The sequence below is a fragment of the Bradyrhizobium sp. LVM 105 genome (genome assembly GCF_003957705.1).
In the GTDB taxonomy this organism is placed as follows: domain Bacteria; phylum Pseudomonadota; class Alphaproteobacteria; order Rhizobiales; family Xanthobacteraceae; genus Bradyrhizobium; species Bradyrhizobium frederickii.
This window is the reverse complement of sequence record NZ_QZMV01000005.1, coordinates 1-57,084: the sequence shown is the minus strand read 5'-3', so window position 1 is coordinate 57,084 and position 57,084 is coordinate 1. Positions and strand designations below refer to the sequence as shown.

The following is a 57,084-nucleotide window of genomic DNA, read 5'->3' as shown; positions in this document are numbered from 1 at the left end:
AGGTCTCCTGTCACGTCGACCTCAGCCATAGCGAAACGGCGGCGAAGAGGCAAAGGAACCGGCGCGGGCGATCCGGCCGGGCGTCAGCCCAGAACGCCGGCCGCGCGCAAGGTCATCAGGAAGAAGGTGCCGCTCATCATGCTCCAGAACCCGGCGATGAGGGTTGCCATCATCACGAACTCGGCGCGGCGGCTTTCCAGCCGCCGGCCGCGCAGCGTGTTGCGCATGATGATGAAGGGGGCGGCGAACACCAGGAACGGCACCGCCGCGAAGGTCTTCGGCGCCACGCCGTCCTGCAACAGGCCGAAGCCGGCGGGGCGCTGCGCCAGCGCCTGGTATCCGTTCACGAGCGCGCCCGCGAGCGCGAACCCAATGCAGATCGAGAAGAAAGTGTTGAGAGCTTCAGGTGTCATCGGAACGGTCCGCCCTTACGCAACGCCACCGCCTTCCTGTGACAAAGAGTGCCGGTTAACGCTACATTATCCTTAAGGGAAGGTTAACGCCGCCGCCTGTTCCGCGCAGGGCCGTCCCCGCCCCGCCGCAGCCGGGAACGCTGCGCGAAATCGCGGCCGCGTGGCATATTCGCCGCTGATTCGTCGGCCACCGGCCGACGTCCGGATCTCTTGCGCTAGCTCATGACGGTGTTTTCGGAAGCCCCCTTCAGGTCCCCCCGCACGCGCACCCGGGCGCATGTCGTCCCGATCGTGCTCGGCGGCATTGCCGCGGCCGGCGCGGTCGCGCTGGTCGCCTATTTGCTGTGGCCGACCTGGGGCCCGCGCGGCGCGAACGCCCCGGACAAGCTGCCGGTGAGCGTCGGCGGCACGCTGTTCAACCTGCCCGTGAACGCAATCCGCATGAAGATCCAGCGGCACTCCGGACCGCAGGAGCGCATCGATCTCGACTTCCTCTATCCCTCGCTGGAGCCGCCGGGCGCACCCAAGCACGTCACTGCCGACACGGTGGAAGCGGCGGTGCAATCGATCGACCGCATCTTCCTGTCGATCGCGGCCCATCACGATGCGCTCTCGCCCGAGCAGCGAACAGCAACGATCTATCCGCGTTACCTCGACAAGGCCGCCGCCCAGCCCGCGGACGGCCTCACCATGCGGATGTTCCGCAACGACACGCCTTACGGCAGCGAGGACCTCTATTCCGCGGCAAGCCCCGCACTCACTGCGCGCTGCACGCGCGATGGGGCCACGCCGGGCATGTGCCTGTCGGAGCGCCGCGTCGGCGGCGCCGACCTCACCTTCCGCTTTCCGCGCAGCTGGCTGTCGCAATGGCACGACGTGGCGGACGCGATGGACCGGTTGACCGTGCAGTTGCGCGGGCCGAAGGGGTGAGCGAGGCTCGCTGCTCTGCCGTGGGATCGGCTGGGCTGGTGCCCCCAAAACAAAAACTGCGAAAACAACCCCATGCACAGTAGCCAAGCATCGGCAGCATCTCGCATTTTCGTATTTTTCGAAATGCCGTTGACCCGTCGGGCAAATCAGGAGCGCAATGGGGTCAAAAGGAGGTCGACCTAACGCGGTTGCGCATCTTCCGCCGGGACCGGAATTGCCCGGATCGCCGCACCGATGTGTGACTGATATCACTGATCATAGATTGCACTTGGTCATTCTGCGAGTAATCTGACGCTATTGCATTCGGGGGCTGGAATGCGGCTTCGGCTGTTTGTTTTATTGATTGTTGCGAGTTGGTGCGGGACCGGCGCTGCGCTGGCCGAGAAGCGCGTCGCGCTCGTCATGGGCAACTCGGCCTACAAGAACGTGGCGAGGCTGGCGAACCCCGCGAACGATGCCGCGCTGGTCGGCGGCATGTTCAGGAAGGCCGGGTTCGATACGGTCGACATCAAGCTCGATCTCAACGTCGCCGAGATGCGCAAGACGCTGCGCGATTTTGGTGGCAAAGCCCGCGAGGCCGACGTTGCGGTGGTCTACTATGCCGGTCACGGCATCGAACTCGACGGGACCAACTACCTGATCCCAACCGATGCGACGCTCGAGACCGACAGCGACGTCCTCGACGAAACGATTGCGCTGGACCGCGCCATGTTCGCAGTCGAGCCCGCAAAGCAGCTCCGCCTGATCATCCTGGACGCCTGCCGCGACAATCCGTTCGCCAAGACGATGAAGCGCACGATGGCCTCGCGCGCCATCGGACGTGGCCTTGCCAAGGTCGAGCCGACCAGCCCGAACACGATGATCGCCTTCGCGGCCAAGGCGGGCTCCACCGCCTCGGACGGCGATAAGAACAGCCCGTTTGCCACAGCTCTGGTCGAACGCCTGCCCACGCCGGGGCTCGACCTGGGCAAGGCCTTTCGATTCGTTCGCGATGATGTGCTCAAGACCACCGGCAACAAGCAGGAGCCTTTCGTGTACGGCTCGCTCGGCGGTGACGACGTGGCCCTGGTTCCGGCCAAGCCGGTCGCGACCGGGCCGCAAGCGAATCCCCAAGATGCAGTTCGCCGCGATTACGAGCTGGCGCTGCAGGCTGGTGATCGCGACGCATGGGAAGCGTTCCTCCAGGCCTATCCCGAGGGTTTTTACGCGAACCTTGCGCGGGTGCAATTGAAGAAGATCGGGGCCGAAGATGCCCGCGCCCTCGCAGCAGAGAAAGCCAAGCAGGCTGAAGACGAGAAGGCGCGGCTCGTGACAGAGCGCGCCAAGAAGGCTGAGCAGGACAAGGCTGCAGCCGCCGCGAAGGCTGCCGAAGATGCCCGCATTGCGGCCGAGAGGGCCAAGCAGGTCGAGGAGGCCAAGGCGGCGGCCGCCGAGCAGCGCAGGAAGGATGCAGAAGCAGCCGTCGCCAAGGCGCTGGCCGACAAGCAGGCTGCCGAAAAGGCGCTGGCCGAGAAGATTGCAAACGACAAGGCAGCTGCCGATTTGGCGAAACAGGCGGCTGAGAAGGCCCAGCGTGACGGTGAGCAGAAGGTCGCGGCCGTGGCCCCGACCCAGTCGCCGCCCTCTCTCTCGCCGCAGGAGACCGCCAAACTGGTGCAGTCAGAACTGCGCCGCGTGGGCTGTCTCGCGAGCAATGCGGACGGTGACTGGAATGCGTCATCGCAGCGCTCGCTGGCCCTGTTCAACAAGCATGCCGGCACGAAGTTCGACGCCAAGCTCGCGAGCTTCGAGGCGCTCGATGCCATCAAGGCCAAGCCGGGGCGGGTCTGCCCGTTGGTGTGCGACCGCGGCTTCAGGGCCGATGGCGATAATTGCGTCAAGATCGCCTGCCGCGCCGGCTACCGCGTCAATGACGACAATGAATGCGAGAAGGTCCAGGACAAGAAGCCCGTGGCGACCCGAGATGACTCTAACCCGCGAGATGACGAGCGGAAGAAGACCGAAGCCGCGCCGTCGAAGCAGACGACAGGGCAAATATTCTGTAATAACCTTGGTTGTCGTCCAGTTCGGCCGGGCTGCCGACTTGAGAGACAGGGTGTTGGCGGCGTTACTGGCATCACTACGCACGAGATCTGCAACTGAGGACGAGTTCTCCATGGCTCGCATGGCCGCGGCGAAGCGTGATTGACGCCACTGATCGCAGCTTTGCATTCGGCCATTCCTGCGATTAATCTGACGCTATTGCATTCGGGGGCTGGAATGCGGCTTCGGCTGTTTGTTTTATTGATTGTTGCGAGCTGGTTCGGGACCGGCGCTGCGCTGGCCGAAAAGCGCGTCGCGCTCGTCATGGGCAACTCTGCCTACAAGAACGTGGCGAGGCTTGCGAACCCCGCGAACGATGCCGCGCTGGTCGGCGGCATGTTCAGGAAGGCCGGGTTCGATACGGTCGATATCAAGCTCGATCTCAACGTCGCCGAGATGCGCAGGGCGCTGCGCGATTTTGGTGGCAAAGCCCGCGAGGCCGACGTTGCGGTGGTCTACTATGCCGGTCACGGCATCGAGCTCGACGGGACCAACTACCTGATCCCAACCGACGCGACGCTCGAGACCGACAGCGACGTGCTCGACGAAACGATTGCGCTGGACCGCGCCCTGTTCGCGGCCGAACCTGCCAAGCAGCTGCGCCTGATCATCCTGGACGCCTGCCGCGACAATCCGTTCGCCAAGACGATGAAGCGCACGATGGCCTCGCGCGCCATCGGACGTGGCCTTGCCAAGGTCGAGCCGACCAGCCCGAACACGATGATCGCCTTTGCAGCGAAGGCGGGCTCCACCGCCTCGGACGGCGATGCCAGGAACAGCCCATTCGCCACCGCTCTGGTCGAACGCCTGCCGATGCCGGGCCTCGATCTGCGCAAAGCGTTCGGCTTCGTGCGCGACGACGTGCTCAAGACCACCGGCTACAGGCAGGAGCCCTATGTGTACGGTTCGCTCGGTGGCGATGACGTACCGCTGGTTGCAGCGAAGCCGGTCGTCGCGGGGCCGCAGGCCAACCCGGACGCCGAAATCCGACGCGACTACGAACTGGCGCTTCAGCTGGGTACGCGTGACGGATGGACGGCCTTCCTCAATCGCTTTCCGAGCGGCTTCTATTCGGATCTCGCCAAAGGCCAGCTGAACAAGATCGCGGCCGAGGCAACCCGCGCCGCCGCGGCGGAAAAGGCCAGGCAGGCCGAGGAGGAGAAGGCCCGGCTTGCATCCGAGCGGGCCAAGAAAGCCGAGCAGGAGAAGGCCGCGGCCGCCGCCAAGGCCGCTGAGGACGCCAAGGCCGCGGCGGAGAAGACCAAGCAGATCGAGGAGGCCAAGGCGGCCGCCGCCGAGCAACGCCGCAAGGAGGCCGAAGCGGCTGCTGCGAAGGCGCTGGCTGACAAACAGGCCGCCGAGAAGGCGCTAGCCGACAGGCTGGCAAATGACACCAAGCCGGCTGCCGAACAGCGAACCACGGAGAAGCAGCAGGTTACCGACACCACGAAGGTTGCGGCTGTCGCACCAACCTCAACACCGCCGAGCCTGTCGCCGCAAGAGACGGCAAAGCTGGTTCAGTCAGAGTTACGCCGCGTCGGCTGTCTGGCGGAAGCTGCCGACGGCGAATGGAATGCGTCATCGCAACGTTCGCTGACGCTGTTCAACAAATATGCGGGAACGACCTTCGACGCCAAGCTCGCGAGCTTCGAGGCCCTCGATGCCATCAAGGCCAAGCCGGGCCGGGTCTGCCCCCTCGTGTGCAATCGTGGCTTCAAAGCCGATGGCGATGCGTGCGTGAAGATCACATGCCGCGCTGGCCACCGTGTCAACGATGACAATGAATGCGAAAAGGTGCAAGACAAGAAGCCGGTTGCGACTCGCGAGGATACCAAGAAGCGGGACACGGAGCGGAAGCAGGTTGAAGCTGCACCCACGAAGCCGCAATCGGCAGGTCAGATGTATTGCGACACTCGGACTTGCCGTCCGGTTCAGAAGGGTTGTCGAATTGAAATCGTGAATGGCCAGTATTCACACCGCGAAGTCTGCAACTGAGGACGAGCTTGGAGGCCTGACAACCCACTGGCTCGCCGTTGTGATGATGGTCATGTGGATGAAGTTGCTCTCGGCTGTACCCTGATTACGCCGATTACTTGGATGATTTGGGCTGCAATGGGCGCACTTCGGTTTCTCAGTATGATCATTCTTTCGACCTGGCTCGGGACCGGTTCTGCGCTAGCCGAAAAGCGCGTCGCGCTCGTCTTGCAACTCGGCCTATAAGAACGTTCGGCTCGAGCTAAAGGGCTCACCAACGTCGAGGTCTGCAATTGAGAGCGAGTGAAGGCCATCGGCACCTAGCGGGTCGATAAGCTGACGATACGGTGCGAGCACAGGGAAGTGGGTGCGCCGCTTCGCCTGGAAGGCAGAGTTACGGGACTGCAAATCTAACGCGATCATTGCGAGCGCAGCGTCTTCCCGCCGATGCGACGCATCGTCCGGTTCGACGGTGCGCGGCTGAGCCGGGGCCTGCGTTGCAGAGATCCGCTGTGCGGCTTTGGGTCCCGGCTCTGCACTGCAACGCTAAGAGCGCTGCAGTGCGTCCGGGACACGAGAGAGCGCCGCGCGCGGCGAAGATTTCGCTTCGCTAGCAACGGCGGCGTGACACCAACTGCTCCTGATCGACGAGATCGTCTTCGAGGATCGCCATCTGGAGCTGGAACGAACGAACGACGTTCTTGTCGCGACGAACAGCACGCGGATGCTTCCTCCCAAGCCGCCGTGCAAGCTCACTGTCTCTTCAGCTCTTCCCGGACCTGCTGGCGAATGCGCTCCAGCAGGCCCTCCGCCTTCATCTGCCTCAGAACCACGGCCAAGCGCGTCCCCAGCTCTGCATGCCTTTTGTTCAAATAGGGGTAGAGCGGGATCGGATTTCCAAACGTCAACAGCGGACGGATCGAGGTGACATTCTTGAATTCGGCCCCGTAAAGCGCGTTATTTATGGAGACGTCGAGATCGCAATAGAAGTCGACCCGTCCAGCCAGCAGCATTCTTACTCCGATCTCCTCGGTCGAAATAGTCGACAGGCGCTCGGCCGGGACCAGCGGCGACAATGAACGCTGGCACAGCTCGACTCCGCGGCGATAGATGCCGCTCCAGTTCGTCGCCTCAAGATCCGCCAGGCGCTGCAAACTGAGCTCCGGCCTGCTGACCCAAAGTCCGAACACCACATCGTAGATCGGCTCTTCGACCCTCACCTGCTCGGGGTGCGAATCCGCGTAGGCAAATACGCACAGGAACTGACCGTCCACGGCGCCGGAATCCACCATCACGGTCCCGCGCTGCGCCGGCATGGTGATCACCTCGATCGGAATGCCGAGTCGTTTGAACGCCTCCTCATAGGTCTGTCGCTGCCATTTGCCCTCAAAAGTGCTCTCCGATTGGTCGGTCGCCATCACGAACGGACGTGTCGGCTGCGATCGAACGTGCGAGGGCAGCGCGGCGAACAAGGCGAAAAGGCCCACGAGGAGATAACGTCCGCCCTGATGGCTGCGACCGAAGGCAAGCCAGCATCGGATGCGGTGCTTTGCCCGAACCGCGTGTCGTGGTTGGGATCCTGCTGTCATTTTGCGGCGAGGACCTCGCGGATCTCTTGCGACAGGTCCGATTTTCGATACGGTTTCTCAGCCTGATCGACGATCGCCCCCCTCCCAGACGGCGGCCTCAGTCCCGAATCTTCTGCGCCCGATACAGGCTCGGCGTCGTCCCGACCGCCTTGCGGAAGGCGCGGTTGAAATTGGCCTGCGACGAAAATCCCGTGGCGTAAGCAATGTCGACCAGCGGACGATCGCTGGTCGACAAGAGGTTCCTGGCGAGGTCGAGGCGCTGCCGGCTGACATATTCGTGCGGCGCCGCGCCGGTCGCCGCCTTGAAGCTGCGGGAGAAATGCGCCGGGCTCATGCACGCCACCGACGCCAGATCCTTCACCGTGAAGTCTCGATCGACGGACGCCGCGATGAACTCCGTCACGCGCGACAGCCGCTTGGCATCGAGCGGTTTCTGGACGGCATGGGATTGCTTCAGACGGACCGAGGTGGCCGAATAGCTGTGCACCAGATGAGCCGACAGCGCCCGTCCCAGGCTCTCAATCAGGAGGCGGCCGGTCGAGGTCTCATGTTCGAGCTCGCCGAGGATCCGGTCCGCGACGTGCTCGATGAAGATGTCGTGGTCGATGCTCTCGTAGCGGATTGACATTCCGGACGGGTCGATGTCGAGATCCCTGAGCATGGTATCATCGAACGGCTCGCCCGGCAGGAAGACATGCAGGCATTCCTGCATCGGGTTCTCGACGCGGATGAAATCCTCGCGGATGCCGGCCGGACAGAGCCACACGGTGCCCCTCCTGGCAAAGGTGCGCTGACGCATGCCGGCGCCCTCGCGGTCGACCACCGAGTTGCCGCGCAGCAGGATCGCGATCTCGGTGTCGCGCGGCAATTGTGGCGGCAGATCACCCGGATCATGGCTCCACCGCTCCGCGAGCAGGTGCGACCAACGCCGCTCGTTGGATGTCTGAAGCATTCTGCCGGTAACATATTTATCGACAGAATTGCCGAGCATACCCATCGTGTCTCTCCGTCAGATAACGCGATGTGCAGGTAAAGGTAGTGCCGGTTCCAGCAATTAGCATGCCAGAGACCGGCCCGGGCGTCCACCGGCCGAGAGCAGGCTGGGACAACAACACCGCACATTTTGAGAAGCCAGGCCGGGCCCGACCACCGCATCCTTCGGATTGCCTCAAATCAGGAAGCGGAGAGTTCCATGGCAAGGACCACGGTCATTGGCGCGTGCCCCCACGATTGCCCGGACACCTGCTCGATTCTGACCACGGTCGAGGACGGCAAGGCCATCGCCGTCCGCGGCAATCCCGACCATCCGTTCACGCGCGGACGGCTTTGCGTCAAGGTCAACAACTACGAGGAGCGTGTCTACAGTGACAAGCGCGTGCTGTATCCGCTCAAACGCGTCGGACCGAAGGGCACCAGTCAATTCCAGCGGATCTCCTGGGAGGAAGCCCTGGCGACCATTGCCTCGCGCTGGACATCCGTCATTGCCGAGCACGGTGCGCAGGCAATCCTGCCCTACAGCTATCTGGGCACGCAGGGCGTCATCAACGGGCTGAACGTCGGCGATCCCCTCTTCAACAAGCTCGGCGCGACGGTTCTGGAGCGCACCTTCTGCGATTCCGGCTCTTGCACCGCGTACATGATGACGATCGGGCACACGCCGGGGGTCGATCCCGAGAGCTTCGTGCACTCGAAGTACATCATCCTGTGGGCCTGCAACACGCTGAGCACGAACTCGCATCACTGGCCGTTCATCGAGCAGGCGAAAAAGGCCGGTGCCAAGCTCGTGGTGATCGATCCCGTCCGCACCCGCACCGCGCGCCTCGCCGACTGGCATATTCCGATCCGTCCCGGCACCGATGCTGCGCTGGCGCTTGCGATGATCCACGTCATCATCAAGGAGAATCTGGTCGATCGCGACTATATCGACAAATACACCGTGGGTTACGCCGAGCTGGCCGAACGGGCGTCCAGCTACACACCCGAATTCGCCTCGCAGGAAACCGGCATTCCCGTCGACGACATCCTCAAGCTGGCGCGGGAATATGCGACGACACCTCCGGCCGTCGTCCGCATCGGCGTCGCGGTCGAGCGGCATGCCGGCGGCGGTCAGACCGTGCGCGCGATCGCCTGTCTTCCGGGACTGATCGGCGCCTGGAAGCACGTCGGCGGCGGGCTGCTCCAGCTCCCGATCTGGGCGTTCCCGGTCAGATGGGACGTGCTGATGCGTCCCGATCTCCAGCCGGAGAGGATGCGCGTGCTCAATTCCTGGCGCCTCGGAGCGGCGCTGACGGGCGAACTCGGCTTCGATCCGCCGATCAAGGCGCTGTTCGTCTACAACGCCAATCCAATGGCGATGGTGACCGAACAGGGCAAGCTCGAAAAGGGATTGGAACGCGAGGATCTCTTCACCGTGGTCAGCGAGCACTTCCTGACCGACACCGCCAAATACGCCGACATCGTTCTGCCCGCAACCACGCAGCTCGAGCAGAAGGACATCATGTTCTCCTGGGGGCATCTCTATCTGTCGTACAACAACCAGGCGATCGCGCCGCTCGGCGAAGCCGTGTCCAATACCGAGCTGTTCCGCCGGCTCGCGGGCGCGATGGGCATCACCGACCCCTCCTTCTTCCGGAGCGACGACGAGATCATCGAGGCCTCCCTCGACTGGAGCAGCCCGGTGCTCGCAGGCATCACGCTCGACGACGTCGAGGCCAAGGGCTATGCGCGCCTCAACATGCCCGCGCCGGCCGACTGGGCGCCGCACCGCGAGGGCAATTTTCCGACCGCATCGGGGAAGTGCGAGTTCAGCTCGACCATCGCCGCCGGCGGCAACTTCGTGGTGCCGCTGTTCCGCCAGGGCTACAATGGCGATCAGGACGCGACGCCGGTCGATCCTCTGCCCCACTACATCCCGCCGAACGAGAACCCGCGCACCGCGCCCATGCTCGCAACGCGCTATCCGCTCAGCCTGATCTCGCCGAAGAGCCACGCCTTCCTGAATTCGAACTACGGCAACCTGCCGGCGCAGACCGCGCAGGCGGGCGAGGAACAGGTGGTGCTCCTCAATCCGGACGATGCGGCACAGCGTGGCATCGTCGCGGGCGCGCCGATTCGCGTGTTCAACGACCGTGGCGCGTTCGAGGCCTTCGCGACCGTTTCGGCCGACGTCATGCCGGGTGTGGTGGTGGCCCCGTCGGGCTACTGGCAGCGGTCCAATCGCAGGGGCGCGACGGTTCACGTGCTGACGCCTCCCGCCTTCGCCGACCTCGGCCGTGCCCCGACATTCTCCGACATCCTCGTTCAGGTCAGCGGGGCCTGACGATGACATATGTGGTCACCGACAATTGCCGCGGCTGCCGGTACACCGAATGCGTCACCGTCTGTCCGGTGGAGTGTTTCCACGTCGACGACACCATGACCTACATCGATCCGGAAAACTGCATCGATTGCGGTGGCTGCGCGCCGGCTTGCCCGGTCGGCGCGATCGAGCCCGACTATCGCCTCGCCGCGGACAAGAAGTACTGGATCGACGTCAACCGCAAGCGCGCGACTGAAACTCCCGTCATCAGTGCGCGCCTGCCGGCGCTGCCGGGGGCCGATGAACGCAGGCAGGCGCTGGGCCGATGACGGCGTCCGCTGCAAACGAAAACCGGATCGCCGTCGTCGGTAGCGGACCGAGCGGCTTCTACACCACCGAGGCCCTGTTGCGCTCGGGCGTGCCCTTGACTGTCGACATGTTCGAACGGCTCCCGGTGCCGTACGGGCTGGTGCGGTTCGGCGTGGCTCCCGACCATCCGAAGCTCAAGCAGGTCACAACGGCGTTCGACCGGATCGCCGCAATGCCCGGGTTTCGCTTCATCGGCGGCGTGACCATCGGAGACGACGTAACGATCGACGAGTTGCGCGAGGCCTATGACGCCGTCGTGCTGGCGACGGGCGCGGAACTGAGCCGGGCGCTCGACATCCCCGGCGAAGCACTCCCGGGCAGCCACACGGCGGGCGATTTTGTCGCGTGGTACAACGGGCATCCGCAGTTTGCGGATCTGCGGTTCGATCTTCATCATGAGACCGCGATCGTCATCGGCCATGGCAACGTCGCTCTCGACGTGGCGCGCATCCTCGCCAAGACCGCGGACGAGCTGCGCCGGACCGACATCGCGCGTCACGCGCTCGACGTGCTGGCTGAGAGCCGGATCCGCGAAATCCACGTCGTCGGCCGCAGCGGACCGGCGCAGGCCAGGTTCACCGCAAAGGAATTGCGTGACTTTCTCGAACTCAACACATGCGACACATGCGTCGACATGCGCAACGTCAGCTCAGATGAGTTCGAGCCGCGATCTTCCGCCGATCCGGAGCTGACCGAAAAATTGTCGTTGCTGCGCGCGTTCTCGCAGGCCGCCGTGACGAAGCCGCGGCGCTGCGTTTTTCGATTTCGTCTGTCACCCGTCGCGCTCCGCGGACGAGACCGCCTGGAGGCCATCGCGTTCAAGCAGGAAGCGGGCGCTATCGAGGACATCGCATGCGGCCTCTCGCTCAGCAGCGTCGGCCGGAAGACCACGCCGGTGGCTGGGGTTCCCTATGACGTGCATCGCGGCGTGCATGCGAACGTCGACGGACGTGTCGCGGTCGATGGTTCGGTGATCGAGGGCCTCTATGTCTGCGGATGGAGCAAGCGCGGGCCGAACGGCACGATCGGCACCAATCGCGGCTGCGGGATTGCGACCGCAGAGGCCGTCCTGGCGGATATCACCCATCGACGGCCGCGCTCGGACACGCCTGACGCACTGCTGGCGCGCCTGACCGGCCGCGTCGCACGCATCGTGAGCTATCCGGATTGGCGCACGATCGACGCGGCCGAGAAGCGCAGGGGAGCCGTGCTGGGCAAGCCCCGGGAGAAGTTTGTCACGATTCCCGACATGCTCGCCGCAATGGATGCGTGACTCCGAGGCGCTGTTGGGCGCCTGCTCTACTCCTGATCGACGAGATCGTCCTCGAGGATCGCCATCTGGAACTGGAACGAGCGATCGTCGTCCTCGTCGTCGACGAACAGGACGCCGATGAATTCCTCGCCGATATAGACTTCGGCGGAATCGTCCTTCTTCGGCCGCGGCACGACGCGGATCTTGGGATTGCCGAATACGCGCTTCAGATACGCATCTAACTTTCTGACTTCTTTGACGTCCACGGCAAGTCTCCGATCGAAATTGGTCGGCGGGTTTTAGGACGAGACGCGACGAACCGCCAGCATGAATTGCCAAAGAATTTTGGGGATCGAAAGGGCCGGAAAATCCGGCCCTTGGCAACGTCAAGGGCCTTCTCAAATCCCCATGGCGTTGATCATCTGATCCATGGTGCGCGACGGCTCGGCGCAGCCGGCCTCCCCGACGATCTTGGCCGGCACGCCCGCGACCGTGACGTTGTGCGGCACCGGCTTGACCACGACCGAGCCCGCGGCGATGCGCGCGCAATGGCCGATCTCGATGTTGCCGAGGATTTTTGCGCCGGCGCCGATCAGGACGCCGTGGCGGATCTTGGGATGACGATCCTCGTTCTCCTTGCCGGTGCCGCCGAGCGTGACGCCGTGCAGGATCGAGACGTCGTCCTCGATCACCGCCGTCTCGCCGCAGACGAAGCCGGTGGCGTGGTCGAGGAAGATGCCGCGGCCGATGCGCGCGGCGGGATTGATGTCGGTCTGGAACACCGCGGAGGCGCGGCTCTGGAGATAATACGCGAAATCCTTGCGGCCCCTCAGATAGAGCCAGTGCGCCAGGCGATGGGTCTGGATCGCGTGAAAGCCCTTGAAGTAGAGCAAGGGGTCGATGAAGCGCGAGGTCGCGGGATCGCGGTCATAGACGGCGACGAGATCGGCGCGGAAGGCGTTGCCGAGATCGGGTTCGTCGCGCAGCGCCTCGCCATAGGCCTGGCGCACCAGCTCGCCCGACAATGCGGAATGATCGAGCCGTTCGGCGACGCGGTGAACCACCGAATCCTCCAGGCGGCTGTGATGCAGCACCGACGAATAGATGAAGGTCGCAAGCTCCGGCTCGCGACGGACGATATCCTCCGCTTCGCCCCGGATCCGGTCCCAGATCGGATCGAGCGATGCGAGCTTTCCTCCCGGATTGACCTGATGCACTGCCATGGATTTGCTCTTTGGATTTGCTCTTCGAGTGGGCTCGTTTGACCGGTTCTATAGCATAGTCTAGGCGGCAAAGTCCTGACCGGCTTGCCTGAGAGTGAACAGCACCTTGCCCCGCGAAAGCACACCAAGACCTTGAAACACAACGGTTTCTTTTGGCGCCCCGAAGCCGCAAGGTCGGCTCAAGGTGGTCAGAGTTTTGCCAAATTCAAGCCGGGCGGCGTCAAACTATTGGTGAATCCTCTCCGAGCCGCTATTGCGAGCATGGTCCGAAGCGAGGGCGGGAGCGGATTTGAGCATCACCACCGATCAATTGCGCGCGCGCGCCACGGGTTCGCTTTGGCTGCGGCTGGCGGCGGTGGCCCTGCCGCTCCTGATGATCGCGCCGGCGCTCTGGAACGGCTATCCGCTACTGCAATGGGATACCGGCGGCTATCTGGCACGCTGGTACGAGGGTTATCTCGTTCCAAGCCGCTCCACGGTGTTCGGGCTCTATCTGCATTATGGCGAGAGCTTCGGTTTCTGGATCAACCTCGCGGTCCAGTCGCTGGCGACGCTGTGGCTGCTGCAGCTCACCCTGCGCGTGCTCTCGATGATGCAGACCTTCCGCTTCGTCGCGATCAGCCTCGGCCTGATCGTTTCGACCGCGCTGCCCTGGCTTGCGAGCATGCTGCTCACCGACATCTTCGCCGGGCTCTCGATCCTGTCGCTGTTCCTGCTGGTGGTCGGCGCAGGCCGCACCTCGACGCTCGAGAAGATCTCGCTGTTCGTCTTCACCGCCTTTGCCGCGGCAACCCACAGCGCCACGCTGGGCGTGCTGCTCGGCCTTTGCGCCATCGGCTGGATCGCACGGCCGTTTCTGAGGCAGCGCCTTCCGCTGGCCGGATTCGCGCAGGCGAGCCTCACCATCGTGGCGGGCGGCCTGATGCTGGTCTCGGCGAATTACGCGCTGTCCGGCAAGCTGGCCTGGACGCCCGGCGGTTACGGCGTCGCCTTCGGCCGCATGATGCAGGACGGCATCGTCGCGCGTTACCTTAGCGATCATTGCCCGCGCGAACGCTACAAGCTCTGCCCCTATCGCAACGAGCTGCCGGCAACCGCCGACGAGTTCCTGTGGGGCAATAGCATGTTCAACACGCTCGGCCGCTTCGAAGGCATGAACGATGAGATGGGTTACATCGTCGTGCAGTCGATCAAGGATTATCCGGCCTGGCAGGCCGGCGCGGCGCTGCGCGCCATGGGCCAGCAATTGCTGCATGTCGCGACCGGCGAAGGCACCAATGGCTGGATCCCGCACACCCGCGGCATCATCGAGCGCTACATCCCCGCGCAGGCCGCGCCGATGCGCGCGGCGCGGCAGCAGAACTGGCAGCTCGACTTCACCGCGATCAACTGGCTGCACGTGCCGGTGGCGCTGGCATCGATGCTGGCGCTGCTCGCACTGCTCGGCCACGCACTCGCAAGCCGCCGACTGGACGATTTGACATTGCTGGCGGCGACCGTGACGCTGGCGCTGCTCGGCAACGCCTTCATCTGCGCCGTGATCTCGGGCCCGCACGACCGCTACGGCGCGCGGATGGTGTGGGTTGCGACCTTCGTGGTGCTGATGGCCGTAACGCGTCGCTTTGGCGACGACATCAAAGCGTGAGGGAATTGGAGTGAAGCGTCGTCGCGGTTGGTTTCATCCGCGCAGCGATCGCGTTCCTCGAAACGGAACAGCCAGCCAAGCCCAGGCGCAACCTCAATAATAGCCTCGCTATACGGGAAGCCGCGACCGATAGACCGTGGTTAGAAGCAGCATGAAAAGCGCTCTTTCAGCCTGGTACTTCGCGGCAGGACGACTTGATTCCCGCCCCTGCGCCGCGACCGCTCCCTGGCTGGTGCAGACGCTCCAGGCCCATCGTCCTCGCCTGCGCTGCACCAGGACCACCTCGAATATCGGAAACTCCGGTCTGACCATTGCTGCCGCTTCTCGCCCAATATCCAACTAAACAAACTTGAACCCGGAGGATTGACTTGTGTCTTCACCCATTTGGGTGAAGAGGGAGTTTGCGCCTACCGGGACAAAGTGTCTGATCCAGACCGTCGCGTGTAAGACCAGGCCGGGCGATGTCCGCCGATGGAAACAGTCTAGCCGCCGCGCAATGCCTTGCCGGCGAGCAAGCTGACGAGCTCCTGTTGGCGGGACAGGCCGGTCTTTGAAAGCACGGCTTTGAGCTGCGAGCGAACTGTCTCTCGCGCAACGCCGATTGTTGCTGCGAGTGCATCGATCGATTCGGCCTGTGCAACGCCACGTGCGACCTGGGCCTCTGCCGGCGTCAGGTCGAAAAGCCCTTGCAGGACTTCCGCACTCGGTACAGCGCCGCGATCGACCGGGGTCACGACGAGCATGAAGGTGGCCCGCGTGAAGATATCGCGTGCCAATCCGCGCACCGGGATCACATGCAGGACCATCGGTACGCGATCCATCGCCGCTGCGATGGCAACGGACTTAACTACCCGATTGTTGCCAAGCAACGGCGTCCCCACTGCTGCCAGGAACAACTCGTCCGCGGCAGCATCGGTCAAAGTCAGCCGCTCGGCGCGGTCGTGGAACAGCGACGGCATCAGCGCTTCGAACAAGCCGTTTGCCGCGAGCAATCTGCCGCGTTCGCGCAATATCGCTCCGGGCAACCCGATCGCCTGCAACGCATCGGCTTGCGCGCGCGCGTGCTCGAAACCAAGCCGGCTTGCGGTCAGGGACGCCCGAGCCAGATGCGGCCTCAAGTCATCGAGGAACGAGACGACGTCGCGCGGCACCGGTCCATTGTCCTGGTGTCGCGGCATGACGATCGCGATCGAATCGCCACTCGGTATCGGGATGATTGTCCCGGCCCTGTAGCCGATCCCGTGCCTGCGGTAGAAATTGCAGTAGACTTCATTGGTCGCAATCTCCTCGTCCGACAGGAGGTCTCCATCATTGAGGAAGCCGGCGTAATTGAGAGCGGCGGCACGCGGCAGCAACGGATCGCGCTCACTCCATCCCTCCTTCAGGAAAAGGGGCATGGTCTGGTTGAAATTATTGGAGTTGACCGCACTGATATAGCCGTCGCGTACTGCGAAAAGCAGGCCGCCATTCCCGCCGATAGCGATACCGATTTCACTGAGGACCTCGGGCCACAATGACGGTATCAGCCCGGCCTCGTAGATGCGATCAATCAGACGATCGAGATGCCCAGATCCACTCATGTGCAGTGCGAAGGAGCCAATGGCGCAATTATAGCTGGATGACCAAGGGACGCAATCAGCCCCGTGGAAATACGGTGACAGTGCACTAATCTCCGCACGGCGCGGCTATCGGAGCGCTGATCAGCGCCAACTTTGTGCACGGTCACCGCAATGGAGCATGCCAGCAGGTGCTCGAAGACAGATCCCGGATCACTGAAGCTGAAGCTCCCTTAAGGCGAATGCGCAGGCCCTCGCCTCAATGCGTTCACATCGCCTTGGCGAGCGCGAACAGCCGGAAATCCTCGAGCGCCGCGTGCCGGTGCGGGGCGACTTCGCGCCGGTAGGTCTCGGTGTCGACGATCGAGCGGAAGGTGGCGAAATCGCCGTATTCATTGATCGCCGCTTCGTCCCAGCGTTCGCCTGGCGAGCCGACGAGGCTCGTCAAGACGGGGCCAGAGAACATCCGCGCAAGCGGCTTACCGGCCGCGAGACGCCGGAATGCGGGCCTGTAGCGTTCATCGAAGGCTTCGCGGCCCGTACAGGGCGCGGCGTCGAACCCGTCCTCGTAACGCGCCTGCGCGCGGTAGCGTAGCAGATTGAGCATATAAACCGGCTGGCCGGCTGGAATCGCCCGCTCGGCGGCGTCGAGGGCTTGCAGAGTGATTTCGATAGGGTTCATGGGACTTCCCGCGTTTCCAGCGCCGCAGAATGCGCGCCGACGCTCCCTAGCTAGCCGTTCGGGGGCGGCTCTTGTAGTGACTGAACAGCCATGATTATGTGGACACCATGTCCACAACGGCTTTGCCTCCCGATCTCTCGCGTCTCCTCGCCTTCGTCCGCGTCGTCGAGGCGGGCTCCTTCGCCGAAGCCGCTCGCCGGGCGGGGACGACCACCTCGGCGATGTCCAAGGCGATCGCCCGCTTCGAGAAGGCTCACGGGTTGCGGCTGTTGCATCGCTCCACCCATTCGTTGGCGCTGACCGCAGAGGGCGACAGGCTGATGACGGCGGGACGCGCATTGGCCGAAAGTCTCGCCCGTGTCCAATCCGCGCTCGGCGAAGTCGCGCGCGACGATGGCGGACGGGTGCGCGTGACCGCCCCCGCCTCGTTCGCGCGCGCCTGCATCCTGCCGCGACTGCCCGCGTTCCTGCGGGAACGGCCGGAAATCGAGATCGAGGTCAAATTCCGCAACGAGATTCTCGATCTCGCGGCGGAAGGCGTCGACGTCGCGATCCGCTCAGGGCCGCTCGACCGCGCGCCCGGCCATCAGGCGCGGCGGCTTTGCACGTTCTCCTGGATCGCCTGCGCCTCGCCCGCCTATCTGAACGCGCGCGGCGCGCCGGCCACGCCCTACGAGCTTTCCGCGCACGACCATGTCGGCTTCCGGAATCCCGCGAGCGGTCAGATCCTGACCTGGCGCTTCGCCGACCCCCGCGGCAAAGGACCCATTCGCGTCACGCCCAAGCCCAAGCACATTTGCGACGACGCGCATGCTTCGCTCGCTCTGATGGCGAATGGGTTTGGAATCGGTTGGGGGCCGGCGTGGCTCGTCAACGAAGACCTTCGCACCGGACGGCTGGTCGAAGTGCTGGCGCCCTGGCGCGCGCCTGGAGAACCCCTGTGGATGCTGCGCACCTCGGGCCGCCGCCCGCCCCTGCGGACACAGCGCGTCATGTCATTCCTCAACACGCTTCCCGCCGCGTTCAGCGACAAGGCAGCGTGAAGCGACTCAGCCGCGGCGGGAGAGGAAATCGAACACGCCGTCTTGTAGACCTTGCCGCCAACCGCGCGCATGTGGTCGCGGTTGGGAATGTCGAGCACCTCGGAGCCAGGGATGATCGCACCCAGTGCGCTGGCGGAGCCGGCGACATCGTCGGTCGAGCCGTTTCTTATGCACTGGAGGCTACTCGGCGGGTGCACTCAACGGTCGGCGCATCTCTTGCAGCGACTGACGGAGAATTTGCATCGCTGAGGAAAGGAACAGACCCGCCATCAGCGCCGCGACAATCAGGTCAGGCCATTTCGAGGCCGTGAGCCAAACGGCTCCCGCCGCGATCATAACGGCGACGTTGCCGATGGCATCGTTCCGCGAGCACAGCCAGACCGACCTTACGTTGGCGTCACCGTCCTTGTACTTCATGAGCAGAAGGACGCTCGTGACGTTTGCCGCCAACGCCAGGAAGCCTACGGCACCCATGATCTCCGCTTGCGGAATGCCAAGGATCAGCACGTGATAGGCCGTCGATCCGAACACCCACAAGCCCATCAGGAACAGAGATAGTCCCTTGAACAAGGCTGCCTTGGCGCGGGTGATCGCCGACGTGCCGATCGCGGCAAGGGTGATGCCGTAGGTCAGAGCGTCGCCTAAGAAATCCAGCGCGTCCGCTTGCAGCGCCTTCGAGCCAGCCAGATGGCCACCGCCGGTTTCAACGATGAACATCCCGGCATTTATCCCGATGACCAACCAGAGCCGTCGCCTGTAGTCCGCGGAAAGACCTTCGAACCTTGCTTCACTGCCGCAGCAACCACCGCAACCAGACATATGGCGCCTCCGCTTCGGGTGAATATGGGAGAATTTGCGGGAACGCGCAATATTTCAGGGTCATTGGACAACAACCTCATCGCCTCAGACCGCATGGCCTCAGCCGCGGCGTGACAGGAAATCGAGCACGCCGTTCTTGTACACCTTGTCGCCGACCGCGCGCATGTGGTCGCGGTTGGGAATGTCGAGCACTTCCGAGCCGGGGATGATCGCGCCGAGCGCGCTGGCGGAGCCGGCGACGTCGTCGGTCGAGCCGACCGCGATCAGCACCGGTACGTCGATGCGCGCGGCTTCATCCCTGGTCATGAGGTCGCGCGTGCCGCGCAGGCACGCGGCGAGCGCACGATGATCGGAGCGGGTCTGGTCGGCGAAGGCACGGAAGGTGCGCCCCACGGGATCGGTGACCTCGTCCAGCGAGGGCGCCTCGAGCGCTTTCGCCACGTTCTCGCCGGGCCCGGTGCCCTCGATCAGGCCGCCGATGCCGATGCCGCCGAGGATCGCCGAGCGCAGGCGCTGCGGCTCGTTGAGGGACAGCCACGCCGCCATCCGCCCGCCCATCGAATAGCCCATGATATCGGCCTGCGGGATGGCGAGATGATCCATCAGCGCGAGCACGTCGCCGGCCATCACCGGAATCGAATATTGCGCGGGCTCGTACAGCTTGGCGCTGTCGCCGTGGCCGCGATTGTCGAGCGCGATGACGCGGCGGCCGTTCTTGCGCAGCTCCGAGACCCAGGTCGGATAGACCCAGTTCACGTTCTTGCTGGAGGCAAAGCCGTGCACCAGGATGATCGGATCGCCCTCGCCTTCGTCGAGATAGGCAATTTCAACGGCGCCGTTTTGAAAGCTCGGCATCATCAGTTCCGTGAGGTCTTGAGGGGAATGGTTGATCTTAGGCCGTGGCGGCGGCGTTCGCCAGAGCGGCTTCGGCCGCGATCTGCGCCCGGCGCAGCCTGCGCGCCCTCTTGCGATCGCACCAGGCCTGGGTCAGGCGCTCGGTGGTCGCCTTGATGGAGGAAAGAAGACCGAACAGCGTCAGCATCGCGCCGAACAGCCACATCGCCAGATCGAAGGCGCCGCCGATCAGCAGCAGCGCGCCGCGGCCGAACAGCTTCATGATCGCACGCGTCTTGCTGCCTTGCGCTTCCGCAAGCCGCGCCGCACGCGCGACATCCTTCGGACCTTCGGCGATGCGCAGCGTATCCATCGCCCCGCGCGTGCCGGTCTTCCCGGCGACGCGCGTGACATCCTTGCCGAGCCGCACCAGCGCGCCGGCCTTCTCGGCCCGGAACGCGGCCTTGATCGCGCTCACCGTCTCGCCCGGACGGAACACCGATCCCTTGGCGACCGCATTCCGGAGCATCGGCGTATCGACGACCTCGCGCGCGGAGCGGCCGGCCCATGCGGCGAGCCCCTCGCCGAGCCGCCCGACCTTGCGCGCATCCTTCACCAGCGTCAGTCCGGCGCGCACCGGCGCCGCGCCACCGGCGGACACGTAGGTTGCCGCCGTCACCGCAAGGCCGGCGGCCGCAAGCCCGAGCACGAGGCGATCGGTGTCCTCGCCCATCGCGAGGTGCTTGCCCTCCCGGACGATGTCCCTGATGTCGCCGAACACGAAGAGATCGCCGGCCACCGTTCCCGACAGGCTTGCGACGTCGTCGGCATTGCCGGTGACGAGGCCGGTGGCAAATCGCTTGGCAAATTGCGAAGTGGAATTCTCGGCCTTGACCGCATCGCCGACGCGGCTCAGGAGGTCGTCCGGCAGCGCGATGTTGCGATCGCGCGCCAGCGCGACGAAACTGTCGGCGAGATCGGCATCGCCCGCGGCGAGCGCGGCCTCGATGTTGTCCTGAACCACCCGGTCGTTCTGCCGCAGCAGCGCATCGAGCTTCAGCTCGGACAGCACGGCCGGATCGTCCTGGGCGGCGAGGATGGCGCCGGCCTCGCGGGCATGCGGCGCGATCTGCACGAGCATGAAGCCGCACGCCGCGATACCGGTCAACGCTGTGCTGATTCGCAGCCACTTCATGTGGAAAAGCCTGGCGGTCCTGAGGGTCGTTTGCGCCTGATGAGTCGTCTTTCGCCGCAATTGCGCTCGTCCACAGACATAGTATGCCAAAATTGCGACACAACGTCCCCGACGAAAGAAGGGCTTCTCTCAGGCCTCAAGATTGTGTCGAATTTGCATGAGCAAATGAGCATGGGGCGATTGCGGAGCTTTCGGTTCCGCCGGACTAGCAATCATCTGCACCCGCCAGTATGGTCCGCGGCGCCTTAAAGATGCCGCGTCAGTTCTTGATTGTGTCTGCCGCCATTGCCACTCCAGGATGAGTTACGATGTCCGACCATGTCGTCCCGCACTTCCACAACGATGCCGGTGTCCCCGTCATCGAGATCGGCTCGCAAGAGTTCATGTGCGTGGGCGCCAACCCTCCGTTCGACCATCCGCATGTGTTCCTCGACCTCGGCAACGACAACGAGATCATCTGCCCCTATTGCTCGACGCTGTACCGCTTCGCCGCCGACCTGAAGGCGGGCGAAGCCCGCCCGCCGGAATGCGTCCTGAAGGACAAGGTGGCCTGACCGTCTCCGTCGGCCTGGGGTGGCGCTCTCCCGAACGATTGTCATCGCCGGTGCCGGCATCGGAGGACTGACGGCCGCGCTGGCGCTGGCGGCGCGCGGGTTCCGCATCGTCGTGCTGGAAAAGGCCGAGCGCCTCGAGGAAGTCGGCGCCGGCCTGCAGCTCTCCCCCAATGCCAGCCGCGTGCTGGTCGAGCTCGGCCTCACTGAGCGCCTCAAGCTACGCGCCGTCGTCCCGGAAGCGGTATCCATCATGAGCGCACGGGCCGGCGGCGAGCTGCTGCGCATGCCGCTCGGCGAAGCCGCCTCGCTGCGGGCCGGCGCCCCCTATTGGGTGGTGCACCGCGCCGACCTGCAATCGGCGCTGGCCGCCGCCGTTGCCGATCATCCCGATATCGACCTGAAGCTGGGCGCGACCTTCGAGGACGTCGCGCCGCATGCCAAGGGACTGACGGTGGTCCATCGCAGCGGCACGATCCGCCGCAGCGATCTCGCCAGCGCCCTGATCGGCGCCGACGGCATCTGGTCGACGGTGCGCCAGCATCTGTTTCCCGAGGTGCAGCCGCGCTTCTCCGGGCTGATCGCCTGGCGCGGCACGCTCGATGCTACGCAACTGCCGAAGGACTACACCGCGCCCCGAGTGCAGCTCTGGATGGGACCGAATGCCCATCTGGTCGCCTATCCGATCGCCGGCGGACGCCAGATCAACGTGGTCGCGGTGCTGCCGGGGACCTGGAACAGGCCCGGCTGGAGCACGCCCGGCGATTTTCGCGAGGTGATGGAGGCTTTCGCCGCCCCGCACTGGCCGCCGTCGGCGCGGATGCTGCTCGCCCCGGTCGACAGCTGGCGGAAATGGGCGCTGTTCGGCGTGCCCGACGGCTGTCCCTGGAGCAAAGGGCCGGTGGCACTGCTCGGCGATGCCGTGCATGCGATGCTGCCCTTTGCAGCCCAGGGCGCCGGCATGGCGATCGAGGATGCTGCGGTGCTCGCCCGTCATCTGAGCTTTGAAGCCGCCGAGAGCACCGCGGGCATCACTGCTGCTCTGAAGCAATACGGCCGTGCGCGCGAAGCGCGGGTGCGGCGGGTGCAGCGGACCGCGCGGCAGCAGGGCCGCATCTATCATTTCAGCGGGGCGCTGGCGATCGCGCGCGATCTTGCGATCCGCACGCTCGGCCCCGACCGCATGCTGGCGCGGCAGGACTGGATCTATGGCTGGCGGCCGTGATGCGACACGCTCGCGGTCTCAGCGTGCCGTTCTGCCGGATTTCGGAGCAGGCTTGACGGCTGCGGCCGGCGCAGCTGCCGGCTGGGCGGGCGGTGCCGCTGCCTCCATGTCGCTCTCGCGGCATCTGTTCCTGCGCCAGGTCTCTTCGAGCAGCTTCTGCTGGCCTCGCGCGGCGACGTAATCGTTGCGATAGGCGAGCTCTGCGACGACGACGCCCCCCGCCCCGGTCTCGGCCTTCGCCATCAGCCGCTCGAGCTCATCGATGCGGTTGACGAGATTCTTGCGTTCGGGTGCAAGCTGCTTGCAATCCCAGAGATCATAGCGGGCCGGATCCACGAAGGCCGGGCTGATGGTGTCGCTGACGCTCGCGCAGCCGCCGAGCGCCGCGCCGAGCACCCCCAGCGCAAGCAGTCCGCGCCCGGAGCGACAGCGGGAGAGAAACGAAACAGGCATGTCGGATGAATAGTCCCCGTGGATGAGAATGCCTAAAGCAATAACACATGTCCGGATTGAGGCTTTGCCTTGTGCCGCCGGCTCGCTTAGAGAAGAACCGTCCCCCGGTGACGCAAAGCGCCAATTCCAGACCGCCGGTGAAGGACTTAAGTGTTTGATCTCGTTGGATCAAGCGGGCATGGCGGAATTGGTAGACGCAAGGGACTTAAAATCCCTCGGTGCGCAAGCGCTGTGCCGGTTCGACCCCGGCTGCCCGCACCACGAGATCTGACGCTCGCCCAGCCGCCGCCAGCAAGCCCGCAGCCCATGATGCGCGCCGGGCACGCAACCGTTCATTTACCAAGCCGCCCTTCCGCGTGCGGAACGCGGGCGGCGCGACCGGCCTTTACTCCACTTTAGATCGTCTTCGCCTAAAGCGAGCGATGTCTGCCCCATCGATGCAGACCCAGGGACACGCAGGGCCTGGAGCGGCTGGCTTCGATGGTGAGAGCTCCGATGGACGCGCGTGAAGATTGGTCCCGGTCCAGGATTGGCGGAATGCAAGCGGCGCCCGCACCTCACCTGCACGGGGTCGAGGTCTACGTCTTCCTGATCGCCTTCCTCGCCGTATTCTACCTGTCGAACGGACCGCTTCTGCTCGGCCATTACGATCTGGGTTGGCACCTCGCCGCCGGAGACTTGATCAGGCAGCGGGGCGAAGTGCCCTTGCAGGATCCGTGGGCGTTCACCGTCGGCGACAAGCGATGGTACAATCTGTCCTGGCTCTGGGACGTGATGGCCAGCGCGCTGTACCAGCAGGCCGGCCTTGCCGGGATCGTCCTCATGGTCGTCGCCTGCGGCGCGATCATCGCCGGCTATCTCGCCTTCTGCGGTCTCGGCAGCGGCGCTTCGGCCCCGGCGGTCTGCATTGCGGTGTTCGCCGCGTGCCTGCTCTATCCCTGCTACGAAGCCTCGCCCAACATGTATCTGGCGGCATCGCCGAACATCGCGACCATGTTGTTCGCGGTCGTCTTTTACGGGGAATGCCTGCTGCGGCGGCGATGGTTCCTGTTGCCGCCGATGATGATCGTCTGGGTCAACCTGCATGGCGGCTTCATGCTCGCCTTTCCGATTCTCGGCGTCTTCGCTGGCGTCGCCTTGCTGCGGCGGGACTGGACAGGCTTTCGCAACTTCTGCCTGGCGGGCGTCGGGTGCTTCATCGCGATCTTCGTCAACCCGCTGGGATGGCACGTCTATGACGGCGTGACGGCGACGCTGGGTCATTTCGTCCAGGCCGATATCAGCGAATGGCGGTCCTATTTCCACAACGTGGAGCTGCCGGGGAGCCTTCCCGGCATCGCCTATGCGCTGACATTCGTGGCCCTGGAGCTGCGCTACCGAAACTCCACGCGCGTTCCGCTCGAGGCGCGCGTGCTGGCGTGGCTCTTCCTGGTTCTGGGTCTGTATCAGTTCAGATACACCGCGTTCTTCTTCATCTTTGCGAGCGTCCCGATGGCGCTTCACATCGACCGGCTGCTGCCGAAGCTCCGGAGCTTCGAGGTCCGGCGCGCGATGCTGGCCGCAGGCGTCGTCGGTGTCTTGTTGCTGCCTATCACGTTCATACAGGTGAGACCGGCGCTGGCATTGCCCGACATGCTCTCGGAGGAGGATGCCCGCTATCTTGCGGCGCACAGCTCGCGCGGGCACCTGCTGAACCACTGGAACGTCGGCGGGCTCCTGATCTTCAGAACCCAGGGATCGGTGCCGCTCTTCGTCGACGGCCGGGCGGCGACCGCCTACCCCGACGCGTTGCTGCGGGACTATCTCGCGCTGGTCCGGTGGGACATCGACGCGGCGACCTGGGACAAGGTGATCGGCAAGTACAAGATCGATGCGGTGCTCTGGATCAGAGCACATGACCAGCTGCGGCACTTCCTGGTCGGCGAGAGGGGCTGGAAAGAGGAATATACCGGCGCGTATGTCAGCCTCTACACACGGCAAGAGGCCGCTTCCAGGTAAGATCAGGCCTGCCGGGGCTCGCGCAAATCGCGAGCTGGCCGAACCGTCGATGAACACGCCCGCGACCGATGCCAGGGTCGGCCCGAAGGGCTGACCGCTCACCAATTCTTGTCCGCACCTGCTCCGCCTGCCAGCCATCCCGAAACATGGGTTGTGCAACGCAGCATCGGCGGCCGATAAGGCCCTTGAAATCGAGAGGTGAGCTTCTTGTCTGACGTCAATGCCGACGATTGGGTGTCCGCGGGACACCGCCCCATGCGCTTTCCGGAATTCGTCATCGTGATCGCGTCCATCATGGCGCTGAATCCGCTCGCGATGGACATGATGCTGCCGGCGCTGCCCAATATCGGGGCCGCCTTTCAGATCCCCGTCGCCAACCATCTCCAATTGGTGCTGTCGATCTTCCTGATCGGATTCGGCGCCGGCCAGTTCGTCATGGGGCCGCTGTCGGACCGCTTCGGCCGCCGGCCGGTGCTGCTCGGCGGCATGGCCGTCTATGCGATGGCGAGCGTGCTGGCGGTCGCAGCGCCCTCGTTCGAGACGCTGCTGCTCGCCCGCGCGCTGCAGGGACTGGGCACCTCGGCAACGCGCGTGATCGCGACCTCGATCGTGCGCGACTGCTATGTCGGCCGCCGCATGGCGAGCGTGATGTCACTCGCCATGATGGTGTTCATCGCGGTGCCCGTGATCGCTCCCTCGTTCGGACAGGCGGTGCTGCTGGTGACGGCGTGGCGCGGCATCTTCGTGGTGCTGATGCTGTACGGCCTGCTCGCGCTCGCTTGGTGCGTGCTGCGACTGCCTGAAACCCTGCCGGAGTCCGAGCGAAGGTCGCTGGCGCCTGCCGACGTGCTCTCGGCGTTCCGGCAGACCGTGACCAACCGCCAGACCATCGGCTATGCCACGGCGGCCGGCAGCGTCATCGGCGCGCTGTTCGCTTATGTCTTCTGCGCCCAGCAGGTCTTCACCGACATCTATCACCTCGGCCAATACTTCCCGCTCGCCTTCGCTGCGATCGCAGCCGGCACCGCGATTGCCGGCTTCCTCAACGCAAGGCTGGTCGGGCGGCTCGGCATGCGCGTGATCTCGCACGGGGCACTGACGCTCTACACGGTCGTATCCGTCGTGATGCTGCTGACCGAGAGCCTCGGCATGCTGCCGCTGAGCCTGTTCATGGTGCTCTCGGCCCTGATGATGTTCTCGTTCGGCATGATGGTCGCGAACTTCACCGCGCTCGCCATGGAGCCGCAGGGCCACATCGCCGGCACCGCCTCCTCGCTCTACGGCTCGATCACGACGCTGATCGGCATCGTGGTCGGCATGGCGATCGGGCAGAGCTTCGACGGCACGCTGCTGCCGTTCTCGGTCGGCTTCTTCCTGTCGACGCTTGCCGCGCTCGCGATCGTGCTGGTGGTCGAGAAGGGACGGCTGTTCAGGCCGCATCATCGCCCCATCGCCTGAGGAACTTCCCGGACCTCTCGATGTTGTACTGCAGCAATCGAAGGGATCGGTGAGATGGAACAAGAGAGCAGAGCGGATCAGCCCGCGTGGGAAACCGAGCGGCCCGCCCCGGCGGAAAGATCCGAGGAGCGGCCGGACCGAAGCCTGCCATTCGCAAGTGAGGGCCTTGAGCAGGTGCGCGACAGCCACTGCTGATTGAGACCGATATCGTCACATAGAAAAAGGCGCCGCGGTTCCACCCGCGGCGCCGTTCGCTTTTTGGGGCGCAGGCGCGGTCGCCTACTCCGATTTGTCGACGCTCCAGAACACCGGCGTCGCGGGACCGTCGAGCACGCCGTTCAGCGACTTGCGCCAGCCGCTCGCGATGAGATACTGCCCCAGCGGAATGTAGATCACCTGCTCATAGGCTTGCTTCTGGATGTCGGCCGCGATCTTTTTCTGCTCGTCGAGCGAGGACGCGCGGACGAAAGCGTCCTTGAGCTGCTCGATCTTGGCGTCCTCCGCCCAGCCGAACCAACCTTTCTTGCCCAGGCCGCTAATCGAGAGATTGGCGATCGGGTTGGACACGTCGGCCGCGACCCAGTTGGTGAAGAACATGTTCCAGCCGCCTTCCTTCGGCGGCTTCTGGCTGGCGCGGCGGCTCACCACGGTCTGCCAGTCGGTCGCCTGCAGATCGACCTTGAAGCCGGCCTCGCGCAGCAGCTGGGCCGCGACGATCGGCTGCGCCTTCAGCGTCGTGACGTCGCCGGGGGCCATGATCACGATCGGCGTGCCGTCATAGCCGGACTCGGCGAGCGCCTTCTTGGCCTCCGCCATGCCGTTGCCCTTCACCAGGGTTTCGGAGCCGACATCGGTCGCGAGCGGCGTGTCGCACACGAAGAACGCGCCGCAAATCTTCTGATACTTCGCATTGCCGACCAGCGCGTCGAGCACGTCCTTCTGGTTGATCGCCAGCAAGGCAGCCCGCCGCACCTTCACGTTGTCGAACGGCGGATGCAGGAAGTTCATCCGGCCGAGCGTCTGAAAGCCGAACTTGTTCAGGACCTCGATCTTGAGCTCCTTGTTCGCTTCCAGCACCGGCAACATGTCGAAGGGCAGGTTCTCCATGAAGTCGATGTCGCCCGACTGCAGGGCATTCACCGCGGTCTGCGCGTCCGGCATGGTGATCCATTCGACGCGGTCGACCTTCGCCACCTTGCCGCCGGAGGTCCAGCTCGCCGGCTCCTTGCGCGGCACGTAGTCGGTGTTCTTGACGTAGACCGCCTTCACGCCCGGCTGGAATTCCGAGGCCACGAACTTGAAGGGACCCGAACCGATCTGCTCGGGAATCTGCTTGTCCGCCGGCGTCTCGGCGAGACGCTTCGGCATCATAAAGGCGACGCGCGAAGAGGGTTTTCCGATGGAGTCCAGCACGAGGCCGTAGGGCTCCTTCAGCTTCAGCGTGATGGTCTTGGCGTCGGTCGCCTCGATGCTCGCGGTGAAGTCCATGAGCTTCTGGCCCATGCCGTCGACCGCGGCCCAGCGCTTGAGCGAGGCGACGCAGTCTTCCGCCGTCACCGGCGCACCGTCATGCCACTTCAGGCCGTCGCGCAGCGTGAAGGTGTAGGTGAGCTTGTCGTCGGAGACCTTCCAGTCCGCCATCTGCGGCTGGACCTTGAAGCTCGAATCGGTGGCCACCAGCGTGTCGTAGACCATGTAGCCGTGGTCGCGCGTGATGTAAGCCGTGGTGAAGATCGGATCGATGATGCGCAGATCCGAATGCATCACCGCCGTGAGCGTCTTGCCGGCGGCAAGCACTGGCGAGGCCAGGCCGACCGAAAGCGCGACGACCGATAGCGCGAGTTTGGAGGCGAACGCGCGAGGCCCCCGGCGCATGAAGTTGAACATGGAAAGTTTCTCCTGACGTGAAACTGTTCAAAGGCAGATTATTGATTGAGCATCCGGTTCGTTCCTTGGGCGAACTAACCCCATGCAATGCCTTTATCTTTTCGAGACTTGCAGACCGTGCCGAGCGCGTCAATCCGGTTTCGTCGCAAGCCCTTGCCGCGTGCGCACGGGCTCCACAATGATCGGTTTAGCACTACAACACTCTCCGCTCGTCCTGCCGCGCCGATGCAATGCGCGTTCCACCTTTCGAAGCTTTGAGAGACATTGAGATGAATCCAGCCAATCTTCCCTTCGATTCCGAGGCAATGCTCGAAGGCCTGCGCACCTGGGTGGAATGCGAGAGCCCGACCTGGGATGCCGACGCCGTCAACAGGATGCTCGATATCGCAGCGCGGGATATGGCCATCATGGGTGCGACGATCGAGCGCATCGCAGGCCGGCAAGGCTTTGGCGGCGTGATCCGCGCGCGCTTTCCGCATCCGAAACAGGGCGAGCCCGGCATCCTGATCGCCGGACACATGGATACCGTCCACCCGGTCGGCACCATCGAGAAGCTGAAATGGCGGCGCGAGGGCAACAAGTGCTACGGCCCCGGCATCTACGACATGAAGGGCGGCAACTACCTTTCGCTGGAAGCGATCCGGCAGCTGGCGCGCGCATCGTTCACCACGCCGCTACCGATCACCGTGCTGTTCACGCCGGATGAGGAAGTCGGCACGCCCTCGACACGCGACATCATCGAGGCGGAAGCCGCGCGCAACAAATATGTGCTGGTGCCCGAACCCGGCCGTGCCGACAACGGCGTCACCACCGGACGTTACGCCATCGCACGCTTCAATCTCGAGGCGACGGGCCGGCCGAGTCACGCCGGCGCGACGCTGTCGGCGGGGCGCTCGGCGATCCGCGAGATGGCGCGGCAGATCCTCGCGATCGACGCAATGACGACGGAGGACTGCACCTTCTCGGTCGGCGTCGTGCATGGCGGGCAATGGGTCAATTGCGTTGCCACCACCGCCACCGGCGAAGCGCTCTCCATGGCCAAGCGGCAGGCCGATCTCGACCGCGGCGTCGAGCGGATGCTGGCGTTGTCAGGCACGACCAACGACGTCAGCTTCAAAGTGACGCGCGGCGTGACGCGCCCGGTGTGGGAGCCGGACCCGGGCACGATGGCGCTGTATGAGAAAGCGCGCGGCATCGCCAAATCTCTCGGCGCGGAATTGCCGCATGCAAGCTCCGGCGGCGGCTCCGACGGCAACTTCACCGGTGCGATGGGGATCCCGACGCTCGACGGCCTTGGTGTGCGCGGCGGCAACGGCCACACGCTGGAGGAGTATATCGAGGTCGAGAGCCTTGTTGAGCGCGGTCGTTTGATGGCCGGATTGCTGGCGACGCTGGAGTGACGGTGCTTACCGTCATTCCGGGGCGGCGCGAAGCGTCGAACCCGGAATCTCGAGATTCCGGGGTCGCGCCTGCGACGCGGCCCGGAATGACAAAGCTCGAAGGGCCTACACCTCCCCAAAACAACTGACCGCACTGCAAAAACTGTGGCCCAGATGGCACGGGAATTGCTGAAATGTTAGGCTGGTGGCAGAACAGATCCTCGTTCGCTGCCCCGATTTGACTCTAATCTGACGGATCCAACTTGCTCGGATATCTCCTTCGCCGAATCCTCGCCGCCGTGCCCGTGATGGGCGTCGTCGCGCTGTTCGTCTTCCTCCTGCTCCGCCTCACCCCCGGCGACCCCGCCGCGATCCTCGCCGGCGACAATGCGACGCCCGAGCGGCTGGAGCGCATCCGCACCTCGCTCGGCCTCAACGAGCCGCTGATCGTGCAGTTCATCACCTGGGTCAACAAGCTGCTGCACGGCGATCTCGGGACCTCGCTGATCTCCAATCTGCCTGTGATGAAGATGATCGGCCAGCGCGTCGAGCCCTCGATCTCGATCGCGCTGTGCACCATCATCCTCGCCGTGATCGTCGCGGTTCCCCTGGGCGTGATCGCGGCGTGGAAGCATGGCACCTGGATCGACCGTTTCGTGATGGGGCTGTCGGTGCTCGGCTTCTCGGTGCCGGTGTTCGTGGTCGGCTACATCCTGATCCAGATCTTCGCAATCGAGCTGCGCTGGGTGCCGGTGCAGGGCTTCCGCAGCATCTTCAACGGCTTCGGGCCGTTCTTCGAGCGCATGATCCTGCCGACCTGCGCGCTGTCCTTCATCTACATCGCGCTGATCGCGCGCATGACGCGCGCGGCGATGCTCGACGTGCTCGGCGAGGATTACGTGCGAACGGCGCGTGCGAAAGGCATCAACGAGGTCGCCGTGATGATGCGCCATGCGCTGCGCAACGCCGCCGTGCCCGTGATCACCGTGATCGGCACCGGCTTTGCGCTGCTGATCTCCGGCGTCGTCGTCACCGAGAGCGTGTTCAACATTCCCGGCATCGGCCGCCTCACCGTCGATGCGGTGCTGGCGCGCGATTATCCGGTGATCCAGGCGATGATCCTGCTGACCTCGCTGATCTATGTCGTCGTCAATCTCCTGATCGACGTCGCCTACACCCTGCTCGATCCCCGGATCCGGTACTGAGGCAAGGATTGAAGAACAAACATGTCGGTAGAAACCCTTCCCCAGTCGTCCATTCCGATCACCTCGCCGCTGCGGCCGCGCTTCGGCTTCCTGACCTCGACGCCGATCATCGCCATGGCGACGGTCCTGCTGGCGCTGATCGTGCTGGTCTCGATCCTCGCGCCGCTGATCGCGCCGCATGACCCGATCCAGCTCTCGCCGTCGCAACGGCTGAAGCCGTCGTCCGCGCAATTCCTGCTCGGCACCGACGCCTATGGCCGCGATGTGGCCTCACGCGTCCTCTATGGCGGCCGCATCTCGCTGCTGATCGGCATCGGTTCGGCGATCCTGTCGATCGTGATCGGCCTCGCGATCGGCCTCGTCTCCGGCTTCTTCAAGCTGGTCGATGCCGTGCTGATGCGTGTCATGGACGGCCTGATGGCGATGCCGAGCATCCTGCTCGCGATCGCCGTGGTGTCGCTGTCCGGTGCCAGCCTCTGGACCGTGCTGATCGCGATTACCATCCCCGAGATTCCGCGCGTCGCGCGTCTGGTGCGCTCCGTCGTGCTGTCGGCGCGAGAGGAACCTTACGTCGAGGCGGCGATCTCGGTCGGCTCGTCCCTGCCGAAGATCATGTGGCGGCACCTGATGCCGAACACGGTCGCGCCGCTGATCGTTCAGGGCACCTATATCTGCGCCAGCGCCATCCTCACCGAGGCGATCCTCTCCTTCCTCGGCGCCGGCATCTCGCCGGAAACGCCGACCTGGGGCAACATCATGGCCGAGGGCCGCCAGTACTTCCAGATCAAGCCGTCGCTGATCTTCTGGCCGGGCCTCCTGCTCTCGATCGCCATCCTGAGCATCAATCTGATCGGCGACGCCGCCCGCGACGCCCTCGATCCGCGCATGAAGCAGCGGGAGGGGAAGTGAGACAAGCAGCACGGTCATTCCGGGGCGCGCGCCTTGGCGCGAACCCGGAATCCATTTCACCACGCGAATTGCGGCCCAATGGATTCCGGGCTCGCGACTTCGTCGCGCCCCGGAATGACGGCGGAGAGAATTGACGTGACCAACATCATCCTCGACATCAACAACCTCGTCGTCTCCGTCGGCAAGAAGCCGGGCGGACCGAAAATCATCGATGACATCTCGATCCAGGTGCGCGAGCGCGAGACGCTGTGTCTCGTCGGCGAAAGCGGCTCGGGCAAGTCGGTGACCTCGCTCACCACGATGGGCCTGCTGCCGAAGGGCACGCTGGTGCCCACCGCCGGCAGCATCAGGCTGGTCGGCGAGGAACTGCTCGCCGCCACCGACCGCCGCCTGCGACAGCTTCGCGCCACGCAGATGGCGATGATCTTCCAGGAGCCGATGACCGCACTCAATCCGGTGGTACCGGTCGGCCGTCAGATCGACGAGGTGCTGCGCGCGCACACCAGCCTCGACGCCAAGGCGCGCAAGAAGCGCATTCTCGACATGATGGAGCAGGTCCACCTGCCCCAGGTCGAGCGCATCTTCGCCTCCTACCCGCACCGGCTCTCCGGCGGCCAGCGCCAGCGCATCATGATCGCGATGGCGCTGGTGCTGGAGCCGAAGCTGCTGATCGCCGACGAGCCGACCACCGCGCTCGACGTCACCACGCAGAAGCAGATCCTGACCCTGATCCGCGAGCTGCAGCGCGATCACGGCACCGCGGTGCTGTTCATCACCCATGACATGGGCGTGGTCGCCGAAATCGCCGACCGCGTCGCGGTGATGCGGCAGGGCCGGCTGGTCGAGACCGGCCCGCTCGACACCGTGCTGCGCAATCCCACCATGGAATACACGCGCAATTTGCTCTCCGCGGTGCCGAGCCTGGTGCCGCGCGCGGCGCGACCCGAGACCAAGGAGCCGGTCGTGCTGGAAGCCAACGAGCTCAGCAAGGTCTACAAGGAGCGCGCCTTCTTCGGCAAAGGCCGCGAGGTCGTTGCCGCCGACAAGGTGACGCTGACCCTGCGCAAGGGCCGCACGCTCGGCATCGTCGGCGAAAGCGGCTCGGGCAAGTCGACGGTGGCGCGCTGCATCGTGCGCCTGATCGACCCGACCTCCGGCGGCGTCCGCCTCGCCGGCCGCGAGATCGCCGACATCTCGCGGCGCCTGCTGCAGCCGCACCGGCAGAAGATCCAGATCGTGTTCCAGGACCCCTACCGCTCGCTCAACCCGCGCATCACCGTGGGCGAGAGCATCGCGGAGGGCCCGGTCAATTACGGCGTGGCGCATGCCGACGCGATGAAGCGGGCACGCGAATTGCTCGAGCTGGTCGGCCTGCCCGCCGATGCGGTGTCGCGCTATCCGCACCAGTTCTCCGGCGGCCAGCGCCAGCGCATCGCCATTGCCCGCGCGCTCGCGCTCGATCCCGACGTGCTGGTCGCCGACGAAGCGGTCTCCGCGCTCGACGTCTCGGTGCAGGCGCAGGTGCTGGAGCTGCTCGACGAGATCCAGACTCGGCTCGGCATCGCCATCCTGTTCATCACCCACGATTTGCGCGTCGCCGCGCAAATCTGCGACGAGGTCGTGGTGATGCAGCACGGCCGCGTCGTCGAGCAGGGTCCCGCCGCCCAGGTGCTGACGCATCCGAAGCAGGCCTACACCAAGGCGCTGCTCGACGCCGCACCGGGGCGAGGCTGGGATTTTGCGAACTTCCGGCCCGTGGCGGAAGGTGTGGGGGCCACACTGTAACTCTATCCGCTGTCATTCCGGGGCATCGCGAAGCGATGAGCCCGGAATCCATCGGACAGCAAACTCTGTAGCGCCATGGATTCCGGGCTCGCGCCCGAGTGGGCGCGCCCCGGAATGACGGTGGATAGAGTCCGCGCGCCCCGGAATGACAGCGGAGTGTGGAGCGCATCCGCAGCATTCCCAAAACAGCTTGAGGCCATGCACGGCGCGAGTGCTTCCCGCCTTGCTCTCTCCTTCGCGCCAAGGCTAACGTCGCGCACTTTCCAACGCTGGACTTGAATTGATGACACGTATCGCCGTCGGCGGCTTCCTGCACGAGACCAACACTTTCGCTCCCACCAAGGCGACCTTCGCCGACTTCCAGCATGGCGGCGGCTGGCCGGCGATGACTGAGGGGGCCGACGTGCTGAAGGTGATGCGGCGCATCAATGTCGGCCTCGCCGGTTTCGTCGACAGCGCCGAGGCCAACGGCTGGGAACTCATCCCGACGATTGCTGCCGCTGCGAGCCCCTCCGCGCACGTCACCGAGGACGCCTTCGAGCGCATCGTCAAGGTGATGGTCGACGGCATCGCGGCCGCGGGCCCGATCGACGCGGTCTATCTCGACCTGCACGGCGCGATGGTGACCGAGCACCTCGACGACGGCGAAGGCGAGATCCTGGCGCGCGTGCGCCGCGTCATCGGCAAGGACGTTCCGCTGGTCGCCAGCCTCGACCTCCACGCCAACGTCACCCCCGAGATGATCGAGCATGCCGACGCGCTGATCGCCTACCGCACCTATCCCCATGTCGACATGGCCGAGACCGGCCGCGGCTCTGCGCGACATCTCGCGCTGCTGCTGAAGACGAAGCAGCGCTTCGCAAAGGCGTTCCGGCAATTGCCGTTCCTGATTCCGATCAGCTGGCAATGCACCAACGACCAGCCCACCAAAGGCATCTACGAAAAGCTCGCCGCCCTGGAGAGCGATGCGGTTCCGACGCTCTCTTTCGCGCCAGGCTTTCCCGCCGCCGACTTCCGCGATTGCGGGCCGAGCGTGTTCGCCTATGGCACGACGCAAGCGGACGCCGATCGCGCCGCGGATGCGATCGTGAGGCTGGTCGAAAGCCACGAGGACGATTTCGACGGCAAGATCTGGACGCCCGATGACGGCGTGCGCCACGCCATGGAACTTGCAAAGAGCGCGAGCAAGCCGATCATCATCGCCGACACCCAGGACAATCCCGGCGCCGGCGGCGATTCCGATACGACAGGCATGCTGCGCGCGCTGGTGCGCAACAGGGCGAGCGCGGCGACCGGGGCAATCTACGATCCGGAATCGGCCAAGGCCGCGCATGCGGCCGGCGTCGGCGCCACCGTGACACTGTCGCTCGGCGGCAAGTCCGGCATTCCCGGCGACGAGCCCTACACCGAGACCTTCGTGGTCGAAAAGCTCTCCGACGGCCGCTTCATCGCACCGGGTCCCTATTACGGCGGCCGCGAGATGGAGATGGGCCCGTCCGCAGCCTTGCGCATCGGCGACGTCCGCGTCGTGGTGAGCTCGTACAAGGCCCAGCTCGCCGACCAGGCGATGTACCGCTATGTCGGCATCGAGCCGACGCAAGAGAAGATTCTCGTCAACAAGAGCTCGGTGCACTTCCGCGCCGATTTCGAGCCGATCGCGGAGCAGCTGATGATCTGCGCCGCGCCCGGTGCGATGCCGGCCGACACCGCCTCCCTGCCCTGGACGCGCCTGCGTCCGGGCATCCGCATCAAGCCGAACGGCCCCGCTTTCACTCCTCCCTCACGCTGACCGGACAAAGACACATGCCCACGATCGACCGCATCGACGGCTATGCCGACGAACTCACTGCCATCAGGCGCGACCTCCACGCCCATCCCGAGATCGGCTTCGAGGAAGTGCGCACCTCCGGCATCGTCGCCGACAAGCTCAAGAGCTGGGGCATCGAGGTGCACCGCGGCCTCGGCGGCACCGGCGTGATCGGCGTCATCAAGGGCAAGGGCTCGGGCAGCAAGCGCATTGGCCTGCGCGCCGACATGGACGCGCTGCCGATGGAAGAGAACACCAATCTGAAATGGAGCTCGAAAATCCCCGGCCGCTTCCACGGCTGCGGCCATGACGGCCACACCACCATGCTGCTCGGCACCGCGCGTTACCTCGCCGAGACCAGGAATTTCGACGGCACCGTGCACCTGATCTTCCAGCCGGCCGAAGAAGGCCTCGGCGGCGCCCGCGCCATGATCAAGGACGGCCTGTTCGAGAAGTTTCCCTGCGACGAGCTCTACGGCCTGCACAACGCGCCCGACCTCAACCATGGCGAGATCGCGATCCTGCCGGGCCCGGCGATGGCCAGCGCCGACTTCTTCGACCTGCGCATCACCGGCTACGGCGCGCATGGCGCGATGCCCGAGCGCTCCAAGGACGCCGTGATCATCGCGACCACGCTGGCGCAGGCGATCCAGACCATCGTCAGCCGCAACGTCGAGCCGCTGCAGGCCGCTGTGGTGTCGATCACCCAGATCCACGCAGGCTCCGCCTACAACGTCATTCCCGGCGACGCGCATCTTTGCGGCACCATCCGCACCTTCTCGAAGGAGGTCCGCGCCCTGGTCAGCGAACGCATCCGCACGATCTGCGCCGGCATCGCCAGCGCCTACCAGTGCGTGATCGACGTCGACATCCGCGACACCTTTGGCGTGCTGGTCAACCAGGTCGAGCAGTCCAAGGTGGTGGAGGAAGTCGCGCGCACCATCGTCGACCCCGCCAACGTGATCACGCGCGCCCAGCCCAAGATGGGCAGCGAGGATTTCGCCGACATGCTGGAGACCATTCCCGGCGCCTATTTCTGGGTCGGCCATGACGGCTCGGTGCCGGTGCACAATCCCGGCTTCGTGCTCGACGACAAGATCCTGCCGATCGGCGCCAGCATGTTCGCCCGCATCATCGAGACGCGGATGCCGGTGGGTGCCAATGCATAAGAAGCGTGCGGAAGAGGCGGTCACCTCGCTGCACGACCTGTCCGCGGTCGATCTGATCGCGGGCTATCGCGCCAAGCAATTCTCGCCGAGCGAGGTGCTGGAGGACGTGCTCGCGCACGTCGCGGCGTGGGAACCGCATCTGAAGGCGCTCTATGCATTCGATCCCGACGGCGCGCGCGAGGCCGCCAAGGCCTCGACCGCGCGCTGGACCGGCGGCGAGCCGTCCGGTGCGCTCGACGGCGTGCCCGTCACGGTGAAGGACAATATCGCGACCAAGGGCGTGCCGGTGCCGCTGGGCGCGGCCAGCGTCAAGCTGGTGCCGGCGGAGAAGGACGCCCCGCCGGCGGCGCGGCTGCGCGAGGCCGGCGCGATCATCTTCGCCAAGACCACCATGCCCGATTACGGCATGCTGTCCTCCGGGCTCTCCAGCTTCCATGCGCTGGCGCGCAACCCGTGGGACCTCGCCAAGAATCCCGGCGGCTCCAGCGCGGGCGCAGGGGCTGCAGCGGCGGCCGGCTATGGTCCCTTGCACCTCGGCACCGATATCGGCGGCTCGGTGCGCCTGCCCGCGGGCTGGTGCGGCCTCGTCGGCCTGAAGCCGAGCTTTGGCCGCGTGCCGATCGATCCCACCTATGTCGGCCGCGTCGCCGGACCCATGACCCGCACGGTCGACGATTGCGCGCTGATGATGAGCGTGATCGCAAAGCCCGACCGGCGCGACGGCATGAGCCTGCCGGCCGAGCCGCTCAACTGGAAGGGCCTGGAGAAATCTCCGCGAAAGCTGCGGATCGGCCTGATGCTCGATCCCGGCTGCGGCCTGGCGCTGGAGAAGCCGGTGCGCGAGGTCGCGGTGAAGGCGGCGAAAGCGTTCGAATCCGCAGGCTGTGTCGTCACCGAGGTCGACGGCATCCTGACGCGCGAGATGCTCGACGGCCTCGACAATTTCTGGCGCGCTAGGATGTGGGACGATCTGTCGAAGCTGACGCCGGCCGACCAGGCCAAGGTGCTGCCCTATATCTTCAAGTGGGGCGAGTCCGGCGCCAAGCTCTCGGGCGTCGACGTGATCCGCGGCTTCAACCAGACCATGACGATCCGGGCCGCCGCAGCAAAACTGTTCTGCGAGCTCGACTATGTGATCTCGCCGACCGCGCCGAACGTGAATTATCCGGCGGAATGGGCCTCGCCGACCAACGATCCCATGAAGCCGTTCGAGCACATCGCCTATACCGTGCCGTGGAATATGTCGGAGAACCCTGCGATCTCCCTCAACGGCGGCTTCGACGCCAAGGGTTTTCCCATCGGCGTGCAGATCGTCGGCCGCCGCTTCGACGACCTCGGCGTACTCGGCGTGGCCAAGGTGTTCGAGGGCCTGCGCGGCGCGCAGCGGCCCTGGCCGAAGCCACCGGCGCATTAGCTGCCGTCGTCATTCCGGCTTGCGCCCTCTTGGCGCAAGCCGGGAATGAGCCAGGACAGGCATCATGCGGAGCCTCTTTCTTACCCTCCCCTGGAGGGGGAGGGTCGGCTCGCATTGAGCGGAGCGAAATGTGAGACGGGGTGGGGTGGCGGTCTCTCCACGTCCGACAGTTCCCGACAGGAGAGATCACCCCATCCCGCTCGCGCTACGCGCGATCGACCCTCCCCCTCCAGGGGAGGGTAAAGAAAACTCGAGCCCTGCCATCTGCGCAGCGAAGAACAAAGGAAGGAAACCGCCATGGCGTATGAGACGATCAAATACGAGATCGCCGAGCAGATCCTCACCATCACGCTGAACCGGCCCGACAAGCTCAACGCCTTCAACGCGCAGATGCAGTCCGAGCTGATCGACGCGTTCGATGCCGCCGACAAGGACGACAATGTCCGCGCCATCATCGTCACCGGCGCCGGCCGCGGCTTCTGCGCGGGCGCCGATCTCTCCTCCGGCGCCGAAACGTTCGACCGCGACGCGCGGCGCGGTCCGGTGAAGCGCCTCGCCGACGGCAAGGTCGATTACAGCGATCCGCAGGTGCGCGACGGCGGCGGCCAGGTGACCTTGCGCATCTTCAAGTGCCTGAAGCCGGTGATCGCGGCGGTGAACGGTCCTGCGGTCGGCATCGGCGTCACCATGCAGCTCGCGATGGACATCCGCATTGCCTCCGACGCGGCGCGGTTCGGCTTCGTGTTCTCCCAGCGCGGCATCGTGCCGGAGGCCGCCTCGAGCTGGTTCCTGCCGCGCATCGTCGGCATCTCGCAGGCGCTGGAATGGTGCTATTCCGGCCGCGTCTTCCCGGCGCAGGAAGCCCTCGCCGGCCGTCTCGTCAGCAAGGTCGTCTCCCCCGACGATCTCTTGCCGACCGCCCGCGCGCTCGCCAAGGAATTTGCGGCGAAGACCGCGCCGGTCTCGGTGGCGCTGATCCGGCAGATGATGTGGCGCATGATGGGCGCAGACGACCCCATGGAGGCCCACAAGGTCGACAGCCGCGGCATCTATGCCCGCGGCCGCTCCGACGATGTCAAGGAAGGCGTGGTGTCGTTCCTGGAAAAGCGTCCCGCACAGTTCAAGAACAAGGTCTCGACCGACATGCCGGATTACTTCCCGTGGTGGACGGAACGGGAGTACAAGTGACGGACTCGTAGGGTGGGCAAAGGCGCGGTTGCGCCGTGCCCACCATCTCTTTTCGACCAAACGAGACGGTGGGCACGCTTCGCTTTGCCCACCCTACGACATCATCATGACGGCAGAGCCGATCACTCCATCATCAGCGCCACACGCCCGATCGCCTTGCGCTCGATCAGAAGCCGCATCGCCTTCGCGTAATCCTCCAGCGGCAGGCGATGCGAGACGTTGGGGCGCAGCCTGCCCTCCTCCGCCCATTGCAGCAGCGCCTTCAGGCGCGCTTCGCCAAGCGCAGGATTTTTCCGCACCGCTTCGCCGGCACGCACGCCAATGACGCTGGCGCCCTTGATCAGCAGGAGATTGGTTCTCGCCGAACCGATGCCGCCGGTGAAGCCGATCACCAGAAGCCGCGCGCCCCAGGCGATGCAGCGCATCGAATCTTCAAAGACCTGGCCGCCGACCGGATCGAACACGACGTCCACGCCGCGACCGTCGGTGATGCGCTTGACGGCATCGCGAAACGGCTCGCGGTCGTAGCGGATGAGATGATCGGCGCCGCGCGATTTCGCGATGGCGAGCTTCTCGTCGCTGGATGCGGTCGCGATCACGATCGCGCCCAGCATCTTGCCGATCTCGACGGCGGCCAATCCCGTGCCGCCGCCGGCGCCGTGCACCAGCAGCACCTCGCCCGGCTCGACCCGGCCGCGGTCGATCAGCGCGTGATAGGCCGTGCCGTGGCCCGCGAGATAAGTCGCGGCCTCGGCGTAGTCGAACGTCGATGGCATCGGCGTGAGTTGGGCTGGCGTCACCGCCACTTCATCAGCGAAGGCCCCATGGCGCATCTTGACGATGACCTTGTCGCCGACCGAAACGCCCCTTGCCTCCGATCCTACCTCGGTGACATCGCCGGCAGCTTCCATCCCGGGCGTGAACGGCAGCTCAGGCTTGAGCTGATAGTCGCCGGCCGCCATCAGCACGTCAGGGAAATTCAGTCCGGCGGCGCGGATCGCGACGCGCACCTCCCCCGGCTTCAGGGCGCGCGACGGAAACTCCTCCAGCCGCAACGTCTCGGGCGCACCGAGCGCGCGGCATACGACAGCGCGTACCATCAGGCCGCGCTCGCCTTGCTGCGCAGCAATGCCTCGCGGATCAACGGCAGGCGATCGTTGCCGAAGTACATGTCGGTCTTGTTCACGAAGATCGTCGGCGAGCCGAAGCCGCCGCGGGCGACGACCTCCTCGGTATTGGCCTTGAGCTGATCCTTGATCCCCTGCTCCGAAATGCCGGCAAGGAATTTCTGCTCGTCGATCCCGATTTTCCTGCAGATCTCGGCGAGCACCGCATCCTGCGAAATATCCTTGTCCTCGCCCCAATAGGCCTCGAACACGGTCTTTGCCGCGCCAGATGCAGCCGCGCATCGCCTTGACGCTGTTCACGGGGAACACCGTCGGCGGCATCTTGATCGCAAGCCCCGCCGAGCGCGCCCAGTCCTGAAGATCCTTCTTCATGTAGCGCGCCTTCAGCGGCACCGGCTTTTCGCGCTGAGCGTAGACGCTCGGGTTGACCGTGTTGAAGATGCCGCCGATCAGGATCGGCCTCCAGACGATCTCCGCGCCCATCTCCTTGGCGAGCGGCTGGATGTTGTGGAAGGCGAGATAGGTCCAGGGACTGGAACAGTCGAAGAAGAATTCGATCATGTCGTTTCCTTGTTTGTTTGTCATTCCGGGATGCGCCGCAGGCGCAGGCCCGGAATCCATTTGGCCACCGTCGCTGCGGCCCGATGGATTCCGGGCTCGGCGCAACGCGCCGCCCCGGAATGACAGGTCTACTTCCTTCCCAACACTTCCTTAGCCCGTTGCCCGAACATGATCTTGCGTGATTCCTCGTCGAACGGCTCTTTGACGAATTTGCCGATCGCCAGCCCCGCCTGCACCTGCGGCCTGGCGCGGACCTCGGCGTACCAGCGTTTGACGTTCGGATAATCGTCCAGCGTAAAGCCCTGCGCCTTGTGGGTCATGGTCCAGGGGAAGCAGGCGATGTCGGCGATGGAATAATCGCCGGCGACGTAGGCGCCGGTCTTCTCGAGCTGCCGGTCAAGCACGCCGTAGAGCCGGGCCGCCTCGTCGCGGTAGCGCTCGATCGCGTAAGGAATCTTCTCGGCCGCATAGAGTGCGAAATGGCCATGCTGACCGAGCATGGGGCCAAGGCCGGCCATCTGCCACATCACCCACTGGATCGTGATCGAGCGGCCGCGCAGATCGGCAGGCAGGAAGCGGCCGGTCTTTTCCGCGAGATAGATCAGGATTGCGCCGGTCTCGAAGGCCGAGAACGGCTCGCCCCCGTCGGCGGGTGCGTGGTCGACAATCGCGGGGATGCGGTTGTTCGGGGAGATCGCCAGGAACTCGGGAGCGAACTGCTCGCCGGCGCGGATGTCGACGGGCTTCACGGTGTAGGGAAGCCCGAGCTCCTCCAGCATGATCGAGATCTTCCAGCCGTTCGGTGTCGGCGCGTAATAGAGGTCGATCATGACCTGTCCCTTGGCATTTCCTTCGGGCCTTCCCTGTCGATGCCGCCAGCCAAATGACGACTTTTGTTGTTCTGTACCTCGACGTTAGGACATGGCAGGAAGGGGCGCAACTCAACCTGCCGGGAGGGCCGCCATGCTGTTTCCAACCACGATCGCCGGCTCCTTGCCGAAGCCGGAATGGCTCGCCGAGCCCAACATGCTCTGGGCGCCCTGGAAGTCGCAAGGCGACGAGCTTCTCCGCGCCAAGCGCGACGCGACTCTGATCTGGCTGAAGATCCAGGAGGACGCCGGCATCGACATCGTCACCGAGGGCGAGCAGGCCCGTCAGCATTTCGTCCACGGCTTCCTCGAGAAGATCGAAGGCATCGATTTCGCCCACAAGGTCGAGATGGGCATCCGGAAAGACCGCTACAAGGCGATGGTGCCGCAGGTCATCGCGCCGCTCCGCCTGAAGGATCGCGTCCATGCCTTCGAGGCGCGGGTGGCGCGTATGCACACCGGGAAGAAGCTGAAGTTCACGCTGCCCGGCCCGATGACCATCATCGACACCATCGCCGATCGCTACTACGGCGATCGCGTCAAGATGGCGTTTGCCTTCGCCGAGCTGCTCAACGAGGAAGCCAAGGCCTTGCAGGCCGACGGCGTCGATCTCGTGCAGTTCGACGAGCCCGCCTTCAACGTCTACATGGACGAGGTCAACGATTGGGGCATCAAGGCGCTGGAGCGCGCCGCGCAAGGCCTCACCTGCGCAACCGCCGTTCACATCTGCTACGGCTACGGCATCAAGGCCAACACCGACTGGAAGGAAACACTCGGCAGCCAATGGCGGCAGTACGAGCAGATCTTCCCGGCAATCGACGCGAGCCCGATCCAGCAGGTTGCGATCGAGTGCCGCAATTCGAAGGTGCCGCTCGACCTGCTGGCGCTGCTCAAGACCAAGATCGTGCAGGCCGGCGTGATCGACGTCGCCAGCGACACGGTGGAGACCGCCGAGGACGTCGTGAAGGTGATCGACGCGGTGTCGAAATTCGTGCCCAAGAGCAACATCATCGCCACCACCAATTGCGGCATGGCGCCGATGCGGCGGGAGATCGCCGAGGCCAAGCTGATGGCGCTCGGCGCCGGCGCCGCGCTGGCGCGCGAGAAGCTGGGGTGACGGCGGCGATGCGCAAGTCCCTCTGCTAGTCCAGAGCGGTCGGATGCAGCGCCGGCCGATATCCGGCGCTCAGCGCCCGCAATGTGGACGGAGGCGTCAGCAACATCGGGCTCTCCGGCTCGCGCTCGGTGCGGGCATAGCCGGCGGGCGACCATAGCAACGGCCGGCCTTTCGCTATGAGATAGCTCTGCTCGCCCTGCTGCACCATCGCGCCATCGGGCAAGTCTGCGAGCGGCACCTGCAGCGCGTGCATGCGCTTGCGGCCGTGGTCCAGACGCTCCCGATGCAGCTGGGCGTCCATTGCCTTTGCGCTCACCTTGCTTGCGCCATTGCCTCGCTCCCATGCCGCGCGGAAGCGGTTGGCATCGTGGCGGCGGCAGAAGAAGCAGGGGCGGTGCCCTGCGGCAAGGGCGGTGGCTTCGTCGAGAAAGAACAGCTCGGTCCAGCTCCGCCGCGCCATCACCGGTCGCCGCCAGCCGCGGAATTCGCATAGGCAGGTGATCCAGGCCGGCGACGACCAGCGCTTCTTCAGCAGCGTCTTCGTCGCGGGATCGTGGATGATGCCGCGATTGCCGGTGAACATGCCGCGATGCGGAGTGGCGATGATGTCGCCTGTGGGCGCGACGCGGTTTTGCAGGGGCATGGGGCGACTATTCTGCTGTCGTCATTCCGGGATGGTCCGAAGGACCAGACCCGGAATCTCGAGATTCCGGGTTCGATGCTTCGCATCGCCCCGGAATGACTCCCCCTACGCCGCCCCGTCGCGCAGCGGCGGGTGATAGGACAAGGCGGTATCCCAGGGGAAGAAGATCCAGGTGTCCTGCGAGACTTCCGTGATGAAGGTGTCGACCAGCGGGCGGCCCTTCGGCTTGGCGTAGACGGTTGCGAAATGCGCATCGGGCAGCATCTCGCGCACCAGCCGGCCGGTCTTGCCGGTGTCGACGAGGTCGTCGACGATCAACAGCCCCTTGCCGGTGCCGCCGCCTAGTTTCATCGCCTGTTCCGAAATGCCCTTGAGGACCTGGAGCTCGCCCTGCTTGTCGTGATCGTAGCTGGCGATACAGACCGTATCGATCACGCGCACGCCAAGCTCGCGCGCCACGATCGCGGCCGGCACGAGGCCGCCGCGCGTGATCGCGATCACCGCGTGGAACGGACCGACCTCGTTGAGCCGCCAGGTCAGCGCCCGGCAATCCCGGTGGAATTGGTCCCACGAGACCGGAAAGGCCCTGCCCGCCCGCTCCTGTGCGCTCAGTTCCGGTGCTTCACCAGCCATTGTCGTCTCCTGCGTCGTAAAACGTCCAGCAAGCCGCCGGCTTTAACGGCTGACGTTCAATCCTGCCAGCATCTCCTTCACCGCAGCCATCGCTGCCGTCAGCTTCTCGGGATCGCGCGAGCGTACCACCAGGTTGGTGTTCGGTTTCGAGTCCTCGTCCATGAAGGGATAGCTGCCGATGATGGTGTCGGGATGGGCGGCGGCGATCGCCCGCAGCGGACCGCCGATGTCGCCCTCGCGCGCATTGGCGCGCACCGTGTCGGAGAGCATGCGCATGCCCGACTTCAGCTTGGGCGCAACGATGTCCATCATCGCCTGCATGATCGAGGGCACGCCCGCCATGACGATGACATTGCCGATCTTGAAGCCGGGAGCGAGGATGGTCGCGCTCTGGATCAGCTCGGCACCGTCGGGGATGCGGGCCATGCGCAGGCGGGCCTCGTTGAGATCCTGCTCGCTCCAGCGCTCGCGGAAACGAGCGACGACCTCCGGGTGGTGGTCGATGCCGACCCCGAACGCCTTGGCGACGCTGTCGGCGGTGATGTCGTCATGGGTCGGCCCGATGCCGCCAGTGGTGAAGACGTAGGCGTAGCGATGCCGCAGTGCATTCAAGGCCGCGATAATGTCGGCCTCGTCGTCGGAGACGACCCGGACTTCCTTCAGGTCGATGCCGATATTGGTCAGGTATTCGGCGATGAAACCGATATTCTTGTCCTTGGTTCGGCCGGACAGGATCTCGTCGCCAATGACCAGAATGCCCGCCGTGACGATCTCGCTCATAACTTAAGTCCCTCACCTGTAGCGTCGACTTTGCCGGGGTAACGCGTTGAAGTCACGCGGTTTTGCTGCCGAAATAAGCAGTCCTCCGCCATTTTTTCGGGCAAGCCGCCGGCCACCCCAGGCAAATGCTGCCAGTCCATGCTTATCGCGCTGGCCCGGCCCTTGCTACCACATGAAAGTCATGCACTCTTGCCGCATGGCCACAGGACGTTGCGGTCTTCAACAAGGCCTTGCGGCCTGTGCAATGGCGCAACGCCTTGCGGAGACAAGTCGGGATCTATGGCAGTCGCGTTTGATGAAATGAACATTCCCGGCGGGGACCTTCGCCCCGCCTATCAGGAGCTGGCGCGCTGGCTCAAGGAGACGCCTCCCGAGGCGCTCGAATATCGCCGCCAGGAGGCCGAGCTCCTGTTCCGCCGGATCGGCATCACCTTCGCGGTCTACGGCGAGGCCGAGTCCACCGAGCGCCTGATCCCGTTCGACGTGATCCCGCGGATCATGTCCGGCAGGGAATGGACGTTGCTGGAGAAGGGCCTGAAGCAGCGCGTGCGCGCACTCAACATGTTCCTGCGCGACATCTATCACGGCCGCGACATCCTCCGCGCCGAAATCGTGCCTGACGACTTGATCTTCCAGAATCCGGTGTTCCGGCCCGAGATGAACGGCCAGCAAGTGCCGCACGACGTCTATGTGCACATCGCCGGCATCGATATCGTCCGCGTCGATGCCGAGGACTTCATCGTGCTGGAGGACAATGCCCGCACGCCCTCGGGCGTGTCCTACATGCTGGAAAACCGCGAGATCATGATGCGGCTGTTTCCGGACCTGTTCGCCCGCCACAGGGTGGCGCCGGTCGAGCGCTATCCGGATGAGCTGCTCGCCGCGCTCCGCTCGGTCGCGCCGCAAAGCGCGTCCAGCGAGCCGACGGTGGCCCTGCTCACGCCCGGCGTCTACAACTCGGCCTATTACGAGCACTCCTTCCTGGCCGACAAGCTCGGCATCGAGCTGGTCGAGGGCCGCGATCTCATCGTCAAGAACAACGAAGTGTTCATGCGGACGACGGAAGGGCTGAAGCGGGTCGACGTGATCTATCGCCGCGTCGACGACGACTTCCTCGATCCCCTCACCTTCCGTCCCGATTCCGTACTCGGCGTGCCCGGGTTGATGTCGGCCTATGCGGCCGGCAACATCACGCTCGCCAACGCGGTCGGCACCGGCATTGCCGACGACAAGGCGATCTACTCCTACATGCCGGACATCGTGAAATTCTATCTCGGCGAGGAGCCGATCCTGAAGAACGTGCCGACCTGGCGCTGCCGCGAGCCGAAGGATCTAGCCTACGTGCTGGACAATCTAAGCGAGCTCGTCGTCAAGGAAGTGCACGGCTCCGGCGGCTACGGCATGCTGATCGGCCCCGCTGCGACGAAAGCCACGATCGAAGCATTCCGCGAGAAGCTCAAGCGCGAGCCGGAGGGTTTCATCGCGCAGCCGACCCTGGCGCTCTCGACCTGCCCGACCTGCACGGCATCGGGCCTTGCGCCACGCCATGTCGACCTGCGGCCCTTCGTGCTCACCGGCAGCAAGAGCACCACGATCGTGCCGGGCGGCCTGACACGTGTCGCGCTGAAGGAAGGCTCCCTGGTGGTGAATTCGAGCCAGGGCGGCGGCACCAAAGACACCTGGATCCTGGACGAGTAGTCAGATGCTGTCGCGTACCGCCGAAAACCTCTACTGGCTCGCCCGCTACGTCGAACGGGCCGAATATCTCGCGCGCACCATCGACGCGACGCTGCGCGTCACCGCGCTTCCCGCCGCCTATATCGGCAAGACCAATGAATGGGACTCGGCGCTGCTCACCGCCGGCGTCGCCGCCAGCTTCTATCAGACCTACGAGGAAGCCAACGAGCACAACGTCGTCGAATACCTCTCGTTCTCCGCGGACAACCCGTCCTCGATCAGGAACTGCATCGAGTCGGCGCGGCTGAATTCGCGTTCGGTGCGCACCGCGCTGACCAGCGAGATGTGGGACACCATCAACTCGGCCTGGATCGAGCTTCAGGCGGTGTGGAGCAAGGGCGCCTCGACGCGAGAGGAGCTCGCCAAATTCCTCCGCTTCGTGCAGGAGACCTCGCTGCGCTTCGACGGCTCGGCCTACCGGACCATGCTGCGCAACGACGCCTATTGGTTCTCTCGGATGGGCGTGCACCTCGAGCGCGCCGACAACACCGCGCGCATTCTCGACGTGAAGTATCACGTGCTGCTGCCCGAGGAGGAGCATGTCGGCGGCCCGCTCGACTTCTATCAGTGGAGCTCGATCCTGCGCTCGGTCTCGGCGCTGACGGCTTATCACTGGGTCTATCGCGAGACGCTGAAGCCCTGGCTGATCGCGGACCTGCTCATCCTCAACGACACGCTGCCGCGCTCGCTGGCCAGCTGCTACGGTAATCTCGTGCGCAACCTCGACCAGATCGGCGTCGCCTATGGCCGCCAGGGCGCGGCCCAGCGCCACGCCCGCGGCATCCGCAACCGGCTGGAACACAGCAACATGAACGACATTTTCCAGCACGGCGTGCATGAATTCATTCAGGAATTCATCACGGACAATTCCAGGCTGGGCGAAATCATCACGAAGCAGTATTTGATTTGATGTCCATCGACTGACAAAATGGGATGCCGTCATGGCCGGGCTTGTCCCGGCCATCCACGTTCTTGCTTTCACGCGGCGAGGAAGAGCGTGGATGCCCGGGACAAGCCCGGGCATGACGAGTTTCTTTGCGGCAACAGTCGGGCCTCACAACCAACGACACGGTCCACCATGCGCCTGCGAATCCTGCACACCACGACCTATCGCTACGAGCCGCCGGCCACGAGCGTGATCCAGATCCTGCGCATGACTCCCGGCAGCCATGACGGGCAATATGTGGCGGAATGGCAGATCGACGTCTCCACCGACACCAAGCTCGACACGCATGAGGATGCGTTCGGCAACGTCACCCACGTGCTGTCCTGCGGGCCCGTCGGCGACATCCAGATCACGGCCGAAGGGCTGATCGAGACCCACGATACCGGCGGCGTGCTGCGAGGCGCCGACGAACGCTTTCCGGCGGGCATGTTCCTGCGCTCGACCGACCTCACCTCCGTCAATCCGGCGATGACGGCGGTTGCGCGTCAGTTGCGCAGCGAGGCCGAGAGCGACACGCTCGGCTTCCTGCATACGCTGATGACTGAGATTGCCGACCACATGACGTTCGACGAGGACCCGACCCATAGCGGCACCTCGGCGGCGGAGGCGTTCACGCTCAAGCGCGGGGTGTGCCAGGACTACGCGCACATCTTCATAGCCTGCGCCCGCGCCGGCGGCGTGCCGGCGCGCTTCGTCTCCGGCCACTTCCTGCGCGCGGACGGTCTGTTGCATCAGGACGCCGGGCACGCCTGGGCGGAAGCCTTTGTGCCCGATCTCGGCTGGGTCGGCTTCGATCCCGCCAACAGCATCTGCGCCACCGACGCCCATGTCCGCGTCGCGATCGGGCTCGACTATCTCGGCGCGGCCCCGGTGCGCGGCACCCGCTATGGCGGCGGCACGGAGACGCTGACGGTGGCCGTGAAGGTCGAGCAGGCCGGCCGCGGCGGGCCGTCGCAATCGCAATCCCAGCGGCAGGGCTAGGCGCCGCCGTCCGAACACATGGGTCGTGCTACACTCGCGAGGATCAGACCTGCCCCGCGAGGTACCACATGGCAACCGTCAAGCTGCTTTCGGACGATGAACTCTCCACCGAAGCGCGCGCCGTCTTCGACGATATCCGCAAGGTGCGGAAGTCGGACTTCGTCAACAATTTCTGGCGCGCGCTGGCGCATGATCCGAAGACGCTGCGGCGGACCTGGGAGAGCATCAAGGAGGTGATGGCGCCCGGCGCGCTCGATCCCAAGGTCAAGGAAATGCTTTACGTGGCGGTCTCGATCGCGCATGGCTGCAGCTACTGCATTCATTCGCACACCGCCGCCGCACGAGCCAAGGGCATGACCGAGGCCGAATATGCCGAGATGCTCGCCATCGTCGGCATGGCCGCGGAGACCAACCGGCTGGTCACGGCGCTCGGCGTGCCCGTCGACGAGGCGTTTCTGGTCGATGCAGCGGATTGAACGACAAGGATGACTGTCATTCCGGGGCGCGCACAGCGCGAACCCGGAATCCATCGGGCCACAGAGTTCGTGGATGAATGGATTCCGGGCTCGCGACTTCGTCGCGCCCCGGAATGACGGCCGGAATCGGGGGTTGGAGCGGCCCTTGAAATTGGCTAGTAATTCCGCGCAAACGCGTTCGAGGAATGGAAATGACCTATTGCTGCGGAATTCTGGTTCGGGACGGTCTGGTGATGATCGCCGACACCCGCACCAATGCCGGCCTCGACAACGTCTCGACCTTCCGCAAGCTCCACATCTTCTCCAAGCCCGGCGAACGCATCATGGCGATCGCCAGCGCCGGCAACCTCGCCATCAGCCAGTCGGTGCTCTCCACGCTGACCGAAGGCCTGGAGGACCCCAATACGGGCGAGCTCGAGACGCTGATGAACGCGCCGACCATGTTCCAGGCCGCCCAGCGCATCGGCCGGGCGATCCGGGCGGTGCACGCCACCGAAGGCCCTGCCTTGAAGTCCGAGGACGTGTCCTTCGACGTCTCCTTCCTGTTCGGCGGCCAGATCAAGGGCTCGCGGATGCGCCTGTTCATGGTCTACACCGCCGGCAATTTCATCGAGTGCACCACCGACACGCCCTACCTGCAGATCGGCGAGCACAAATACGGCAAGCCGGTGCTCGATCGTGCCATGCATTACGACGTCGAGCTCTACGAGGCGCTGAAGACCGGCCTGATCTCGATGGACTCGACGATGCGCTCCAATCTCGGTGTCGGCCTGCCGATCGACGTGCTGGTGGTGCGCTCGGACGCCTGCGAGGCCGATCTCAACCACCGCATCGAGGCGGGCGAGCCCTATTTCCACGACCTGCGCTCGCGCTGGTCGGCGGCGCTGCGCGCAGCGCATCAGAACATTCCGCGGCCGCCCTACAAAAACGAAAAAGAACCGAAAACCTGACAACGTGAGAAAAGGCAGGAAACGATGAGTGAAGCAAAAAAGATCGCCGTGGTGACGGGCGCCGGCACCGGCGTCGGGCGCGCGGCCTCGCTGGCGCTGATGAATACCGGCTTCACCGTGGTGCTCACCGGGCGCCGGCTCGACATGCTCGAGGAGACCGCAAAGCTCGGCCCGGCGGGAAAAAGCCTGTGCGTCACCGCCGACATGACCAAGCCGGATTCCATCGCCGCGCTGTTCGACAAGGTGAAGGCGACCTATGGCCGCCTCGACGTGCTGTTCAACAATGCCGGCATGGGCGCGCCAGCCGTGAACTTCGAGGATCTCAGCCTCGAGCAGTGGCAGGCGGTGGTGAACACCAACCTCACCGGGCCGTTCCTGTGCACCCAGCACGCCTTCCGCATCATGAAGGACCAGACCCCGCGCGGCGGCCGCATCATCAACAACGGCTCGATCTCGGCGCATGCGCCGCGGCCGTTCTCGGCGGCCTACACCTCGACCAAGCACGCCATCACCGGCCTGACCAAGGCCAGCAACCTCGACGGCCGCATGTACGACATCGCGGTCGGCCAGGTCGATATCGGCAATGCCGCGACGCCGATGACCGACCGCATGGTCAACGGTCCCGGCGTGCTGCAGCCGGACGGCACCACCAAGCACGAGCCGCGCATGGACGCCAAGGCTGTCGGCGATGCCGTGGCCTATATGGCCAGCCTGCCGCTCGATGCCAACGTGCTGACCATGACGGTGATGGCCACCAAGATGCCGTTCGTCGGACGGGGCTGATCTCAAAAACTGAAAAACAACCCCATGCACAGTAGGGATCTCATTGATTCCGCTGTGCTCTGTCCGTGCCCTCCTTGCGGGCAGCAATCCGGGGCATCGGTCTCGTGCCCCGGACGCAGCGCGGCATACGATCACGCTGCCGAGCCGGGGGCCATGCCTCCGCGATCTCGTTCCTGGTCTCCTGGGTCCCGGCTCTGCGCTGCAACGCTGACGCGTTGCAGCTTGTCCGGGACACGAGACCTCGGCCGCGTCCCGGACCGCCCGGCATTGCCTTTGCAGCGCAGCCGCGGCCATAATCATTGGGGGTTTGGGGACATCATGCTGCGCTTGCAATCGGCACTCGGCATTTTCGTATTGCTGTTGATCGCCTTCGCATTGGCGGAGAACCGGCGCGCCGTGTCGCTGCGACAGGCGGCGGTCGGGCTCGTCGTCACCTTCGCCACTGCGATCGTGCTGCTGAAGCTGCCGGTCGTCGCGCATGCCTTTGGCGCCATCAATGACGCGGTCGGTGCGATCTCCGCGGCCTCGCGCGCCGGGTCCGCCTTCGTGTTCGGCTATATCGGCGGCGGCCCCCTGCCCTTCGATGTCAAGGTGCCGGGCGCCGATTTCATCCTGGCGTTCCAGGCGCTGCCGATCGTGCTGGTCATGAGCGTGCTGACGACGCTGCTGTTCCACTGGCGCGTGCTGCCGCCAATCGTGCGCGGCATGGCCTGGCTGCTGGAGCGAACGCTCGGCGTCGGCGGCGCGGTGGGCCTGTCGACGGCCGCCAACATCTTTCTCGGCATGGTCGAGGCCCCGCTGTTCGTGCGGCCCTACCTCAAGCAGATGACGCGCAGCGAATTGTTCCTGGTGATGACCGGCGGCATGGCCGGCATCGCCGGCACGGTACTGGTGCTCTATGCGACGCTGCTTGCTCCCCTCATCCCCGACGCCGCCGCGCATTTCGTGATCGCCTCCGTGCTGGGCGCGCCGGCCGCGATCCTCGTCAGCCTGATCATGGTGCCTGAAATCTCGGACAAGCGCACCGGCGGCGTGCTTGAAGATCCCGAGATGGACGTGTCCGGCACGATGGACGCGATCGTGAAGGGCACCACCGCCGGCCTCGAGCTGCTGCTCAACATCGTCGCCATGCTGCTGGTGCTGGTGGCGCTGGTCTATCTCGTCAATGCCATGCTCGGCCTGCTGCCTGAGATCGGCGGCGCCGCGATCTCCTTGCAACGGCTGCTGGGCCTGGTGATGGCGCCGGTGTGCTGGCTGATGGGATTGCCGTGGGATCAGGCCGTCACCGCCGGCAGCCTGATGGGCACCAAGACCGTGCTCAACGAGTTGATTGCCTATGTCGACTTCTCGAAGCTGCCGCCCAGCGCGCTCGATCCGCGCTCGCGCCTGATCATGCTCTACGCGATGTGCGGCTTCGCCAATTTCGCCAGCCTCGGCATCATGATCGGCGGCCTAGGGGTGATGGCGCCGGAGCGGCGCGAGGAGATCAACGCGCTCGGGCTGAAGTCGATCGTGTCGGGAACGCTGACCACGTGCGTGATGGGCGCGGTGGTGGGGGTGGTGGCGTAGGTCTCTCCGCCGTCATTGCGAGGAGCCCTTGCGACGAAGCAATCCAGACCGTTCCCGCAGATGAATTTCTGGATTGCTTCGCTTCGCTCGCAATGACGAGTGGACAGAGATAGGTGCGCGTTTCGGACAGCTCCCTACGCCTTCAACTCCACCGTTCTGAACTCCGCCGGCAAGATCACCTCCAGCAGCTCGACGTCATCGGAGTAATCCAGGATCATGTGCTTGATCTTCGGCGGCTGGGTCCAGGCGCTGCCTTCCTTCATCAGCGTCTCGCCCTGCCCGTCCATGTAGGTCTTCACCCAGCCCTTGAGCACGTAGACCATCTGGAATTCGACGTCGTGGAAGTGCAGCTTCGAGACCTCGGCCGGATTGCAGGGGCCCTGCAGGCGGATCACATGCGCCTGCGCGAGACCGTGGGTGGCCTCGGCAATGCCGAGGTCGCGGTATTTCGCGTAGGCGCGCAGGCCGTCGGCCTTGAAGTCTTCCTCGCGGTGATGGCTGATGGCGATGCGTTGCCGCGGGCGCGCGGGCTTTTTCGGCGCCACAATGCGTGCCTTCGCCTTGACCGCCTTGCGCGCCGAGGATCGCGCCGCGGCCTTTGCGCCGCTGCGCTTCTTCACCGCGGCCTTCGTTGCGGGTCTTGATGCCTTTTGCTTGGCCATTGTCTGCCTCCCTGATCTGAGCCGCGCCCGCCGAACGGGGGACAACCCGAAGGCAGATTATCCAGTCTTGGACGAGGCAGCAATTGCGGGCGCAAGGGCCCGTCACTCCATGTCCAATCAAGTCGTAGCTTGCCCCAAGCTGTCGTGGCGGACGGCCGGCGTCTCGTATTGGTTCTCACGCTGAATTAGTCTCGCCCCTGAGATTCTGGGGGAATTGATTCATGGGCGGCAGCGTAGGCCAGCGTGCATTTCAAAATGCCCGGCTTCAGAAACGACAAAAGGCCGAAGTGCTGCCATTGCTCGGGCACGCACTCCAGCTGCACAAGATGGGACTCCTGCCGGAGGCCCAGGCCGCCTATCGCCAGCTCCTGCAGCTCGCACCCAAGCAATTCATCGCGCTGCACATGCTCGGCATTTTGGAATCCGATGCCAAAAACTATCAGCAAGCCGAAATCCTGCTGAGCCGGGCGGTCGCCGTCGATCCGCGGTCGGCCGACGCTCATATGAGCCTGGGCGTCGCCCTCAACGGACTACGGCGTCACGAGGAGGCCTGCGCGAGCTATCGAAAAGCCCTCGCCTTGCGACGCAACCACGCGCTAACCCTGTCCAATCTCGGCAATGCGAGCGTCGCCCTCGACCGTCACGACGAGGCGCTGCACAGCTACGACAAGGCGCTCGTGCTCAACCCAGGGCTTGCCGAAGCCCATAATGGCCGGGGCTGGGCGCTCTGCCGTCAGCGCAACTATGACGAGGCCGTCGCGAGCCTGAACCGCGCGCTCTCGATCAAGCCCGACTATGCGGCGGCGCTCGCGAACCGCGCCATCGCTTTGCGGGAACTCCAGCGATTTGACGAAGCCCTGGCAGACGGCGATCGGGCCATCGCGCTGGCCCCCGACGACGCGAATGGATGGATCGCGCGGGCCGGTGTCCTGCTCCAGATCCAGCAAATTGCCAAGGCATCGCACGATTGCGAGAAGGCCCTCGCGATCGCTCCCGATTCCATTCAAGCTCACTTGGTACTGGGCCTTTGTCTCGCCGGACTTGGGCGGGTCGAGGAAGCCCTCGCCAGCTTCGACAGAGCCCTCGACATCCAGCCTGACCTTCAGAGCGCGATCTCCAACAAGATATTCACGCTGGATTTCATGGCGGATGCCGGCGTCGAGCAGCATCAACAGGCGCGGCAATTATGGTGGGAGCGGATCGGCGCGAAGATCGCCTCGGAAGCGGCGGGACCGCATGACAACAGCCGCGAGGCGGATCGCCGTCTGGTGCTCGGCTATGTCTCGTCGGACTTCAACGCGCATTCGGCCGCGTTCATTTTCAAGCCGGTGCTGCAGCACCATGACCGGGCCCAGTTCGAGATCGTGTGCTATTCCTGTTCGTCCAAACTGGACGCGACGACCCGGGAATTTCAGGGGATCGCCGACCGCTGGCGCGATGCCTCGCAATGGACCGACGATCGCCTCGCCGCGGAGATCCGCGCCGATGGCGTCGATATCTTGATCGATCTGTCCGGCCACACCAGGGGAAACCGCCTCAGCGTGTTTGCGCGCAAGCCGGCCCCGATCCAGGTGCACGGCTGGGGCCACGGCACGGGGACCGGGCTGCCGACCATCGATTATTTGTTCTCGGACCCCGTCGCGATTCCTTCGACGGTCCGGCATTTGTTTGCGGAGACTGTTGTCGACCTGCCCTGCTTCGTGACACTGACGCCACTGCCGGCCGGGATCGACCGCGCGCCGACCCCGGCGATCGCGAACGGATTCGTCACATTCGGTGTCTTCAACCGCATCAGCAAGATCTCGGACGAGGCAGCAAAGGTCTGGGCCAGGATTCTCGAACGGGTGCCGGGTTCGCGCCTGCTGATCAAGGACGTTGCGCTGGACGATCAACTGGTCCGCGACAATCTGCTGGCGCGGTTTGCGGCTTGCGGATTGCCGGTCGAGCGCGTCGATCTGCTCGGAGCCACCTTGCGCGACGAACATCTGGCGTCGTTCAATCGCGTCGATATCGCCCTCGACCCGTTCCCGCAGAATGGCGGCGTCAGCACGTGGGAAGCCTTGCAGATGGGCGTGCCGGTGGTGGCGAAGCTCGGCAGCAGCCTGCCCAGCCGTGCGGCCGGGTCCATCCTCACCGCACTTGGCCTGCCGGACTGGGTCGCGGACAGCGATGCGGCCTATATCGAGATCGCCACCAGCCATGCGGCCGAGATCGGCACGCTCGATCAGTTGCGCCGCGAGCTGCCCGGACGGATCAATGCTGCGGCCGCCGGCAACCCGGTCTCATACGCACGGGCGGTGGACGAGGCCTATCGCGCGATGTGGCAGCGCTATTGCAGCAGCGCCGCCTGATTTCCCCTCAAGCAATGACGGGATAGCGCGCTCGCCCGGCGCGGCTCCAACGGAGATATCGAGGAGATATCGTAGGGCAAAGCGAAGCGTGCCCACGCGTCCGTGGCCGCATTGGAAAGATCGTGGGCACGGCGCAAGGGCGCCTTTGCCCACCCTACGAGACCTATGTTCGTCTCAATGCAGCCCGGCGCAGCTCCAACGGAGTATCGAAGAGATAACGTAGGGTGGGCAAAGCGAAGCGTGCCCACGCGTCTGTGGCCGGGTTGGAAAGATCGTGGGCACGGCGCAGGGGCGCCTTTGCCCACTCTTCGAGACCTGTGTTCTCTCAATGCAGCCGGAACACGCCGTCCACGGCGCGCAGCTCGGCCGGCTTGATCAGCTTGGAATGCGCCACGGTGACCGAATGCAGGGGGCCGTCGAGCTTCTCCTGCCAGAACGCCAGGAAATCCTTCAGCGCCGGAAATTTCGGAAACATGTCGTAGTTCTGCCAGACGTAGGTCTGAAGCAGCGAGGGATGATCCGGCATCCGATAGAGGATCTGCGCCGTCGTCAGCCCGTAACCCAACATCTGTTTCCGGAAATCCTCGGAAACGGCCCCATTCCGCAGTCCCATGCCAGACCTCCTTTGCAGGAGCGCATTCAAGGGGCGGCTTGGTCGGTGTGCGCCTTACGAGCCACCCGGTACTGATGCGCTCACATGAGAGAAATGTGACGCAAACTGACAATTCATCTCAAGCCCAAAAGTTTAACAAGCTGTTGAAATTCAACGCGTTAGCAGCAGAGGACGCTCCGTGCTAATACGGGGGCGAGGCTCGGTTAACGATGGCGAGAGAAGCTGGCAATCCGAGCTTCCGAGTGCTGATTTTTTTGCTACAAACCCTTGCTCCCGCAAAATTCCTGTCCTATTTCAGCTCCGCGTGTGCTAGCACTCGCGGGCACCGATTGCTAACAATCTCAAAATCTCAACCCGAGCAAATGCTTAGGAGGACTGCATGAAATTCCGTCCGCTTCACGACCGCGTCGTGGTCAAGCGCATCGACGCAGAAGAGAAGACCGCTGGCGGCATCATCATTCCCGACACTGCCAAGGAAAAGCCCTCCCAGGGCGAAGTCGTCGCCGTTGGTCCCGGTGGCCGCGACGAATCCGGCAAGCTGATCCCGATCGACCTGAAGGTCGGCGACCGCGTGCTGTTCGGCAAGTGGTCCGGCACCGAGGTCAAGATCGACGGCCAGGACCTGCTGATCATGAAGGAGAGCGACGTGATGGGCGTTCTCGAAGTCAGCGAGTCCAAGAAGAAGGCGGCTTAAGAGCCCCTCTCCTCCCTCCAGTCAAACATCCAAGGAAAAATCCACATGGCAGCCAAAGAAGTCAAATTCTCGGTTGATGCGCGCGACAAGATGCTGCGCGGCGTCGACATTCTCGCCAACGCGGTGAAGGTCACGCTCGGCCCCAAGGGCCGCAACGTCGTGCTCGACAAGTCGTTCGGCGCTCCCCGCATCACCAAGGACGGCGTCACCGTCGCCAAGGAGATCGAGCTCGAGGACAAGTTCGAGAACATGGGCGCCCA

General features: G+C 64.7%; 50 protein-coding genes, 1 tRNA gene and 2 pseudogenes. 32 read left to right on the top strand and 21 right to left on the bottom strand.

The annotated features are described in order from the left end of the window. Positions 1-83 precede the first annotated feature (83 nt). On the bottom strand, positions 84-413 hold the full coding sequence (locus tag D6B98_RS15535; protein ID WP_126257865.1) for a DUF6949 family protein: 330 nt from the start codon (positions 411-413) through the stop codon (positions 84-86). 222 nt (positions 414-635) lie between these two features. On the opposite strand from D6B98_RS15535, the gene D6B98_RS15530 reads away from it, so the two are divergent. The 3 genes from D6B98_RS15530 (at position 636) to D6B98_RS15520 (ending at position 5,420) form a co-directional block, all read left to right on the top strand. Next, entirely contained in the window at positions 636-1,343 is a 708-nt protein-coding gene (locus tag D6B98_RS15530) for a hypothetical protein (protein WP_126257864.1), read from the top strand. A gap of 315 nt (positions 1,344-1,658) precedes the next feature. Further along, the gene (locus D6B98_RS15525) at positions 1,659-3,485 is read left to right on the top strand and encodes a caspase family protein (protein WP_126257863.1); all 1,827 of its coding nucleotides are present in this window, start codon (positions 1,659-1,661) and stop codon (positions 3,483-3,485) included. 117 nt (positions 3,486-3,602) lie between these two features. Further along, positions 3,603-5,420 (top strand): caspase family protein, encoded by a 1,818-nt coding sequence (locus tag D6B98_RS15520; protein ID WP_126257862.1) that lies wholly within the window; start codon positions 3,603-3,605, stop codon positions 5,418-5,420. 731 nt (positions 5,421-6,151) lie between these two features. On the opposite strand, the gene D6B98_RS15515 is transcribed toward D6B98_RS15520, so the two are convergent. Together D6B98_RS15515 and D6B98_RS15510 are read right to left on the bottom strand one after the other, a co-directional pair. Continuing rightward, positions 6,152-6,886, bottom strand: a complete 735-nt coding sequence (locus tag D6B98_RS15515) for a substrate-binding periplasmic protein (RefSeq protein ID WP_126257861.1) — start codon at positions 6,884-6,886, stop codon at positions 6,152-6,154. A gap of 199 nt (positions 6,887-7,085) precedes the next feature. Then, positions 7,086-7,940, bottom strand: a complete 855-nt coding sequence (locus tag D6B98_RS15510; RefSeq protein ID WP_126257860.1) for an AraC family transcriptional regulator — start codon at positions 7,938-7,940, stop codon at positions 7,086-7,088. A gap of 240 nt (positions 7,941-8,180) precedes the next feature. Between D6B98_RS15510 and D6B98_RS15505 the strand changes: the two genes are divergently transcribed. The 3 genes from D6B98_RS15505 to D6B98_RS15495 are packed head-to-tail and all read left to right on the top strand — an operon-like array spanning position 8,181 to position 11,928. Next, positions 8,181-10,307, top strand: a complete 2,127-nt coding sequence (locus tag D6B98_RS15505) for a molybdopterin-containing oxidoreductase family protein (RefSeq protein WP_126257859.1) — start codon at positions 8,181-8,183, stop codon at positions 10,305-10,307. Between the two features lie 2 nt (positions 10,308-10,309). Continuing rightward, on the top strand, positions 10,310-10,615 hold the full coding sequence (locus D6B98_RS15500) for a ferredoxin family protein (protein ID WP_091889461.1): 306 nt from the start codon (positions 10,310-10,312) through the stop codon (positions 10,613-10,615). Further along, entirely contained in the window at positions 10,612-11,928 is a 1,317-nt protein-coding gene (locus D6B98_RS15495) for an FAD-dependent oxidoreductase (RefSeq protein ID WP_126257858.1), read from the top strand. The genes D6B98_RS15500 and D6B98_RS15495 overlap by 4 nt, the downstream gene beginning before the upstream one ends. 26 nt (positions 11,929-11,954) lie before the next feature. On the opposite strand, the gene D6B98_RS15490 is transcribed toward D6B98_RS15495, so the two are convergent. Next, the gene (locus tag D6B98_RS15490) at positions 11,955-12,173 is read right to left on the bottom strand and encodes a DUF3126 family protein (protein ID WP_007602550.1); all 219 of its coding nucleotides are present in this window, start codon (positions 12,171-12,173) and stop codon (positions 11,955-11,957) included. 132 nt (positions 12,174-12,305) lie between these two features. Beyond that, complete coding sequence (gene cysE, locus D6B98_RS15485; protein ID WP_126257857.1) at positions 12,306-13,130, bottom strand: serine O-acetyltransferase; 825 nt, start codon at positions 13,128-13,130, stop codon at positions 12,306-12,308. A gap of 289 nt (positions 13,131-13,419) precedes the next feature. Between cysE and D6B98_RS15480 the strand changes: the two genes are divergently transcribed. Then, on the top strand, positions 13,420-14,775 hold the full coding sequence (locus D6B98_RS15480) for a hypothetical protein (protein ID WP_164718638.1): 1,356 nt from the start codon (positions 13,420-13,422) through the stop codon (positions 14,773-14,775). A gap of 482 nt (positions 14,776-15,257) precedes the next feature. Here the strand turns inward: D6B98_RS15480 and D6B98_RS15470 are convergent, their stop codons facing one another. Beyond that, positions 15,258-16,355, bottom strand: coding sequence for a helix-turn-helix transcriptional regulator (locus tag D6B98_RS15470; RefSeq protein WP_126257856.1), 1,098 nt, complete (start codon positions 16,353-16,355; stop codon positions 15,258-15,260). A 244-nt stretch (positions 16,356-16,599) separates the two neighbouring features. Then, positions 16,600-17,013 carry a hypothetical protein gene (locus tag D6B98_RS15465; RefSeq protein WP_126257855.1) on the bottom strand — a complete coding sequence of 138 codons (414 nt, stop codon included), beginning with the start codon at positions 17,011-17,013 and terminating at the stop codon, positions 16,600-16,602. 107 nt (positions 17,014-17,120) lie between these two features. Between D6B98_RS15465 and D6B98_RS15460 the strand changes: the two genes are divergently transcribed. Continuing rightward, on the top strand, positions 17,121-18,056 hold the full coding sequence (locus D6B98_RS15460; protein WP_126257854.1) for a LysR family transcriptional regulator: 936 nt from the start codon (positions 17,121-17,123) through the stop codon (positions 18,054-18,056). A 6-nt stretch (positions 18,057-18,062) separates the two neighbouring features. Here D6B98_RS15460 and D6B98_RS40850 read toward each other — a convergent pair. The 4 genes and pseudogenes from D6B98_RS40850 to D6B98_RS15440 form a co-directional block, all read right to left on the bottom strand. Beyond that, positions 18,063-18,217: pseudogene (locus D6B98_RS40850) on the bottom strand (alpha/beta fold hydrolase); the annotation flags it as partial. A 19-nt stretch (positions 18,218-18,236) separates the two neighbouring features. After that, positions 18,237-18,875: a cation efflux transmembrane domain-containing protein gene (locus D6B98_RS15450; RefSeq protein ID WP_126257853.1), complete on the bottom strand. Its 639-nt coding sequence runs from the start codon at positions 18,873-18,875 to the stop codon at positions 18,237-18,239. Positions 18,876-18,974: 99 nt separating this feature from the next. Further along, a complete protein-coding gene (locus D6B98_RS15445) occupies positions 18,975-19,730 on the bottom strand; it encodes an alpha/beta fold hydrolase (RefSeq protein WP_126257852.1) in 756 nt (251 codons plus the stop codon). Positions 19,731-19,767: 37 nt separating this feature from the next. Next, on the bottom strand, positions 19,768-20,904 hold the full coding sequence (locus D6B98_RS15440) for a hypothetical protein (RefSeq protein WP_126257851.1): 1,137 nt from the start codon (positions 20,902-20,904) through the stop codon (positions 19,768-19,770). 308 nt (positions 20,905-21,212) lie between these two features. Here D6B98_RS15440 and D6B98_RS15435 point away from each other — a divergent pair, with 308 nt between their 5' ends. Together D6B98_RS15435 and D6B98_RS15430 are read left to right on the top strand one after the other, a co-directional pair. Continuing rightward, on the top strand, positions 21,213-21,458 hold the full coding sequence (locus D6B98_RS15435) for a zinc-finger domain-containing protein (RefSeq protein WP_007602543.1): 246 nt from the start codon (positions 21,213-21,215) through the stop codon (positions 21,456-21,458). Positions 21,459-21,477: 19 nt separating this feature from the next. Continuing rightward, positions 21,478-22,680 carry an FAD-dependent monooxygenase gene (locus tag D6B98_RS15430; protein WP_126257850.1) on the top strand — a complete coding sequence of 401 codons (1,203 nt, stop codon included), beginning with the start codon at positions 21,478-21,480 and terminating at the stop codon, positions 22,678-22,680. A gap of 18 nt (positions 22,681-22,698) precedes the next feature. Here D6B98_RS15430 and D6B98_RS15425 read toward each other — a convergent pair whose 3' ends face one another. Next, complete coding sequence (locus tag D6B98_RS15425; RefSeq protein WP_126257849.1) at positions 22,699-23,133, bottom strand: twin-arginine translocation pathway signal; 435 nt, start codon at positions 23,131-23,133, stop codon at positions 22,699-22,701. Positions 23,134-23,305: 172 nt separating this feature from the next. Between D6B98_RS15425 and D6B98_RS15420 the strand changes: the two genes are divergently transcribed. The 3 genes from D6B98_RS15420 (at position 23,306) to D6B98_RS15410 (ending at position 26,589) form a co-directional block, all read left to right on the top strand. Next, positions 23,306-23,394, top strand: a tRNA-Leu gene (locus D6B98_RS15420). A gap of 276 nt (positions 23,395-23,670) precedes the next feature. Continuing rightward, complete coding sequence (locus tag D6B98_RS15415; RefSeq protein ID WP_245481390.1) at positions 23,671-25,131, top strand: hypothetical protein; 1,461 nt, start codon at positions 23,671-23,673, stop codon at positions 25,129-25,131. Between the two features lie 207 nt (positions 25,132-25,338). Further along, positions 25,339-26,589 carry a multidrug effflux MFS transporter gene (locus tag D6B98_RS15410; protein ID WP_126257847.1) on the top strand — a complete coding sequence of 417 codons (1,251 nt, stop codon included), beginning with the start codon at positions 25,339-25,341 and terminating at the stop codon, positions 26,587-26,589. A 279-nt stretch (positions 26,590-26,868) separates the two neighbouring features. Here the strand turns inward: D6B98_RS15410 and D6B98_RS15405 are convergent, their stop codons facing one another. Next, entirely contained in the window at positions 26,869-28,476 is a 1,608-nt protein-coding gene (locus tag D6B98_RS15405; protein ID WP_126257846.1) for an ABC transporter substrate-binding protein, read from the bottom strand. 269 nt (positions 28,477-28,745) lie between these two features. Here D6B98_RS15405 and D6B98_RS15400 point away from each other — a divergent pair, with 269 nt between their 5' ends. The 8 genes from D6B98_RS15400 to D6B98_RS15360 all read left to right on the top strand — a co-directional run bounded on the left by D6B98_RS15400 (position 28,746) and on the right by D6B98_RS15360 (position 39,332). Further along, a complete protein-coding gene (locus D6B98_RS15400; protein ID WP_126257845.1) occupies positions 28,746-29,876 on the top strand; it encodes a M20/M25/M40 family metallo-hydrolase in 1,131 nt (376 codons plus the stop codon). A gap of 242 nt (positions 29,877-30,118) precedes the next feature. After that, positions 30,119-31,060: an ABC transporter permease gene (locus D6B98_RS15395; RefSeq protein ID WP_164718637.1), complete on the top strand. Its 942-nt coding sequence runs from the start codon at positions 30,119-30,121 to the stop codon at positions 31,058-31,060. Positions 31,061-31,081: 21 nt separating this feature from the next. Continuing rightward, positions 31,082-31,969: an ABC transporter permease gene (locus D6B98_RS15390; RefSeq protein ID WP_126257844.1), complete on the top strand. Its 888-nt coding sequence runs from the start codon at positions 31,082-31,084 to the stop codon at positions 31,967-31,969. Positions 31,970-32,104: 135 nt separating this feature from the next. Further along, the gene (locus D6B98_RS15385; protein ID WP_126257843.1) at positions 32,105-33,754 is read left to right on the top strand and encodes an ABC transporter ATP-binding protein; all 1,650 of its coding nucleotides are present in this window, start codon (positions 32,105-32,107) and stop codon (positions 33,752-33,754) included. A 283-nt stretch (positions 33,755-34,037) separates the two neighbouring features. Next, complete coding sequence (locus tag D6B98_RS15380; protein WP_126257842.1) at positions 34,038-35,543, top strand: M81 family metallopeptidase; 1,506 nt, start codon at positions 34,038-34,040, stop codon at positions 35,541-35,543. A gap of 14 nt (positions 35,544-35,557) precedes the next feature. After that, a complete protein-coding gene (locus D6B98_RS15375) occupies positions 35,558-36,730 on the top strand; it encodes a M20 aminoacylase family protein (RefSeq protein WP_126257841.1) in 1,173 nt (390 codons plus the stop codon). Beyond that, a complete protein-coding gene (locus D6B98_RS15370) occupies positions 36,723-38,144 on the top strand; it encodes an amidase (RefSeq protein ID WP_126257840.1) in 1,422 nt (473 codons plus the stop codon). The genes D6B98_RS15375 and D6B98_RS15370 overlap by 8 nt, the downstream gene beginning before the upstream one ends. Positions 38,145-38,441: 297 nt before the next feature. Next, positions 38,442-39,332 (top strand): crotonase/enoyl-CoA hydratase family protein, encoded by an 891-nt coding sequence (locus D6B98_RS15360; protein WP_126257838.1) that lies wholly within the window; start codon positions 38,442-38,444, stop codon positions 39,330-39,332. Positions 39,333-39,454: 122 nt separating this feature from the next. Here D6B98_RS15360 and D6B98_RS15355 read toward each other — a convergent pair whose 3' ends face one another. From D6B98_RS15355 to D6B98_RS15345, 3 genes and pseudogenes are all read right to left on the bottom strand, one after another. Then, positions 39,455-40,432 (bottom strand): NADPH:quinone oxidoreductase family protein, encoded by a 978-nt coding sequence (locus D6B98_RS15355; RefSeq protein ID WP_126257837.1) that lies wholly within the window; start codon positions 40,430-40,432, stop codon positions 39,455-39,457. Further along, positions 40,432-41,020: pseudogene (locus D6B98_RS15350) on the bottom strand (2-hydroxychromene-2-carboxylate isomerase). Before D6B98_RS15350 ends, D6B98_RS15355 begins: the two are co-directional and overlap by 1 nt. A 128-nt stretch (positions 41,021-41,148) precedes the next feature. Continuing rightward, entirely contained in the window at positions 41,149-41,850 is a 702-nt protein-coding gene (locus D6B98_RS15345; protein WP_126257836.1) for a glutathione S-transferase N-terminal domain-containing protein, read from the bottom strand. 133 nt (positions 41,851-41,983) lie between these two features. Between D6B98_RS15345 and D6B98_RS15340 the strand changes: the two genes are divergently transcribed. Beyond that, on the top strand, positions 41,984-43,006 hold the full coding sequence (locus tag D6B98_RS15340; RefSeq protein ID WP_126257835.1) for a methionine synthase: 1,023 nt from the start codon (positions 41,984-41,986) through the stop codon (positions 43,004-43,006). Positions 43,007-43,031: 25 nt separating this feature from the next. Here D6B98_RS15340 and D6B98_RS15335 read toward each other — a convergent pair whose 3' ends face one another. From D6B98_RS15335 to D6B98_RS15325, 3 genes are all read right to left on the bottom strand, one after another. Beyond that, positions 43,032-43,649, bottom strand: a complete 618-nt coding sequence (locus tag D6B98_RS15335; protein WP_126257834.1) for a hypothetical protein — start codon at positions 43,647-43,649, stop codon at positions 43,032-43,034. Positions 43,650-43,754: 105 nt separating this feature from the next. Further along, a complete protein-coding gene (gpt, locus tag D6B98_RS15330; protein WP_063195254.1) occupies positions 43,755-44,282 on the bottom strand; it encodes a xanthine phosphoribosyltransferase in 528 nt (175 codons plus the stop codon). A 42-nt stretch (positions 44,283-44,324) separates the two neighbouring features. Continuing rightward, complete coding sequence (locus tag D6B98_RS15325; protein ID WP_126257833.1) at positions 44,325-45,062, bottom strand: competence/damage-inducible protein A; 738 nt, start codon at positions 45,060-45,062, stop codon at positions 44,325-44,327. Between the two features lie 279 nt (positions 45,063-45,341). Here D6B98_RS15325 and D6B98_RS15320 point away from each other — a divergent pair, with 279 nt between their 5' ends. The 7 genes from D6B98_RS15320 (at position 45,342) to D6B98_RS15290 (ending at position 52,504) form a co-directional block, all read left to right on the top strand. Continuing rightward, positions 45,342-46,760 (top strand): circularly permuted type 2 ATP-grasp protein, encoded by a 1,419-nt coding sequence (locus D6B98_RS15320; protein WP_126257832.1) that lies wholly within the window; start codon positions 45,342-45,344, stop codon positions 46,758-46,760. Between the two features lie 4 nt (positions 46,761-46,764). Then, on the top strand, positions 46,765-47,709 hold the full coding sequence (locus tag D6B98_RS15315; RefSeq protein ID WP_126257831.1) for an alpha-E domain-containing protein: 945 nt from the start codon (positions 46,765-46,767) through the stop codon (positions 47,707-47,709). A gap of 168 nt (positions 47,710-47,877) precedes the next feature. Next, a complete protein-coding gene (locus D6B98_RS15310; protein WP_126257830.1) occupies positions 47,878-48,726 on the top strand; it encodes a transglutaminase family protein in 849 nt (282 codons plus the stop codon). Between the two features lie 68 nt (positions 48,727-48,794). Then, entirely contained in the window at positions 48,795-49,202 is a 408-nt protein-coding gene (locus D6B98_RS15305) for a carboxymuconolactone decarboxylase family protein (RefSeq protein ID WP_028141193.1), read from the top strand. Between the two features lie 191 nt (positions 49,203-49,393). Then, the gene (locus D6B98_RS15300) at positions 49,394-50,152 is read left to right on the top strand and encodes a proteasome-type protease (RefSeq protein ID WP_126257829.1); all 759 of its coding nucleotides are present in this window, start codon (positions 49,394-49,396) and stop codon (positions 50,150-50,152) included. 24 nt (positions 50,153-50,176) lie between these two features. After that, positions 50,177-50,935, top strand: a complete 759-nt coding sequence (locus tag D6B98_RS15295) for an SDR family oxidoreductase (protein WP_100231326.1) — start codon at positions 50,177-50,179, stop codon at positions 50,933-50,935. 318 nt (positions 50,936-51,253) lie between these two features. Then, entirely contained in the window at positions 51,254-52,504 is a 1,251-nt protein-coding gene (locus D6B98_RS15290; protein ID WP_126257828.1) for a NupC/NupG family nucleoside CNT transporter, read from the top strand. Between the two features lie 134 nt (positions 52,505-52,638). Here the strand turns inward: D6B98_RS15290 and D6B98_RS15285 are convergent, their stop codons facing one another. Further along, complete coding sequence (locus tag D6B98_RS15285) at positions 52,639-53,166, bottom strand: cupin domain-containing protein (protein ID WP_126257827.1); 528 nt, start codon at positions 53,164-53,166, stop codon at positions 52,639-52,641. A gap of 221 nt (positions 53,167-53,387) precedes the next feature. On the opposite strand from D6B98_RS15285, the gene D6B98_RS15280 reads away from it, so the two are divergent. Next, complete coding sequence (locus D6B98_RS15280; RefSeq protein WP_126257826.1) at positions 53,388-55,517, top strand: O-linked N-acetylglucosamine transferase, SPINDLY family protein; 2,130 nt, start codon at positions 53,388-53,390, stop codon at positions 55,515-55,517. A 325-nt stretch (positions 55,518-55,842) separates the two neighbouring features. On the opposite strand, the gene D6B98_RS15275 is transcribed toward D6B98_RS15280, so the two are convergent. Next, on the bottom strand, positions 55,843-56,130 hold the full coding sequence (locus D6B98_RS15275; protein WP_049820194.1) for an usg protein: 288 nt from the start codon (positions 56,128-56,130) through the stop codon (positions 55,843-55,845). 379 nt (positions 56,131-56,509) lie between these two features. Here D6B98_RS15275 and groES point away from each other — a divergent pair, with 379 nt between their 5' ends. Both groES and D6B98_RS15265 read left to right on the top strand, forming a co-directional pair. Next, positions 56,510-56,824 (top strand): co-chaperone GroES, encoded by a 315-nt coding sequence (groES, locus tag D6B98_RS15270; protein ID WP_024340799.1) that lies wholly within the window; start codon positions 56,510-56,512, stop codon positions 56,822-56,824. A 45-nt stretch (positions 56,825-56,869) separates the two neighbouring features. After that, a partial coding sequence (locus D6B98_RS15265) for a TCP-1/cpn60 chaperonin family protein (protein ID WP_283810156.1) occupies positions 56,870-57,084 on the top strand: 215 nt, incomplete at its 3' end.

What these genes read in the sequence shown, in the direction of transcription:
- D6B98_RS15345 (WP_126257836.1), bottom strand. Translation starts at nt 41,850, where the DNA reads ATGATCGACCTCTATTACGCGCCGACACCGAACGGCTGGAAGATCTCG.
- D6B98_RS15470 (WP_126257856.1), bottom strand. Translation starts at nt 16,355, where the DNA reads ATGAGTGGATCTGGGCATCTCGATCGTCTGATTGATCGCATCTACGAG.
- D6B98_RS15280 (WP_126257826.1), top strand. Translation starts at nt 53,388, where the DNA reads ATGGGCGGCAGCGTAGGCCAGCGTGCATTTCAAAATGCCCGGCTTCAG.
- D6B98_RS15340 (WP_126257835.1), top strand. Translation starts at nt 41,984, where the DNA reads ATGCTGTTTCCAACCACGATCGCCGGCTCCTTGCCGAAGCCGGAATGG.
- D6B98_RS15525 (WP_126257863.1), top strand. Translation starts at nt 1,659, where the DNA reads ATGCGGCTTCGGCTGTTTGTTTTATTGATTGTTGCGAGTTGGTGCGGG.
- D6B98_RS15445 (WP_126257852.1), bottom strand. Translation starts at nt 19,730, where the DNA reads ATGCCGAGCTTTCAAAACGGCGCCGTTGAAATTGCCTATCTCGACGAA.
- D6B98_RS15415 (WP_245481390.1), top strand. Translation starts at nt 23,671, where the DNA reads ATGCAAGCGGCGCCCGCACCTCACCTGCACGGGGTCGAGGTCTACGTC.
- gpt (WP_063195254.1), bottom strand. Translation starts at nt 44,282, where the DNA reads ATGGCTGGTGAAGCACCGGAACTGAGCGCACAGGAGCGGGCGGGCAGG.
- D6B98_RS15310 (WP_126257830.1), top strand. Translation starts at nt 47,878, where the DNA reads ATGCGCCTGCGAATCCTGCACACCACGACCTATCGCTACGAGCCGCCG.
- D6B98_RS15505 (WP_126257859.1), top strand. Translation starts at nt 8,181, where the DNA reads ATGGCAAGGACCACGGTCATTGGCGCGTGCCCCCACGATTGCCCGGAC.
- D6B98_RS15370 (WP_126257840.1), top strand. Translation starts at nt 36,723, where the DNA reads ATGCATAAGAAGCGTGCGGAAGAGGCGGTCACCTCGCTGCACGACCTG.
- D6B98_RS15440 (WP_126257851.1), bottom strand. Translation starts at nt 20,904, where the DNA reads ATGAAGTGGCTGCGAATCAGCACAGCGTTGACCGGTATCGCGGCGTGC.
- D6B98_RS15495 (WP_126257858.1), top strand. Translation starts at nt 10,612, where the DNA reads ATGACGGCGTCCGCTGCAAACGAAAACCGGATCGCCGTCGTCGGTAGC.
- D6B98_RS15355 (WP_126257837.1), bottom strand. Translation starts at nt 40,432, where the DNA reads ATGGTACGCGCTGTCGTATGCCGCGCGCTCGGTGCGCCCGAGACGTTG.
- D6B98_RS15510 (WP_126257860.1), bottom strand. Translation starts at nt 7,940, where the DNA reads ATGCTTCAGACATCCAACGAGCGGCGTTGGTCGCACCTGCTCGCGGAG.
- D6B98_RS15320 (WP_126257832.1), top strand. Translation starts at nt 45,342, where the DNA reads ATGGCAGTCGCGTTTGATGAAATGAACATTCCCGGCGGGGACCTTCGC.
- D6B98_RS15520 (WP_126257862.1), top strand. Translation starts at nt 3,603, where the DNA reads ATGCGGCTTCGGCTGTTTGTTTTATTGATTGTTGCGAGCTGGTTCGGG.
- D6B98_RS15380 (WP_126257842.1), top strand. Translation starts at nt 34,038, where the DNA reads ATGACACGTATCGCCGTCGGCGGCTTCCTGCACGAGACCAACACTTTC.
- cysE (WP_126257857.1), bottom strand. Translation starts at nt 13,130, where the DNA reads ATGGCAGTGCATCAGGTCAATCCGGGAGGAAAGCTCGCATCGCTCGAT.
- D6B98_RS15335 (WP_126257834.1), bottom strand. Translation starts at nt 43,649, where the DNA reads ATGCCCCTGCAAAACCGCGTCGCGCCCACAGGCGACATCATCGCCACT.
- D6B98_RS15425 (WP_126257849.1), bottom strand. Translation starts at nt 23,133, where the DNA reads ATGCCTGTTTCGTTTCTCTCCCGCTGTCGCTCCGGGCGCGGACTGCTT.
- D6B98_RS15435 (WP_007602543.1), top strand. Translation starts at nt 21,213, where the DNA reads ATGTCCGACCATGTCGTCCCGCACTTCCACAACGATGCCGGTGTCCCC.
- D6B98_RS15275 (WP_049820194.1), bottom strand. Translation starts at nt 56,130, where the DNA reads ATGGGACTGCGGAATGGGGCCGTTTCCGAGGATTTCCGGAAACAGATG.
- D6B98_RS15375 (WP_126257841.1), top strand. Translation starts at nt 35,558, where the DNA reads ATGCCCACGATCGACCGCATCGACGGCTATGCCGACGAACTCACTGCC.
- D6B98_RS15390 (WP_126257844.1), top strand. Translation starts at nt 31,082, where the DNA reads ATGTCGGTAGAAACCCTTCCCCAGTCGTCCATTCCGATCACCTCGCCG.
- D6B98_RS15325 (WP_126257833.1), bottom strand. Translation starts at nt 45,062, where the DNA reads ATGAGCGAGATCGTCACGGCGGGCATTCTGGTCATTGGCGACGAGATC.
- D6B98_RS15285 (WP_126257827.1), bottom strand. Translation starts at nt 53,166, where the DNA reads ATGGCCAAGCAAAAGGCATCAAGACCCGCAACGAAGGCCGCGGTGAAG.
- D6B98_RS15405 (WP_126257846.1), bottom strand. Translation starts at nt 28,476, where the DNA reads ATGTTCAACTTCATGCGCCGGGGGCCTCGCGCGTTCGCCTCCAAACTC.
- D6B98_RS15290 (WP_126257828.1), top strand. Translation starts at nt 51,254, where the DNA reads ATGCTGCGCTTGCAATCGGCACTCGGCATTTTCGTATTGCTGTTGATC.
- groES (WP_024340799.1), top strand. Translation starts at nt 56,510, where the DNA reads ATGAAATTCCGTCCGCTTCACGACCGCGTCGTGGTCAAGCGCATCGAC.
- D6B98_RS15535 (WP_126257865.1), bottom strand. Translation starts at nt 413, where the DNA reads ATGACACCTGAAGCTCTCAACACTTTCTTCTCGATCTGCATTGGGTTC.
- D6B98_RS15300 (WP_126257829.1), top strand. Translation starts at nt 49,394, where the DNA reads ATGACCTATTGCTGCGGAATTCTGGTTCGGGACGGTCTGGTGATGATC.
- D6B98_RS15465 (WP_126257855.1), bottom strand. Translation starts at nt 17,013, where the DNA reads ATGAACCCTATCGAAATCACTCTGCAAGCCCTCGACGCCGCCGAGCGG.
- D6B98_RS15450 (WP_126257853.1), bottom strand. Translation starts at nt 18,875, where the DNA reads ATGTCTGGTTGCGGTGGTTGCTGCGGCAGTGAAGCAAGGTTCGAAGGT.
- D6B98_RS15315 (WP_126257831.1), top strand. Translation starts at nt 46,765, where the DNA reads ATGCTGTCGCGTACCGCCGAAAACCTCTACTGGCTCGCCCGCTACGTC.
- D6B98_RS15295 (WP_100231326.1), top strand. Translation starts at nt 50,177, where the DNA reads ATGAGTGAAGCAAAAAAGATCGCCGTGGTGACGGGCGCCGGCACCGGC.
- D6B98_RS15360 (WP_126257838.1), top strand. Translation starts at nt 38,442, where the DNA reads ATGGCGTATGAGACGATCAAATACGAGATCGCCGAGCAGATCCTCACC.
- D6B98_RS15460 (WP_126257854.1), top strand. Translation starts at nt 17,121, where the DNA reads ATGTCCACAACGGCTTTGCCTCCCGATCTCTCGCGTCTCCTCGCCTTC.
- D6B98_RS15530 (WP_126257864.1), top strand. Translation starts at nt 636, where the DNA reads ATGACGGTGTTTTCGGAAGCCCCCTTCAGGTCCCCCCGCACGCGCACC.
- D6B98_RS15500 (WP_091889461.1), top strand. Translation starts at nt 10,310, where the DNA reads ATGACATATGTGGTCACCGACAATTGCCGCGGCTGCCGGTACACCGAA.
- D6B98_RS15400 (WP_126257845.1), top strand. Translation starts at nt 28,746, where the DNA reads ATGAATCCAGCCAATCTTCCCTTCGATTCCGAGGCAATGCTCGAAGGC.
- D6B98_RS15305 (WP_028141193.1), top strand. Translation starts at nt 48,795, where the DNA reads ATGGCAACCGTCAAGCTGCTTTCGGACGATGAACTCTCCACCGAAGCG.